Annotated in this window: 54 protein-coding genes (1 of these 54 running past the window's edge); 30 read left to right on the top strand and 24 right to left on the bottom strand. The window is 70.4% G+C overall.

Annotation, left to right across the window (positions count from 1 at the left end; genetic code table 11):
- Positions 1 to 465: 465 nt before the first annotated feature.
- The 3 genes from INP57_RS20120 to INP57_RS20110 all read left to right on the top strand — a co-directional run bounded on the left by INP57_RS20120 (position 466) and on the right by INP57_RS20110 (position 3300).
- A complete protein-coding gene (locus INP57_RS20120; protein ID WP_200071819.1) occupies positions 466 to 927 on the top strand; it encodes an MSMEG_3727 family PQQ-associated protein in 462 nt (153 codons plus the stop codon).
- A 14-nt stretch (positions 928 to 941) separates the two neighbouring features.
- Positions 942 to 2627 (top strand): PQQ-dependent dehydrogenase, methanol/ethanol family, encoded by a 1686-nt coding sequence (locus tag INP57_RS20115; protein ID WP_200071818.1) that lies wholly within the window; start codon positions 942 to 944, stop codon positions 2625 to 2627.
- 331 nt (positions 2628 to 2958) lie between these two features.
- Positions 2959 to 3300: a LytTR family DNA-binding domain-containing protein gene (locus INP57_RS20110; RefSeq protein WP_200071817.1), complete on the top strand. Its 342-nt coding sequence runs from the start codon at positions 2959 to 2961 to the stop codon at positions 3298 to 3300.
- A 22-nt stretch (positions 3301 to 3322) separates the two neighbouring features.
- On the opposite strand, the gene INP57_RS20105 is transcribed toward INP57_RS20110, so the two are convergent.
- Complete coding sequence (locus tag INP57_RS20105) at positions 3323 to 3907, bottom strand: TetR/AcrR family transcriptional regulator (protein ID WP_200071816.1); 585 nt, start codon at positions 3905 to 3907, stop codon at positions 3323 to 3325.
- A 517-nt stretch (positions 3908 to 4424) separates the two neighbouring features.
- Between INP57_RS20105 and INP57_RS20100 the strand changes: the two genes are divergently transcribed.
- A complete protein-coding gene (locus INP57_RS20100) occupies positions 4425 to 5402 on the top strand; it encodes a class I fructose-bisphosphate aldolase (protein ID WP_200071815.1) in 978 nt (325 codons plus the stop codon).
- A 378-nt stretch (positions 5403 to 5780) separates the two neighbouring features.
- The gene (locus INP57_RS20095; protein ID WP_200071814.1) at positions 5781 to 8426 is read left to right on the top strand and encodes a cation-translocating P-type ATPase; all 2646 of its coding nucleotides are present in this window, start codon (positions 5781 to 5783) and stop codon (positions 8424 to 8426) included.
- A 113-nt stretch (positions 8427 to 8539) separates the two neighbouring features.
- Here INP57_RS20095 and INP57_RS20090 read toward each other — a convergent pair whose 3' ends face one another.
- Complete coding sequence (locus tag INP57_RS20090) at positions 8540 to 9931, bottom strand: DNA-binding protein (RefSeq protein ID WP_200071813.1); 1392 nt, start codon at positions 9929 to 9931, stop codon at positions 8540 to 8542.
- Between the two features lie 723 nt (positions 9932 to 10654).
- On the opposite strand from INP57_RS20090, the gene INP57_RS20085 reads away from it, so the two are divergent.
- The 4 genes from INP57_RS20085 to INP57_RS20070 all read left to right on the top strand — a co-directional run bounded on the left by INP57_RS20085 (position 10655) and on the right by INP57_RS20070 (position 14690).
- Complete coding sequence (locus INP57_RS20085) at positions 10655 to 12091, top strand: DNA-binding protein (RefSeq protein ID WP_200071812.1); 1437 nt, start codon at positions 10655 to 10657, stop codon at positions 12089 to 12091.
- A 496-nt stretch (positions 12092 to 12587) separates the two neighbouring features.
- On the top strand, positions 12588 to 13670 hold the full coding sequence (locus tag INP57_RS20080) for an S-(hydroxymethyl)mycothiol dehydrogenase (RefSeq protein ID WP_200071811.1): 1083 nt from the start codon (positions 12588 to 12590) through the stop codon (positions 13668 to 13670).
- Positions 13670 to 14299, top strand: coding sequence for an MBL fold metallo-hydrolase (locus INP57_RS20075; protein ID WP_200071810.1), 630 nt, complete (start codon positions 13670 to 13672; stop codon positions 14297 to 14299). Before INP57_RS20080 ends, INP57_RS20075 begins: the two co-directional genes overlap by 1 nt.
- A gap of 46 nt (positions 14300 to 14345) precedes the next feature.
- A complete protein-coding gene (locus INP57_RS20070; protein WP_200071809.1) occupies positions 14346 to 14690 on the top strand; it encodes a non-heme iron oxygenase ferredoxin subunit in 345 nt (114 codons plus the stop codon).
- 118 nt (positions 14691 to 14808) lie between these two features.
- Here INP57_RS20070 and INP57_RS20065 read toward each other — a convergent pair whose 3' ends face one another.
- The 4 genes from INP57_RS20065 to INP57_RS20050 form a co-directional block, all read right to left on the bottom strand.
- The gene (locus INP57_RS20065; protein WP_200071808.1) at positions 14809 to 16212 is read right to left on the bottom strand and encodes an MFS transporter; all 1404 of its coding nucleotides are present in this window, start codon (positions 16210 to 16212) and stop codon (positions 14809 to 14811) included.
- A gap of 36 nt (positions 16213 to 16248) precedes the next feature.
- Complete coding sequence (locus tag INP57_RS20060) at positions 16249 to 17469, bottom strand: acyl-CoA dehydrogenase family protein (RefSeq protein WP_200071807.1); 1221 nt, start codon at positions 17467 to 17469, stop codon at positions 16249 to 16251.
- 30 nt (positions 17470 to 17499) lie between these two features.
- Positions 17500 to 19005 (bottom strand): bifunctional type I 3-dehydroquinate dehydratase/shikimate dehydrogenase, encoded by a 1506-nt coding sequence (locus tag INP57_RS20055; RefSeq protein WP_200071806.1) that lies wholly within the window; start codon positions 19003 to 19005, stop codon positions 17500 to 17502.
- Positions 19006 to 19133: 128 nt separating this feature from the next.
- Complete coding sequence (locus INP57_RS20050; protein WP_200071805.1) at positions 19134 to 20534, bottom strand: PepSY-associated TM helix domain-containing protein; 1401 nt, start codon at positions 20532 to 20534, stop codon at positions 19134 to 19136.
- A gap of 434 nt (positions 20535 to 20968) precedes the next feature.
- Between INP57_RS20050 and INP57_RS20045 the strand changes: the two genes are divergently transcribed.
- Entirely contained in the window at positions 20969 to 21526 is a 558-nt protein-coding gene (locus tag INP57_RS20045) for a Chromate resistance protein ChrB (RefSeq protein ID WP_200071804.1), read from the top strand.
- Positions 21527 to 21739: 213 nt separating this feature from the next.
- On the opposite strand, the gene INP57_RS20040 is transcribed toward INP57_RS20045, so the two are convergent.
- The 4 genes from INP57_RS20040 to INP57_RS29720 all read right to left on the bottom strand — a co-directional run bounded on the left by INP57_RS20040 (position 21740) and on the right by INP57_RS29720 (position 23671).
- Positions 21740 to 22477: a beta/alpha barrel domain-containing protein gene (locus INP57_RS20040; protein WP_200071803.1), complete on the bottom strand. Its 738-nt coding sequence runs from the start codon at positions 22475 to 22477 to the stop codon at positions 21740 to 21742.
- Positions 22456 to 23136 carry a phosphoribosylanthranilate isomerase gene (locus INP57_RS20035; protein ID WP_200071802.1) on the bottom strand — a complete coding sequence of 227 codons (681 nt, stop codon included), beginning with the start codon at positions 23134 to 23136 and terminating at the stop codon, positions 22456 to 22458. Before INP57_RS20035 ends, INP57_RS20040 begins: the two co-directional genes overlap by 22 nt.
- Positions 23136 to 23402: an acyl-CoA dehydrogenase family protein gene (locus INP57_RS29725; protein WP_307850183.1), complete on the bottom strand. Its 267-nt coding sequence runs from the start codon at positions 23400 to 23402 to the stop codon at positions 23136 to 23138. The genes INP57_RS20035 and INP57_RS29725 overlap by 1 nt, the downstream gene beginning before the upstream one ends.
- Positions 23403 to 23527: 125 nt before the next feature.
- On the bottom strand, positions 23528 to 23671 hold the full coding sequence (locus INP57_RS29720) for a hypothetical protein (protein WP_233627903.1): 144 nt from the start codon (positions 23669 to 23671) through the stop codon (positions 23528 to 23530).
- 279 nt (positions 23672 to 23950) lie between these two features.
- On the opposite strand from INP57_RS29720, the gene INP57_RS20025 reads away from it, so the two are divergent.
- Positions 23951 to 24649 carry a penicillin acylase family protein gene (locus INP57_RS20025; protein ID WP_233627902.1) on the top strand — a complete coding sequence of 233 codons (699 nt, stop codon included), beginning with the start codon at positions 23951 to 23953 and terminating at the stop codon, positions 24647 to 24649.
- A 3-nt stretch (positions 24650 to 24652) separates the two neighbouring features.
- On the opposite strand, the gene INP57_RS20020 is transcribed toward INP57_RS20025, so the two are convergent.
- The 3 genes from INP57_RS20020 to INP57_RS20010 all read right to left on the bottom strand — a co-directional run bounded on the left by INP57_RS20020 (position 24653) and on the right by INP57_RS20010 (position 30130).
- A complete protein-coding gene (locus tag INP57_RS20020; protein ID WP_200071801.1) occupies positions 24653 to 25393 on the bottom strand; it encodes a lysophospholipid acyltransferase family protein in 741 nt (246 codons plus the stop codon).
- Positions 25394 to 25528: 135 nt separating this feature from the next.
- Entirely contained in the window at positions 25529 to 28696 is a 3168-nt protein-coding gene (locus INP57_RS20015; protein WP_233627901.1) for an arabinosyltransferase domain-containing protein, read from the bottom strand.
- A gap of 222 nt (positions 28697 to 28918) precedes the next feature.
- Positions 28919 to 30130: an MFS transporter gene (locus tag INP57_RS20010; RefSeq protein ID WP_200071799.1), complete on the bottom strand. Its 1212-nt coding sequence runs from the start codon at positions 30128 to 30130 to the stop codon at positions 28919 to 28921.
- Between the two features lie 179 nt (positions 30131 to 30309).
- Here INP57_RS20010 and INP57_RS20005 point away from each other — a divergent pair, with 179 nt between their 5' ends.
- Positions 30310 to 30870 (top strand): TetR/AcrR family transcriptional regulator, encoded by a 561-nt coding sequence (locus INP57_RS20005; RefSeq protein ID WP_200071798.1) that lies wholly within the window; start codon positions 30310 to 30312, stop codon positions 30868 to 30870.
- Positions 30871 to 31005: 135 nt separating this feature from the next.
- Positions 31006 to 33087 carry a tetratricopeptide repeat protein gene (locus tag INP57_RS20000; RefSeq protein WP_200071797.1) on the top strand — a complete coding sequence of 694 codons (2082 nt, stop codon included), beginning with the start codon at positions 31006 to 31008 and terminating at the stop codon, positions 33085 to 33087.
- A 24-nt stretch (positions 33088 to 33111) separates the two neighbouring features.
- Here INP57_RS20000 and INP57_RS19995 read toward each other — a convergent pair whose 3' ends face one another.
- Positions 33112 to 34776, bottom strand: a complete 1665-nt coding sequence (locus INP57_RS19995; RefSeq protein WP_200071796.1) for a hypothetical protein — start codon at positions 34774 to 34776, stop codon at positions 33112 to 33114.
- 398 nt (positions 34777 to 35174) lie between these two features.
- Here INP57_RS19995 and INP57_RS19990 point away from each other — a divergent pair, with 398 nt between their 5' ends.
- Both INP57_RS19990 and INP57_RS19985 read left to right on the top strand, forming a co-directional pair.
- On the top strand, positions 35175 to 36275 hold the full coding sequence (locus INP57_RS19990; RefSeq protein ID WP_200071795.1) for a pyridoxal-phosphate-dependent aminotransferase family protein: 1101 nt from the start codon (positions 35175 to 35177) through the stop codon (positions 36273 to 36275).
- 119 nt (positions 36276 to 36394) lie between these two features.
- Positions 36395 to 37183: an SDR family NAD(P)-dependent oxidoreductase gene (locus tag INP57_RS19985; RefSeq protein WP_200071794.1), complete on the top strand. Its 789-nt coding sequence runs from the start codon at positions 36395 to 36397 to the stop codon at positions 37181 to 37183.
- Positions 37184 to 37332: 149 nt separating this feature from the next.
- On the opposite strand, the gene INP57_RS19980 is transcribed toward INP57_RS19985, so the two are convergent.
- Positions 37333 to 38553: an MFS transporter gene (locus INP57_RS19980; RefSeq protein WP_307850182.1), complete on the bottom strand. Its 1221-nt coding sequence runs from the start codon at positions 38551 to 38553 to the stop codon at positions 37333 to 37335.
- A 239-nt stretch (positions 38554 to 38792) separates the two neighbouring features.
- Between INP57_RS19980 and INP57_RS30645 the strand changes: the two genes are divergently transcribed.
- The 4 genes from INP57_RS30645 to INP57_RS19965 are packed head-to-tail and all read left to right on the top strand — an operon-like array spanning position 38793 to position 41916.
- Positions 38793 to 39467: a potassium transporter TrkG gene (locus INP57_RS30645; RefSeq protein ID WP_445326516.1), complete on the top strand. Its 675-nt coding sequence runs from the start codon at positions 38793 to 38795 to the stop codon at positions 39465 to 39467.
- Positions 39431 to 39922: a potassium transporter TrkG gene (locus INP57_RS30640; protein ID WP_445326515.1), complete on the top strand. Its 492-nt coding sequence runs from the start codon at positions 39431 to 39433 to the stop codon at positions 39920 to 39922. Before INP57_RS30645 ends, INP57_RS30640 begins: the two co-directional genes overlap by 37 nt.
- Positions 39912 to 40586 (top strand): potassium channel family protein, encoded by a 675-nt coding sequence (locus tag INP57_RS19970; protein ID WP_233627900.1) that lies wholly within the window; start codon positions 39912 to 39914, stop codon positions 40584 to 40586. The genes INP57_RS30640 and INP57_RS19970 overlap by 11 nt, the downstream gene beginning before the upstream one ends.
- Before the next feature lie 46 nt (positions 40587 to 40632).
- Entirely contained in the window at positions 40633 to 41916 is a 1284-nt protein-coding gene (locus INP57_RS19965) for an APC family permease (RefSeq protein WP_200071793.1), read from the top strand.
- Between the two features lie 72 nt (positions 41917 to 41988).
- Here INP57_RS19965 and INP57_RS19960 read toward each other — a convergent pair whose 3' ends face one another.
- The gene (locus tag INP57_RS19960; RefSeq protein WP_307850181.1) at positions 41989 to 42309 is read right to left on the bottom strand and encodes a VOC family protein; all 321 of its coding nucleotides are present in this window, start codon (positions 42307 to 42309) and stop codon (positions 41989 to 41991) included.
- Between the two features lie 83 nt (positions 42310 to 42392).
- A complete protein-coding gene (locus INP57_RS19955) occupies positions 42393 to 42887 on the bottom strand; it encodes a pyridoxamine 5'-phosphate oxidase family protein (protein WP_200071792.1) in 495 nt (164 codons plus the stop codon).
- A 312-nt stretch (positions 42888 to 43199) separates the two neighbouring features.
- Here INP57_RS19955 and INP57_RS19950 point away from each other — a divergent pair, with 312 nt between their 5' ends.
- On the top strand, positions 43200 to 43640 hold the full coding sequence (locus INP57_RS19950; protein WP_200071791.1) for a hypothetical protein: 441 nt from the start codon (positions 43200 to 43202) through the stop codon (positions 43638 to 43640).
- Positions 43637 to 43948: a winged helix-turn-helix domain-containing protein gene (locus INP57_RS19945; protein ID WP_200071790.1), complete on the top strand. Its 312-nt coding sequence runs from the start codon at positions 43637 to 43639 to the stop codon at positions 43946 to 43948. The genes INP57_RS19950 and INP57_RS19945 overlap by 4 nt, the downstream gene beginning before the upstream one ends.
- Before the next feature lie 6 nt (positions 43949 to 43954).
- Here the strand turns inward: INP57_RS19945 and ureG are convergent, their stop codons facing one another.
- The 6 genes from ureG to INP57_RS19915 all read right to left on the bottom strand — a co-directional run bounded on the left by ureG (position 43955) and on the right by INP57_RS19915 (position 48788).
- Positions 43955 to 44650 (bottom strand): urease accessory protein UreG, encoded by a 696-nt coding sequence (ureG, locus tag INP57_RS19940; protein ID WP_200071789.1) that lies wholly within the window; start codon positions 44648 to 44650, stop codon positions 43955 to 43957.
- A 43-nt stretch (positions 44651 to 44693) separates the two neighbouring features.
- Positions 44694 to 45383: an urease accessory protein UreF gene (locus tag INP57_RS19935; RefSeq protein ID WP_200071788.1), complete on the bottom strand. Its 690-nt coding sequence runs from the start codon at positions 45381 to 45383 to the stop codon at positions 44694 to 44696.
- Between the two features lie 118 nt (positions 45384 to 45501).
- Entirely contained in the window at positions 45502 to 46284 is a 783-nt protein-coding gene (locus INP57_RS19930) for an urease accessory protein UreD (protein ID WP_200071787.1), read from the bottom strand.
- A gap of 80 nt (positions 46285 to 46364) precedes the next feature.
- Positions 46365 to 48074 carry an urease subunit alpha gene (locus tag INP57_RS19925; RefSeq protein ID WP_200071786.1) on the bottom strand — a complete coding sequence of 570 codons (1710 nt, stop codon included), beginning with the start codon at positions 48072 to 48074 and terminating at the stop codon, positions 46365 to 46367.
- Positions 48067 to 48411 carry an urease subunit beta gene (locus INP57_RS19920; RefSeq protein ID WP_200071858.1) on the bottom strand — a complete coding sequence of 115 codons (345 nt, stop codon included), beginning with the start codon at positions 48409 to 48411 and terminating at the stop codon, positions 48067 to 48069. Before INP57_RS19920 ends, INP57_RS19925 begins: the two co-directional genes overlap by 8 nt.
- Positions 48412 to 48485: 74 nt before the next feature.
- Positions 48486 to 48788, bottom strand: a complete 303-nt coding sequence (locus INP57_RS19915) for an urease subunit gamma (protein WP_200071785.1) — start codon at positions 48786 to 48788, stop codon at positions 48486 to 48488.
- 299 nt (positions 48789 to 49087) lie between these two features.
- On the opposite strand from INP57_RS19915, the gene INP57_RS19910 reads away from it, so the two are divergent.
- The 9 genes from INP57_RS19910 to INP57_RS19870 all read left to right on the top strand — a co-directional run bounded on the left by INP57_RS19910 (position 49088) and on the right by INP57_RS19870 (position 56013).
- Entirely contained in the window at positions 49088 to 50290 is a 1203-nt protein-coding gene (locus tag INP57_RS19910; RefSeq protein ID WP_200071784.1) for a sialidase family protein, read from the top strand.
- Positions 50291 to 50443: 153 nt separating this feature from the next.
- A complete protein-coding gene (locus INP57_RS19905) occupies positions 50444 to 51001 on the top strand; it encodes a snapalysin family zinc-dependent metalloprotease (RefSeq protein ID WP_200071783.1) in 558 nt (185 codons plus the stop codon).
- A gap of 187 nt (positions 51002 to 51188) precedes the next feature.
- On the top strand, positions 51189 to 52079 hold the full coding sequence (locus INP57_RS19900; RefSeq protein WP_200071782.1) for a class I SAM-dependent methyltransferase: 891 nt from the start codon (positions 51189 to 51191) through the stop codon (positions 52077 to 52079).
- A gap of 130 nt (positions 52080 to 52209) precedes the next feature.
- The gene (locus INP57_RS19895) at positions 52210 to 52689 is read left to right on the top strand and encodes a MarR family winged helix-turn-helix transcriptional regulator (protein ID WP_200071781.1); all 480 of its coding nucleotides are present in this window, start codon (positions 52210 to 52212) and stop codon (positions 52687 to 52689) included.
- Between the two features lie 106 nt (positions 52690 to 52795).
- Positions 52796 to 53893, top strand: a complete 1098-nt coding sequence (locus INP57_RS19890) for an LLM class flavin-dependent oxidoreductase (protein WP_200071857.1) — start codon at positions 52796 to 52798, stop codon at positions 53891 to 53893.
- A complete protein-coding gene (locus INP57_RS19885) occupies positions 53890 to 54489 on the top strand; it encodes an FMN reductase (RefSeq protein WP_200071780.1) in 600 nt (199 codons plus the stop codon). Before INP57_RS19890 ends, INP57_RS19885 begins: the two co-directional genes overlap by 4 nt.
- Positions 54490 to 54499: 10 nt before the next feature.
- Positions 54500 to 54838 (top strand): GNAT family N-acetyltransferase, encoded by a 339-nt coding sequence (locus INP57_RS19880; RefSeq protein WP_200071779.1) that lies wholly within the window; start codon positions 54500 to 54502, stop codon positions 54836 to 54838.
- A gap of 4 nt (positions 54839 to 54842) precedes the next feature.
- Entirely contained in the window at positions 54843 to 55313 is a 471-nt protein-coding gene (locus INP57_RS19875) for a carboxymuconolactone decarboxylase family protein (RefSeq protein WP_200071778.1), read from the top strand.
- Positions 55314 to 55386: 73 nt separating this feature from the next.
- On the top strand, positions 55387 to 56013 hold the full coding sequence (locus INP57_RS19870) for a hydrolase (RefSeq protein ID WP_200071777.1): 627 nt from the start codon (positions 55387 to 55389) through the stop codon (positions 56011 to 56013).
- 30 nt (positions 56014 to 56043) lie between these two features.
- Here INP57_RS19870 and INP57_RS19865 read toward each other — a convergent pair whose 3' ends face one another.
- On the bottom strand, positions 56044 to 56667 hold the 3' end of the coding sequence (locus tag INP57_RS19865; RefSeq protein WP_200071776.1) for an AbgT family transporter. Its footprint extends 921 nt past the window's final position; 624 of the gene's 1545 nt are visible here — the last part of the coding sequence; its start codon lies off the right edge, out of view; its stop codon occupies positions 56044 to 56046.

Here is a 56667-nt window from a genome sequence, read left to right as displayed (position 1 = left end):
GGTGGGAGCCGGGATCACGAGCCCTGTTGGGCGGTAGCTCATTCCGTGCGAGCGGTGTGGTGAACCGGGTCAGCGGTCGGCCCTTCCGGTGTGGTGCCCGCCACCGTAAAATTGTCGAGTACCACAGGTTAAAAGGGCGGAACTCGGTACCGGAGCCACTCCGCGAACTCCGCTCGGCACGTCCGCGTGTTCCCGGTGGGAGGGAACGTAATTTCAGCACGCACTTCATCCGGCGGTTTCCGATGATTTCGTCCCGTGCTGTGTGCTGTGCGACGGCCCGGGGGATGCTGTTGATTCGGTGTGCGCGCACGCCGAGTGAACCTTTCCCGGTCGAACGGAATCGTCTGCGGAGGCATCGATCAAAGGGGAACGATGGGCCTGCACGTGAGGCGCACCCAGTTGCGAACGACCCCAGGCGGGTATGAGCGGTCCGGACATGGATTCGAAATGAGGAGGTGAAGTCCAATGACGACGACGCAGGAACGCGACGACCTGCTGAACGAGCTCGGCTTGGACGCACAGAACAGCGCAGCGATCGGTCGTGTGCTGGGAACCGGCGGGATCGAGCGGGCCACCGAGCGCTCGGACGGCACGATGGAGGCCACCGTCCGGATCCGGGAGGACCAGATCGCCTGGGACCCCGCGATCCTGGTTCTGCCGCACGGTGGTGACGTCGAGCTGACCGTCATCAACGACGACCGGAACACGCACGCCTGCCTGCTGCCGAGCAACGGTGACAAGAAGTTCCTCTGGCTGCTGAACCACTCCAAGGGCAAGGCCAGGCTCAACCTCGATGGCCCCGGCTACTACTGGTACAGCTCGCCCAGCGGAAACGACGAGGGCCGCGGTTTGACCGCCGCGATCGTCGTGCTCGGCGAAGTGCCGCCGGAAGCCCGTCTCGACCGCCCCGACCAGCCGCGCCAGTAGAAAGGGACGAACTCATGACAGTCGAATACGTTGACGCCGGCGAGGCGATCGACCACGGGGCGCTGAGCGCCATTTCCGGAACCGCCCCCGCGGTGACCGACAACATCGATTACGAGCGCATCAAGAACGCGCGTTCGGAATCGCACAACTGGATCACCTACTACGGTGATTACGACGGCAAGCGCTACAGCCTGCTCGACCAGATCAACACCGAGAACGTCAAGCGCATCGGTCCGGCCTGGATCTTCCAAGCGGGTACCTCCGGGCAGATCGCGGGTGCGTCGACCTACGCCTTCGAGACCTCCCCGATGGTCGTGGACGGCGTCATGTACGTCACCGGCTGGGACGGCTGGTTCTGGGCGCTGGACGCCAAGACCGGCGAGCAGCTCTGGCGCTACAAGCACGCGGTCCCCTTCGACGTGTCGCTGTGCTGCGGCAACGTCAACCGCGGCTGCGCGATCGCCAACGGCAAGGTCTACTTCGTGACCCCGAACGCCCACCTGCTGGCGCTGGACGCCACCAACGGCAACAAGGTCTGGGAGAAGACGATCGGCGACGTGCGCGCCGGCGAGAGCGCTTCGCTCGCCCCGCTGGTCGTCAAGGACACGGTGATCACCGGTAGCGCGGGCGGCGAGTTCGGCGTGCGCGGCCACATCGACTGCTGGGACCTCGAGACCGGTCAGCAGCGCTGGCGCTGCTACACCATCCCGAAGCCGGGCGAGAAGGGCTCCGAGACCTGGCCGGACGACGGCGAGGCGTGGACCCGCGGCGGTGCGAACCACTGGGTCACCGGTACCTACGACCCGGAGACCAACCTGTACTACGCGGGCACCGGCAACCCGGCGCCGGACTTCGACGGCGCCGTGCGACCGGGCGACAACCTCTACAGCGACAGCGTCGTCGCGGTCGACGTCGACACCGGCGAGATCAAGTGGCACTACCAGTTCACCCCGCACGACCTCTGGGACTACGACTCCACCATGGAGATGACCCTGTTCGAGCGGGACGGGAAGAAGCTGCTGGGCCACTTCGACAAGAACGGCTACTTCTTCGTGCTGGACCGCACCAACGGCGAGCTGCAGCACGTCACCCCGTACGTCGACCGGATCGACTGGGGCACCATCACCCGCGACGGCAAGGTGACCCCGCGGAAGTACCCGGACAAGGAGGGCGAACCCGTCCACTTCTACCCGGGGCCCGCCGGTGCCAAGGAGTGGACGCACGCCGCGTTCAGCCCGCGTACCGAGATGTTCTACGTGCCGGTCGCCGACGTGGGCGCCACCGCGACCCGCCGCCGTCGTGAGTTCAAGGAAGGCATGCCCTACTGGGGCGCCGCGGTCCAGGTGGACATCGACAACATGGCCGGTTCGGTCAGCGCCTTCGACTCCTACGGCGTCGAGCAGTGGCGCTGGCGCAACTCCCACCCGATGGCGGCCTCGGTGCTGGCCACCGCGGGCGACCTGGTCTTCGCGGGCACCCCGACGGGCGAGTTCCTCGCGTTGGACGCTCGCACCGGCGAGGAGCTGTGGAAGTTCCAGTGCGGCAGCGGCCACCACGGCAGCGCGACGACCTACATGGTCGACGGCAAGCAGTACGTCGCCGTGCCGGTCGGTTGGGGTGGCTGGCTCGAGGGCATCATTCCGGGAATGCTCGGCGCGGGCCACGGCAGCGCGCTGATCGTGTTCGCCCTGCCGGACTGATCGCCCCAGCAGCGGCGTCCGCGACCGTCGGCGACGGCGCGACGTGCAGCAAGGGGAACCTCCGGGCGGGGGTGCGGGCGTACGGCGCCCGCACCGCCCGCCCGGACGTCCTGGTCATGACTCCTACCTCGCGGGCCCGCGGACGGCGCCGGAATCCGGGGCCGCGCACTCGGCGGAGCCGGCGACGGAGCAGGCGGCAGCGCGGTGGAGACCGGCCGACCGCCGGAACCTGGCGGGCAGCGCGGGAAAGCCGCTGCCGGACAGACCAGTACTACCTGGACGGAGCCAGGCGAGGCGAAACGGCTTCCGAGACGGTGCTATGGGAGGACCCATGGGGTCGACGCGACGTGTTGTCGGGATCAAAGGGGAGCGGCAGGTCCTGTTCGACATCGCCGAGGTGATCGTGGCCGAGGCCATCGGCAGGGCCGTCTGGCTCCGGACCGATCTCGGACGCTTCCGGTGCGCGATCGACGGGATCGACAACATCGATGACAAGTACGCGGAATGCGGCTTCGTGCGAGTGCACCGGAGCTACCTGGTGAACCTCAGCCGGGTGCGCGAAGTGGAGCGCAAGGACGGCGGGGAGCTCGAGCTCACCGTCGAGAACTACAGCGGGGTCGTCCCGGTTTCCCGTCGTCGGGCGAAGTTCGTCACCGAAGCGCTGGGGCTCTGAACGCTGGTGCGTCGGGATGCCCTCACAGCGAACGGGCGGACTTCGCCTCCTTGGCCTTGTCCAGCACCTGCAGGGCCGTGGCCTGCGCGATGTCGGCCGCCGCGGGATCCCGCTCGAGCAGTGCCGTCGTGGTCGCCCCCTCCATGAGCTGGGCGAGCTGGCTCGCGACGAACTGCTTGTCCGGCAGCCCGCACTCCTCGACGAGTTTGACCACCCACGCGCGCATCGCGTTCTTGTGCTCGCGCACCGCGTTGCGCACCTGCGGAGCGGTGTCGGCGAGCTCGACGGTCGCGTTGACGAAGGCGCACCCGCGGAACGACGGCGTGGCGAACCAGACGCGGAGGGCGTCGAAGACCGACAGCAGTCGCTGCCTGGGCGACGAGGTCCAGTCGATGTCCCCGCTCAGCCGCGCCCGGTGGCAGTCGTCCATGTGCTCCAAGCACGCGACGATGAGGTCCGTCTTGGTCGGGAAGTGCTTGTAGAGCGTCATCTTCGCGACGCCGATCTCGCTGACGAGCGTATCCACCCCCACTCCGGTGCCACGCTCGTACATCATCCGGGAGGCTTCCTCGATGATGAGTTCCCGCTTGGTTTCGGTGCGCTCCATCGGTGACACAGATGCACCCCTGATCGGATTCAAAAGCCGGTAACTTTTGGTCGAGCCGATTCAGAATACCCGTACCGCGGGGGCCGTGCAATGGGTTCCGGAGCCGTTCCGAGGTGTCGGTCGGCGAATTCCGGGGACGACGTCGCTGCGGGTTCGCGCGAGTGCTCCGCGAATCCACTTGGCGCGTTTTCCGGACCGTTCGTGGCGCCGGAGCACCGCTTCGTGCGGAATGCGTTGACCGGACGTACAGATCCGTGCAGCCTGGCTACTCGGTATGCGTCCTTCCTGCGGTGAAACCGCAGGAAGAGGAAGGGATGCATGGCGGGAAGCGGTCGCCTCGGGTCCGTCGGCGCCCGGCCCGGTCGGCGCCCGGACTGCGGGCGACCGTCCGAATCTCGCGGTCCTGACCGGGAGCACCCGGCACCGGCAACGGCGGCCGTCGCCCGATCGTTTATGGTGCGATATTCCGAACCGGTCAGCCGGTTGAAACACGGCGCGCTAGGAGGCGTAACGACAAATGTCCAGCTTGGCCGAAGTAGCGAACACCCTGGTTTCCAATCGGCGCGGAGTGCTCGCCGCCGACGAGAGCATCGGAACCATGTCCGCCCGGCTGAAAAGCGTCGGGGTGGAGGCCGCGGACGAGAAACGGCGGGTCTACCGCGAATTGATCGTCACCACTCCCGATCTGGTCGATTCGATCAGCGGGGTCATCCTCGCCGACGACACGCTGCGCCAGCGGCTGTCCGACGGGCGCACCTTCCCCGAGGCGCTGACGGCCATGGGGATCCACCCGGGCATCAAGGTCGACACCGGCGCCAAGCCGTTGGCGGGGGCCGCGGGGGAGAAGGTCACCGAAGGACTCGACGGGCTGCGCGAACGGGTCGCGGAGTACGTGGGCCGCGGGGCGACCTTCGCCAAGTGGCGCGCGGTGTTCGACATCGGGGACGGCCTCCCTTCGGAACGCGCGGTTCGCGCCAACGTGCACGCGCTGGCGCGGTACGCGGGGCTCTGCCAGGAAGGCGGCCTGGTGCCGATCGTGGAACCCGAGGTGCTGATGGACGGCTCCCACTCGCTGGCCCGGTGCCAGCAGGTGACCCGGGTGGTGCTGCGGTCGCTGTTCGACGAGCTCGCCCTCATGCAGGTCGACTTCGACGGCATGGTCCTCAAGCCGAACATGGTGGTCGCCGGCAAGGACTGCCCGGAGCAGCCCGGCGTGGACGAGGCCGCGCGGACCACGGTGGAGACCCTGCGCGAGACGGTGCCTCCGACGGTGCCCGGCATCGCCTTCCTGTCCGGCGGGCAGACCCCGGAGACCGCGACCAGGCACCTCGGGGCCATGCAGAACTGCGGCTCGTTGCCCTGGGAACTCACCTACTCGTTCGGCCGGGCGCTGGTCGGCCCCGCGCTCGAGTCCTGGCGCGGCGATCCAGCCAATTGGGAGGCCGCCCAGCGGGCGCTGTCGGTGCGCGCGGTCGCGAACGCCGCGGCTCGCTGAGCGCGGAAGCAGGACGAGCACCGACCGCACCGGCGAGGTCCCGTGCGGTCGGTGCCGCGGTCGGCCGAGCGTCCCGGAGGGCACCATGGAGATCTCGCGGAACGAGCACCGGCGACGCGGCGTTGAGCCGCGCTCGCGCCCCGCGGTGTCCGGTCGAGGACGATCGCGACGACCTGCCGCGGAGACCGCGAGCCTGCTGCGCGTCGGCGAGCGCATGGCCATGCCGTTGCCGGGGGAGCCGGTGCGAGCGCCCACCGCGACCGAGATCCGGCTGACGCCGTGCGCCGCTCGGCGGAGAAGGCGCATCCGTCCGGTGCGGACCGGGCGGCGCGGCGATGCAACACTTTCCCGCATGTCCCAGCTGGACGGAACGCGCCGGTGAGCGCGCCGTCACCCGTGGTCGAGCACGGGCACGCGGCTACGTCCGAAGAGGTCCTCGAACGGCTCGGGGTCGAGCCTGCAAACGGCCTCGGCGAGCAGGAGGCCGCGAGCAGACTGGCGCGCTTCGGACCGAACCGGCGGGTCAAGCCGCGGCAGGTGACGTTCTGGCGGGTGCTGCGCGAAGAGAGCACCGAGCCGATGATCCTGCTGCTGCTCGCGGTCGCCGTGCTCTACGGCCTGTGGGGAGAGCCCGCGGACACCGCGGCGATCGTGCTGGTGATCGCCGCGGTCGTGCTTGTGGAGGTGTTCACCGAGTACCGGGCCAAGGCCGCCATCGCATCGCTGAGCAAGCTGTCCGCACCCACCGCGCCCGCGCTGCGCGAGGGCGCGGTCCGCTACGTGCCTACCGAGGACCTGGTGCCCGGCGACGTGCTCGTGCTGCGCGCGGGAGAACGGCTGGCCGCCGACGCCCGGCTGATCGAATCCGCCGGGCTGCGGGTCGACGAATCCGCGCTCACCGGGGAGCCGGTGCCCGCGGACAAGGACGCCGGTGCGGTGCTCGCCTTCGACGCGCCGCTCGCGCAGCGATCCAACCTGGTCTTCGCCGGGACGACCGTGGTCGCCGGTCGCGCCCGCGCGGTCGTGCTGAGCACCGCCATGGACACCGAGCTCGGGCGGATCACCGGGCTGGTCATCGAGGCGAAGCCGCCGCGCACGGCGTTGCAGCAGGCCATGCGCGAGCTGGCCCGCTGGCTGGCCTGGCTGGCTCTGGGGTTCAGCGTGCTGGTGCCGGTGGTCGGGCTGCTCGGCGGGCAACCCTGGCGGGAGATGATCCTGACCGGTCTCACCCTCGCCTTCGCCACCATCCCCGAAGAACTCCCGATCGTCATCAGCATGGTGCTCGGGCTGGGCGCCTACCGGCTGTCCCGCCGCAACGTGGTGGTCAAGCAACTGCGGGCGGCCGAAGCCCTCGGCACCATCACCGTCGTAGCCACCGACAAGACCGGCACCGTCACCGAGAACCGGATGATCCTGGCGCACCTGGCCACCGGCGAGGTCGACGGTCAGGTCGGCGAAGAGGACGGCGATCCCGACGACGCGCAGCGGTGGCTGCTCGCGCTCGCCGCGGGCTGCACCGACGCGACCGTGGTGCACCGGGACGACACCGCGCACGTCCTCGGCGACCCGACCGACGTCGCGCTGCTGGAAGCCGCCCACCGGTACGGTCTGCTGCCCGGCCAGCCCGGTGGCGTCTCCGGCGAGCTGCTGGCCGAGCACCCCTTCGACGCCGGACGGAAGATCATGTCCGCGGTGCACCGCTGTGACGACGGGCCGCTGCTGATCGCCAAGGGCGCGCCCGAGGCCGTGCTCGGCCGGTGCTCGAGCCGGCTGGTCGCGGGACGCGCCGAGCCGCTCACCGAGGACGACCGGAACCGCCTGCGCGCTCAGGTCGACCGGATGGCCGCGAAGGGGATCCGGGTGATCGCGGTGGCCACGCGCGAGGTGCCCGGCGGCGCTATCGACCGCGACGAAGCCGAGACCGGGCTGGTGCTGACCGGGTTCGCCGGGCTGACCGACCCGGCACGGCCCGGGGTCGCCGACGCGGTGCGCGATCTGCGCCGGGCGGGCATCCGGGTCGTGATGATCACCGGCGACCACCCGGGCACCGCGCGGGCCATCGCCGCGGAGATCGGGATCGACGGCACCGGATCGCTGCTCACCGGACCGCGAATCGACCAGCTCGATGACGACGAGCTCGCCGCGGCGGCCTCGGCGACCTCGCTGTTCGCGCGCACCATCCCGGAGCACAAGCTGCGGCTGGTGCGCGCGCTGCACGCGCGCCGGGAGATCGTCGCGGTCACCGGCGACGGCGTCAACGACACACCGGCCCTCGCCCAGGCCGACGTGGGCATCGCGATGGGCGCCGGCGGCACGGACGTCGCCCGCGAGGTGGCCGACCTGGTGCTGGCCGACGACGACTTCGCCACCACCACCCGCGCGGTGCGCGAGGGCAGGCAGCTGTTCGACAACCTGCGCAAGGGCGTGCGCTACTACCTGGCCTGCAAGGTCGGGCTCATCGCCACCGCGGCCGGCGGCGTCGCGCTGGGGCTGCCGGTGCCGTTCACCCCGATCCAGATCGTGGTGCTGGAGATGTTCATGGACATCGCGGGCAGCGCCACCTTCGCCGCCGAACCCGCCGAGAACGACACCATGCGACGGGCGCCGCGCGACCCCCGGCGCCCGTTCCTGGACCGGCCGCTGATCACCGCGATCTTCACCTGCGGTGCCACGTTGTTCCTCGCCGTCATCTCGATCTACCTCGGGGCGGTCTGGAGCGGCGCGCCGATCGCCACCGCGCAGACGCTCGCGTTCACCGGCTGGATGGTCGGTTACCTGGCACTGGCCTGGGTGATGCGCTCGGAGCGGACCCCGCTGGTGCGCTCGGGGCTGCGCTCCAACGGCTTCCTGCCGCTCTGGACGCTGGGCACCGCCGCGTGGCTGGCGTTGATCACGGTCGTGCCCGCGGTGCGCGACGCGCTGAACCTGACCGCGTTGACCGCCGGTCAATGGCTCGCGGCGGTGCTGGTACCGATCCTCGCGGTGGCGTGGATCGACCTGGCGAAGCTGCGCCACCGGCGCTGAGCCCCGATCGCTGCCGGACGGGCGCGCAGGAAGCGCGTCTTCCGCTGCGCTGCGCCCGGTCGAGCGCCGCGCTGATCCCGGCGGCTAGCCCGTCGGCGAGCTCATGCTTGCGATCAGAGGTCCAGTTCCCGGCGCACCGCTGGGGCGTTCCGCCGGGATACCGGCACCATCGTGCTCTGCTCGTCGTCCATCACCAGCAGCATCTCGCCCTTGAAGCGGCGTTCGACCTCGCGGACGCGGCCGATGTTGACCACGTAGCGGCGGTGCACGCGCAGGAACCCGGCTCCGCCCTGTTCGCTCTCGAGCTTGTCCAAGCTGCCCGAGGCGGCTCGCAGTCGGCCTTGGTCGGTGGTCAGCCACACGTCGTTGCCCTCGGATTCGGCGAAGGAGATCTCCGGGTGGCGCAGCAGCACCAAGCGGCTGTCCCGCATCGCCACGATCCGGGGTGGTGATCCCTGGTTGCCGCCGCCTTCCGCGCGCGGGAGCTGTTCGGCGTCGGACACCCCGAGTTCGACGAGGGTGCCGACGAGGTGTCCGGCGAGGAAGACGGGCCGGATGTTGATCGGTGTGGGTTCGTCGGCGAGGTGGGTGAAGATCTGGGTGGAGCCGACCCAGTCGGGGTTGTGCGCGGCTTGTCCGGCGGCGTAGCGGGCGACCCGGACCAGTTCGGGTAATCCGGGGTTCCAGCGCGCGGCCGGGTCGGTCGCGGGGGTCGAACCCGGCACGCCTAACAGGACGCTCGCGCGATCGTCGGCGATCACCACCTGCCCGGCCGGGTCCAACGCCGCCAACGACACACCCGCCCGGGCACGCGCATGGTTGTAAGCGGCGATCAGCTCGGCGCAGCCGTCCTGGGCGCGCTTGCGCAGGGTCGACCGGGTCCGGGTGGCGGCGTTGGACAACCAAGCGCCCGCCGCGTCGGGAAGTTCGTTGCGCCAGCAGGAGATGTTGAGCGCGGCGATGGGTTCGCTGGTCACCACGTCGCGCACCGCCACGCCCGCGCAGTTCCAGTCGTGGAAGGCCTGGCACCAGTGCTCCGCGCCCCGGACCACCACCGGCGCATGCGACTCCAGCGCGGTGCCCATGCCATTGGTGCCGGTGGAACCCTCCGCCCAGGAGAACCACGGCGCGAGGTTCGCCTGCGCGGCGCGATCGCGGGTGCGCTGATCGCCCCACTCGGCCAATATCCGGCCGGTGGCGTCGGTGACGGTCACGACCCCGCCCGCATTGCTCACTTCGTGGGCCACGGTGGCCGCGCGGAACCCGAGTTCGGCGAAGACCACGTCGTGCTCGAGCGGGTGGTCGACCTCGGCGACCGCGACCGGCGCCTCGGTGATGTTCGGATCGACCCGGTATCGGTCCCGGCAGCGGAGCCAGGAGACGAGCACCTCCGGCCGCACGCCGCGGACGTCGTCCGCACCCCGCACGAAGCGCTCCCACGCCCCGTAGACCGTCGACTTCCCCGGAGTCCGGGAGATCGGTGCGAGCCGGTGCACTTCCGCCATACAAGACCGCCTTTGGTCGCACCGAGCCGACCGGTGGCCCGGATCCCGCGCCGGAGGATGACCACCGCGAGATCGCAAGCTAAGACGCCGAGCGAGGCGAGTGCCAGCAGGCTGGGACAACCGCGCCCGAACCTCGCACGAGCGGTGGCCGAGCGGTGATGAACGGTCCCGGATCGCGCATCAGCGGCGGCGAAGGTCGCGTCGAAGCGACCCCGAGTGCACTGCCCGCCCGCTGCTGGCGCGCGTTGGGCGAGCACCACGCGCGGAAACTCGTAAAAGCGTCCGGGCGGCAGGTTCGTTCAGGGAGTCCGGGCTCGGCAGTAAAACCATTGAAATGCGCGGCGAGCCGGGGCGGTAATTGGTTGTGCCCGGGATTTCCGGCGGTTTTGGCGGCGACTCCCGTCGTTGCGGGCGCGGTACCGCTCGCGAAGTATTCGCCCGCTCATCAGCCGGCGGCGACCGTTCGTCCGTGATCGCCCACCGTTCGTCGTCGATCCGTTGGCACGGCGGAAAACGCACGGCATCCTGTCGTCCGGCATCGAGGGCGAGGACACGCCTTTTTCAACGATAAAGAGGAGATCGCCGGAGTCCCGGCCGGTGCGATGGATCGGTCGCGCAAAGCTCGCATGTCTTGAATCAGTGGCATTCCGAATGCTACATTGTGACTGCTATCACTGATAGATTCTGTGCGGGTACCGCCCTTCGAGCGACGAGGAGGTCGCGATGACCGGGAGAGTGCCACCTCTGGAGATCGTTCCGAGCTGTTCCGGCAGCAACGGGGCCGATTCCCTGGTGGCCACCTCGAGCCGGGTCGCGCGGGCGTGGGAGAGCTTCGCGACGGGCGAGGACGTCGAGCAGGGCGTGCGCCCGGAGATCCTCGCCTCCTGGTACCGCTGCCGGGACCGGTACGAAGTCGACCCCACGCTGCACGTCGCGCCCGACGCCCCCGGTTATAACGACCACCGGCTGGACAACGACGTGATCTTCGCGAAGCTCGGTGGCCTTGGCGCGCTGGCCGGCCGCGAGGTCGAGTTCGACGGCGGTGTCGTGGCGGTGACCGACGGAGCAGGCCGGATCCTGGGCTCCTGGGGCGACCCGAGCACCCGCAAGCGGGCCGAATCGGCCAACATGGCCCCCTGGTCGTCCTGGTCGGAGCAGTGCACCGGCACCAACGGGATGGGCACCTCCTTCGAGGTTTCGGGGCCGGTGACCGTCACCGGACCGGAGCACTGGTGCGAGGGCTTCCACCAGTGGGCCTGCGCGGGCATCTCGATCCGCGACGTGGTCACCGGCTCGCCGGTCGCCGCGATCAACATCTCCCGGTGGAACGCGCCGATGTCCGAGCGGGTCCCGGAATGGCTGACGCAGGCGGCCGCGAGCGTGGAGCAGGAGATCTACCGGCGCGCGCTGTCCGAGTCCAAGAGCGTGCTCGCCGAGTTCAACGCCGAGGCCGCGCAGGACAGCGGCGCGGTCATGGCCATCGATCGCGGCGGCAACGTCGTCGCGGCCAATCACGCGGCCGCCTCGTTGCTGCGGCTGACCACCGGCAGCCCGGTGATCAGCGGTGTGGTCGAGCCTGCCGACCGCTGGCAGCCGGACATCCCGGAGTTCACCGAGGTCGTGCGCTGGGCGACCAGCCGGGCGGTGGAGCGGCCGCAGTGGAGCGGTTACGCCTGGTTGTCGGTGTGCCCGGGCGAGAACCCGATCCCGGTCACGTTGCGCCCCGTGGTAGACGCCAACCACGTGGTGGGCATGTTCTGCGCGTTCGGGATGCAGGAGGGCGAGCCTTACGAGAACACCGCCCAGTCGGCGGCTGTTTCGCTGCCGCGGCGGGTGATCGGCATCCGCAACGACCGGCTGGTGCTGCTGGCGCCCGCGGAGATCCGCTACGCCGAGGCCGATCGCAACATCGTGTGGCTGGGCACCGACCGGGGGCGCATCCAGGCGGCCACTCGCGGCCTGGACAACGTCGAGGAACTGCTGACCCCGCACGGCTTCCGGCGGGTGCACCGGCGCTTCGTGGCCAACCTGCGCCGGGTCGCCGAGCTGGAGCGCGGTGTGAAGGGCGAACTCGTGCTGATCACCGAGCCCCGCTCGCACGAGCTGGTGCCCGTTTCGCGGCGGCACGCACCGGAGATCCGGCGGCTGCTCGGCCTCTGATCCGCTCGTCGCGGTGCCGCCGCCGTTCGTTCACGATCTCTCTCCGGTGGTTGGAGATCGGTTGTCCCACCTCCTTGCGTCGCACAGGCTTTTCCTCGGCAACACCGCATTTGCGCCGACCGCGCAGCGAATTCGGTCCGGACCGTTCCCGTTGAACGACCCGCCGTGCGCGTGGGCGGCCGAGCGGGCCGATGCCGCGGGAACGATTCGCGCGCGGCGTCGGCCGGGAGGTGAGCAACGAGGTGGCCCGGGATGACCGCGCGGACGCGGACGACCTGACGCAGGGCCGGGCGGCGCGCGACAGCGCTTTCCGATGTCCGCTACGCGGTCGATTTCGCCGCGGCCATCGGCGCGGGACGGCCCCCGAACTCCCGCAGTGCGGTTCAGCGCCGTGGGCGAGGTCTTCGCGGGCTTCGCCGGAAGGGTCGTGCGTGCAACGGCGAAGAGCCGGGGGTCGCCGCGCAGGACGGTGGAGTTCTTCTCGAAGGGACTGCGGATGATCAAGTCGCGTGCCGTGGTGGCACCTGGTCGTGGAAAGCCGGTCGAGGTGGTGCCGATCGACGTGCCCGAGCCAGGGCCGGGTGAGGTCCTGGTCCGGGTGCAGGCGTGCGGGGTCTGCCACACCGATCTGCACTACCGCGAGGGCGGGATCAACGACGACTTCCCGTTCCTGCTCGGCCACGAGGCCGCCGGGATCGTCGAGGCCACCGGCCCTGACGTCACCGAGATCGCTGAGGGCGAGTTCGTGGTGCTCAACTGGCGCGCGGTCTGCGGTGAGTGCCGCGCCTGCGCGCGCGGGCGCCCGCAGTACTGCTTCGACACCGGTAACGCCGAGCAGTCCATGACCCTCGAGGACGGCACGCCGCTCTCGCCCGCGCTGGGCATCGGGGCGTTCACCGAGCGCACGCTGGTGCACGCGGGGCAGTGCACGAAGGTCGACCCGGCGGCCCGGCCCGCCGTGGTCTCGCTGCTCGGCTGCGGCGTGATGGCCGGGATCGGCGCGGCGGTCAACACCGGCGGCGTCTCCCGCGGCGACTCGGTGGCCGTGATCGGCTGCGGGGGTGTCGGGGACGGCTCGATCGCGGGTGCCCGGCTGGCCGGGGCGGCTCGGATCATCGCCGTGGACACCGATCCGACGAAGCTGAAGTGGGCTGAGGAATTCGGCGCGACGCACACCGTGAACGCCGCCGAGGGCGACACGGTCTCCGAGATCAAGTCGCTGACCGGTGGCAACGGCGCAGACGTGGTCATCGACGCGGTCGGCCGCCCGGAGACCTACCAGCAGGCGTTCTACGCCCGCGACCTCGCCGGGACCGTCGTGCTCGTCGGGGTTCCCACACCGGACATGGAGCTCAAGCTCCCGTTGCTGGACGTCTTCGGTCGCGGCGGGGCGCTGAAGTCCTCCTGGTACGGCGACTGCCTGCCGAGCCGGGACTTCCCGATGCTCGCCGACCTGTACCAGCAGGGCAGGTTGCCGCTGGAGAAGTTCGTGACCGAGGAGATCGCGCTCGGCGAAGTCGAGGACGCGTTCGCGAAGATGGCGCGCGGCGAGGTGCTGCGCTCGGTGGTGGTGTTCTGATGGCGGCCCGCGTCGACCACACGATCACCTCCGGCACCTTCTCGCTGGACGGGCAGACCTTCGAGGTGGACAACAACGTCTGGGTCATCGGTGACGACGAGGAGTGCGTCGTCGTCGACGCCCCGCACGACGTCGCCGCGATCCGCGAGGTGATCGGCGACCGCCGCGTGCTGGCCGTGCTGGCCACCCACGCGCACGACGACCACGTGCGGGTGGCTCCGCAGCTGACCGAGGCCACCGACTCGCCGCTGCTGCTGAACCCCGACGACCTGGTGCTGTGGCGGCAGATCCACCGCAGCCGGGAACCCGACGGCCCCCTGGCCGACGGCCAGGAGATCCACTTCGCCGGACTCGCGCTGCACGTGCTGCACACCCCCGGGCACGCGCCCGGCGCGGTGTGCTTCGACATTCCGCAGCTGGACGCGGTTCTCACCGGCGACACGCTGTTCGCCGGCGGCCCGGGGGCGACCGGTCGGTCCTATTCGGACTTTGGTGTCATCGTCGAGTCCATCCGGGACAGGCTGTTCGCGCTGCCGGACTCGCGCGTGGTGTATCCCGGTCACGGGGACACCACGACCATCGGCGCTGAGCGCCCGCACCTCGACGAGTGGATCAGCAGGGGGTACTAGCCGGTCGCGCTCGCGATCGCGAGCGCCCGTGGGAGGGACGTGGTCGATGGGATGGACCACTCACCGCGTGCGGGCCTGCAGCCTGCAGGAGCTCCCGCCGGGCACGGCACGCAAGCTGCGCATCGCCTTCCCCGCGATCGCGATCTTCAACGTCGACGGCACCGTGTACGCCTTGGAGGACCTGTGCACGCACGCCTTCGCCGTGCTCAGCGCGGGCCGCTTCGAAGGCATGTCGGTGGAGTGCCCGCTGCACCGCTCGCAGTTCGACGTGCGCACCGGTGACCCGCTCTGCGGCCCCGCGGCGAAACGGCTGCGCACCTACGAAGTGGAGGTGATCGCGGGGGAGATCATCGTGCACATCGAGACCTGGTTCTCCGGCACGTTGGCGTGACCGCGAGGGCGGACGAATTCGCGTGACTTCCGCGCCGCCTTCGCGGGGTGCGGCTAACGCGAGCTGGGCAGCGCCCCATCGCCGTGCTGCTGAGCCGCCGGCTTCCGGACCGACTTCATCAAGGGTTTTCCGTTTCGCCGGAACGCAATCCAGCCGGCCGCCCGCGGCGACGTGCTGATCCGCGAAGCTGTGCTGCGGGCGACTTCGCCCACGGCACACGATGTCGCCGTGGGCGCCGCGGCGGTTTTGCGCCGCACGCCGCCGCGACGACCAGTGCGGGCAGTGCGCACAGGACGGCCAGTGCGCCTCGATAGGAGCCGAAACACTCGCTGCCCAGGGCCAGAACGAGGGGACCGAGCGCGGAAGCGCCGATGACGACCGAATGCACCGCGCCGCGCAGAGCTCCGAGATGCCCCGGGCCGAAGTGATCGGTGAAGACCACGGCCTTCAGCGTGCGCACGCCGCCAGTGCAGGCGCCGAGCGCCAATCCGTACCCGACGGCCGTCCAACCCGGACGGACCCACCCGGCGCCGATCGTGGCGAGTGCGAGGACCGCCATGATGGCGATGACGAGCGCTCGGTCGCTGACGTGATCGGCCAGCCAGCCGACCAGGAAGCTCGCCAGCAATCCCGCGAGCAGCTGCGGAACGAAGTTCGCGGCCGCCTCGGAGCCGCCCAGACCTCGTTCGCCCAGCAAGGAGACCTGGTGGAAGGTCAACGCTGTGGTCACCAGGCTGCATGCGCCCGAACCGCCGATGACGACCCAGAACACCGCGGTCCGGCTCGCTTGCCGAAGCGTCCGGTCGGCGGAGGTCTCCCGGGAGGGCGAAGCGGAGGCGACGCAGTGCGCCGATCCGGCTTGGGTCGTGCTCGACGCGGCCGCGTCGTCCGTGCGCACGCGCCTTGGCATGACGAACAGCGCTGCGGGCACGGTGAGCGCGAGGACGGCGCATCCCTCCAGTTGCCACACGGTGCGCCAGCCGAACTCGCCGATCAGCCGCTCGAGCACCAGGGGCGCCAGCGAGATCGCAGAGCTGCCGACCGCCGAGACCACACCGGTCGCGAAGCCCTTGTGCTGGTGCACGTAGACGGCCACCGCGGTGGTCGCCACGAGGCTCAGCGCTGCCTGCCCGCCGACGCGAATGCCGACGAAAGTCGCGGTCAGTCCGGCGACTTCGGTCACCGCACCGGTCGCCAGCAGGACCGCACCGAAGCAGAACCCGACGGTGGCCATGGCGCGGCGTGGCCCGAAGCGGTCGAGCAACCGCCCCAGCAGCGGCATCAGCAGCGCACCCACCAGCGAGCCGAGCGAATAGGCCGTGGCCACCGCCGATCGCGACACGTGCAGCGACGTGCTCAGCGGGTCGACGAACACCGAGATGGCCGCGGTCTGCGCCGGCGCGGTCATGGCCAACGCCACCGAAGCCGCGGTGATCACCCGCCTGCGGTAGCGCTTGGCGGATTTCCCGGGTTCTGCCCCCTCCTTCCCCGCTGACTTGGACCGGTCGACGGCGATCGGCACGAGAGCTCCTGCACAGGTACGCGCGAACGGGCGCGATCAGGGTTTGAAGAACGAGGAATCGTGGGTCTGCCCGAGCGCCGCTCGTCCGATCGTGGCGAGGACGTGATCGTCGTTGTCATGGCGCGCGTAGAAGGTGAGGTCGCGCAGGATCCGTTCGACCGGGCTCGGACGAACCAGGCTGCGCGCCCCGCAGGCGCGGATGCAGTGGTCGACCGTCTGCAGCGCGAGGTGCTCGACCAAGTGGCGGGCGCGGTTGCCTGCGCGTTGCGCTCCGGTGCGCTGGCCGTCGTCCCAGAGCCGGGCGACGTGGGCCAGCCAGAGGTGAGCGGTTTCGACGTTGACGGCCATGGAGCCGACGCGCTGTTGAATGTAGGGATCGGCGGTTTTGTCCTGCCGGATGAGGTATTCGCGCGCATAGGCGAAGGCGCCTTCGGCGGCGCCGAGGAAGCTCGCCGCGTAGTGCGGGGTGAAGGCGCTCTGCCAGCCCTGGTGCAGATAGGCGCCCGGCGCACCGATGAGGTTCTGCGCGGGCAGGAAAGTCCGGTCGAACTCGACCAGATGGCTCGCGGTGGCACGCATGCCGATCGGGTCCCACCACGAGTCGTCGATGGTCACGGTGGGGTCGGAGAGGTCGCACGCCAGCAGGAGCAGCCCGTCGGCCGGCGCGTCCGCGTGCCGGGCGCCTCCGGGACCTGCGGTGTTCACCAGCAGAATGGCCCAGTCCGCGCCGGTCGCGCTCGTCGCGAACGCCTTGGTGCCGTCCAGGACCCATCCGTCCTCGACGGTGGTGATGCTGGTGCCGAACCGGGTGTTTTCACCGGGCTTTCGGGCTTGCGGCTCCCCGCTCCAGGCGACCCACTTCTCGCCGCGGCGCACGATGCCGTCGAACCAGCGCTGTTGTTGCTGTTCGGTGGCCAGCGCGTGGATGAGCACGAGCGCGTTGGTGTGCCCTTCCCAGCATCGGCCGAGTGAGAGGTCGGCTCTGGCGAGCTCCTTGGTCATCAGCCACAGCGCGAGCGTGTCGCCGTTGAGCGGGCCGAGTCCCAGTCCGCCGTGCTCGCGGGGAACGGTGGCCGCGTTCAGGCCGGCGGTGGCCAGATCGTCGAAGTCCCGGCCGGGGAACGTCGCCGCCCGGTCGTGCTCGTCGGCGCGCTTGGCGCACTCCTCGGCGACTTCGCCGACACGTCCGAGCACGTCGCGGCTTCCAGGGCTGAGTTCGTGCAGCCACGTTGCTTCCAAGGTCCCGTCGAGGTCCACGTGTGGTCCTTCCTGTCGGATGTCGGCCAGTCAGCGGTGCGGGGACCGCCGGGCCTTCCGCGCCGCTCGCAGCAGCGCGCGGGTCTGCTCGGTGGGGATGTGCTGTCCGGTCATGAGGTGGAACTGGCAGCCGGCGTCGGCGAGCAGCACGTCCCACCCGTCGATGACGGCGAGTCCGCGTTCGCGGGCGGCCGCGCTGACCGCGGTCTCCTCCGGGGCGTAGACCATGTCCACGACGACCGCGTCGTCGGGCAGTTCGGCCGGTCGGAACGGCACCCGGCCGGTCACCGGCGTCGCGTGCACGAGAAGCGAATACCCGTCCGCGCGGAACTCGTCCAAGGGCGTGAACTCGAAGCCGAGCAGTTCGGCGACGGCACGGCCGCGACGGGGATCGCGGTTGACCAGCACGGTGTCCGCGCCGCAGCCGGCGAGGGCGAGGGCGGCGGCGCGTCCGGCACCGCCGCAACCGAGCACGGCGGCTTTGCGGCCGGAGACGGGAATGTCGAAGCGGGCCAGGGCAAGGCTGATCGCGGGACTGTTGGACGTGTCGGCGCGCCAGGAATCCCCGTGCGACACCAGCGAGTTCGCCGAACCCGAACTGCGCGCCGCCGCACTGGCGGTGCCTGCGGTGGCGAGCGCTGCCTCCTTGTGCGGTGACACGACGGTGGCCCCGCGCAACGGGAGGCCGAGCTCGCTCAGGCCGGACTCGGCGGCCGCGGCCCAGAAGGGCTCGAATTCCTCCACCTGGAACGGCAAGTACAACGCGGGGATGCCGAGCGCGCGGTAGCCGGCGTTGTGCAGCCGCGGCGAGACCGATGCCAGCACCGAGCGGCCGACGATGCCGCAGACGGTGTTCAGCCGGCGCAGCCGGGGAAAACCGTAGTCCGCGACCAGCTGCTCGACGGTGGGGACTTCGGCGTCGTCGCCGTCCAACCTGCCGAACACGACGGGAGCACCGAGCCAGGGCGCCAGCAGGCGGCTCCAGAACCCGGCGGTTCCGGTCGCGAACGCGGTGACATCCGAACGGCCGAGGTCGGCGAGGAACCGCAGCGGTACCAGCGCCTGCTCGGGCTGCGATGCGGACGTCGTGAGCAGGTAGAGCTCCGCACCGATGGCCGCCATCCGGTCGAAGCGCTCGTGCAGCACGTCGCGCTCCGCGGCGGTTCCATGCCACGAGATGCGGCGCCGTCGCACCGGAATCCGGTCCAGCAGCTCGGGGACCAGGTCGTGCTCGGCTTCCAAGTCGACCACGTCGTAATGCTCGGCCGCGGACAGCAGCCGGGCGTGGCGTTGCTCCGGCGCGACGTCGAGCCCGCCACCTCGGCCGGGGCTGCGGAGGCAGTAAAGCAGACGGGCACCGAAGCGCTCGCGCAATTGGACCGGGTCGGGGTCACCGGCGAGATCAGCACGGACCTCGACCAGGCCCACTTCCTGCCGCGCCGCGTGCGATGCGATGTCCGTGGCAGACGCGGGATCGGTCAGCACTGCGTTGATCAAGGCGTCGTTGGCCTCGAATTTCGAGTCATCGGGTCTCAAATTCGCCTCCCGGTGCGGATGCGGCGGAGTCGGTTTCCGGCGCGTTGCGGTGCACCGCGAGCCGCTCCAACGCGGCTGAACGGTCGTCGGTGCTGGGCGGTGTCGGCTCGCGCGGTGCAACGCTCGCTTCAGGTTCTTGGTCGCCGCCGACGCTTCACGGCGTTGATGACCATGTCGGTGACGAGGAATCCGATCAGGGTGGTGCCGACGACGGGCAGCACCCAGACGAGGATCACGGCAGCGGTCACCAGTGCCAGCAGCGCAGTTTTCGGGTGAGCGCGCCAGATCGGTGGTGGGGCGGGCGGCCACGACGCGCCGCGCGGGCGACGGCTCCACCACATCCGGTAGGCCAGGACGATCAGCACCAGGGTGCCGAGGGCGACCAGGGACACGACGATCTGGTTGGGGATGCCGAACAACGTTCCGTCGTGCGCCCGAACGCCGAGGACGTTGAGCTTGGCCAGCAGCGGGTAGTCGTCGAACGCGAGGCGTTCGGTGACCTGCCCGGTGTAGGGGTGTACCGCGATGCTGTCGCTCTGGACGGGCCAGCCCTCGCCGGTCTCCTCGACGGTGAACACCTCGCCGGGTTCCGAGGGCGCTGTGATGGTCAGTTCTCCGCGCAGGCCGTCGGCACCGGCGGTTTCCAGCACGCGGTCGATGTCGATCCGCGCTGCGCCCGGTGGCGCGGCGACCTTCTCGGATTCGAGGCTCGGTTCGCCGGAATCGAGTGTCGTGAGCAGCTGGTCCACCCGGTCGCCCACGAAATTGGATTGGGAGAACCCGGTAACGGCCAGCGCCGACAGGCCGAGGCTGAGACACAAGCCCAGCCAGCCGTGCAAGCCCCGCAGTCGCGCGTGCTCGCTGGTGGAGCGCCGCGACGAAGTCAGCAATCCGCGAGAGCGTCGTCGGCCGAGCCACAGCACGAGGCCGCCGAGAACGATCAGCGGGACCCAACTGGTCGCGAATTCGGAGTAGAGCCTGCCCGGTGGGCCGAGGTGCAGGTTGCCGTGGGCGTTGCGCAACCACACCTGGGCGGGCGGGCGATCTTTGACCGTTGTGAGTTCACCTTGGACGTGGTCGGTGTACGGGTTGACGTATACGGTTAGGTCTTCTTCGGAGAATTCGTCGATGTCCGGTAGGCCGGGCACCGACAGGACGACGCGGGTGGTGCGGTCCGGCTCAGGAGGCGGGATGACCGCTTTCACGATTCCTTCCGGATGCGCCGCTGCTGCTGCGGCGACTTGGTCCGATGCGGGTCGCGGCGAGCCGGTTCCGGTATCGGCGAACAATTCCTGCCCGTGCACGGTGTTGACGATTTGCGGGGTGAACGCGTTCGCCAGGCCGGTGAGGCACATGATGACCAGAAACGGCGCCACCGCGAGACCTGCCAAGAAGTGCACCCGGCGGGCGAGTGCCGCCGTCCCGGAACGCGGCTTGGCCGCGCCCGTGCGTTCCACGGCATCAACCGAGCCGGTGTGCTGCGATTTCTCCTCTGGAGGGGGTGGCTGGCCGGTGGTGGACGTTGCCATGCGACTCCCAAGGTGTTCGAGATCAGGGGCGCGGAAACGAAGTGGTTTCGGGATTCGCAGAATTCAACGCGTAGTTCGGGAACTTTTCCGCACCCGTTGACCTATTGCTTCGAACAGTCTGAACCGGCGGTTCCGCGAGCATCAACGACCCGCGGACGAAAGGTGTTCGTAGCGTGACCGGCGGACGATGCCATCGAACGGGCGGAGTTGCCGCGCATCGGCGCGAATGTGCGGGAGAATGGCCGGAAGGACGTCGGCGGTGCCGCACCGGTCAGCTTCGAATACTAACCGCGGTTAGCTTTCGGCGGCAACGCCGAGTCGTTTTCGTTTTCCCATCGGCCGCGAGGACCGCTGCAGGCCCAGTCGGGGCGGGGAGTGCCGAGCCGTCCTGAGATCCATGACGGGGCCGGTCGCGCGATGGCAGGCTGGTGGCCGTGACCGACGCCGCTGATCGTGAGCAGGCTGCACCGGGGTGGCTGATGCTCGTCTACCGGGTCCCGCGCGAACCGACCCGGTTGCGCGCGAGCGTGTGGCGGAGGCTGAAGAGCATCGGCGCGGTCTACCTGCAGAACTCGGCCGCCGTGCTGCCCGAGTCGAGCTCCCACGAACGCTCGCTGCGGTCCTTGCGCAAGGACATCGGGGAAATGGGCGGTACCGCCCAGCTGATGCGCTGCGACGTCCTCGCCGGGGCGGCCGAGGTCACCGCGATCTACAACGCCGCGCGCGACGAGGAGTACGAGGAGATCATCGACCGGTGCCGCGGATTCCGGGCCGAGATCGACAAGGAGACCAGCGCGGAGAAGTTCACCTACGCCGAGCTGGAGGAGAACGACGAGGACCTCGCCAAACTCCGGGGCTGGTTCGACAAGGTCCGCCTCCGCGACTCGCTCGGAGCCGACCGCCGGGCCGCGGCCGAGCAGGCACTGCAGGGCTGCGCCGCGGTGCTCGACGTCTTCGCCGATCAGGTCTACCTCGCCGAAGACGGTCGATGACCCTGGGCAACGTCGGCCGACTTGTTCTACGTGACCGCGCTGATCAGCGTCGCGTTCGGTGGCTCCGGGGCCAGCCCGCACGCGCCCGGCGCCGTGTCCGACCGGACCGGCCGATTCCTGCTGGTCGCGGACAAGGGCACCGATCACGTGCACACCTGCTTCCTCGAGCAGGGCCGCGAACCGGTGTCGAGCCATCGGTTTTCGCCGGAACGATCAGATCCCGGTAGAGGTCGGCGTAGTTGTTCCCGGTGCCGTCGGCAGCCCGGGGTGAGCCGTGCGTCCACGAAGTTCCGCGACCCATGCGCTGATCGCAGGAGCGCGCAGCAGCGCGGTTCCGACCAGCAGTGCCCGGTATCCCCGGGCCAGCAGTCCGGCGGCCTCGGCGGGGGAGCCGACCCCGCCTGCGCTCACCGGGAGCGGGGTGCCGGTACGGCGCAGGTCCGGGAGCAGCGCGAGGCTGCGACCGAGGTCGGGCGACCCGCGTTCGCGAGCCTTGATCTCCTTGTTGTTGACCGCGATCACGCACTCCGCCGGGTTGCGGACCGCGTCGATCTCCCCGCGGGTCCGCACCTCCACGAACGGAGTCAGGTTCCGGGCCAGCGCGCCGTCGACGAGCCGGTTCATGGTCGAGGCTGCCAGCAGCGCCGAGGTCAGCAGAACGGCGGACGCACCGAGCTCGCGGGCCCGGTCCAGATGAGCGGTCGTGGTGAGGAAATCCTTTTGCAGCACGGGAAGGCCCGTGCGTGCGGTGACCTCGCGCAGCAGCTCGCACGAGCCGCCGAACCAGCGGCCGGTCACCACGGACAAGCAAGCCGCGCCGGCCAGTTCGTATTCCCGGGCCACCTCGGCGGGAGCGCGGCCGCCCAGCAGCTCGGCACCGCTCGCCGAGCAGGGCTTGATCTCCATGATCAGCGGGATACGAGCGGAAGTCAGTGCGTCGACGAAGGACATGATGCCGCCTCTCGCAACGATCGCCATGCCTGCGCGATCTCCGCGCAGCGCGTTCTGCTGATGCCGCCGCGCTCGTCGCGGACAGCGGTGTCCACGTCCACACCGGCGAACAGCGGATGCTCGGCGATCCGGTGGTGGTCCTCGTCGAGCAGCGCGGTGATGCCGCCGGCCAGGAGGAACGGACGGCGCAGCCGCTCCGCGACGCGCAGGACGAGCGCGGTCGGCGGCCGGCTGCCGGTGCTGCCCAACCGGTCGCGGTCCGGCATGTGGTCGATGAGGAACAAGTCGGCGCCCGCTCGCTCGTAGGCCGGAATCAGCGGCTGTTCCGCGCACTCGGTGTCGTCGACGTGCAGGACCTTGATCACCGTGATCGACGGGTCCGCCTTCACGGCCCGTACCACGGCAGGCTGCTGGAAACCGTGCAGTTGCAGCCAGCGCACCCCGGTTTCGGAGATCGCCGTGCGGAGGGGCTGCACCGCATCGAGGAAAGTCACCAGCACCGGTTGCAGGCCGGACGGCGTGGCGGTTGCCAGCGCGGCGACTTGCCGGGTGGGCACGGCGCCGGGAACGCCGTGCCACAGTCCGACGAGGTTCGCACCGGAGCCCGCGATCCGCTCGACCTCCGGTGCCGACCTCGCTCCGCACACCTTGACCAGCATCAAAGACCGATCGCCGAAGCGATGCGGTTGCGCTGGATCTGCGAGGTGCCGGAGTAGATCGTCCCGCCCACCGCGTCGCGCAACTCCTTCTCCAATCCGAAATCGGTCATGTAGCCGTTGCCGCCGAACAACTGCACGGCGGCCGTGGCCGAGGCGAGGTTCTGCTCGCTCACCACAAGCTTGGTGGCGGCCAGATCCGCGGTGATGTCCTCGCCTGCCACCTCACGCGCGGCGGTGTCGAACAACCACTTCCGCGCCGTGCGCACAACGCGCAGATTCCGTACGCGAGGGAAATGCTTTTCGCTGGTGCTTGTTGAGCAACTACCGGCAAAAGTCCCCGGTGCGTTGGGCACCGGGGACTTCGCGCATTCAGTTGTCGTCAGGCTCGTTGTCACCAGCGGCGGTGCCAGTGGCAGAACCACCGGCCGCGGCCGTGGTCCCGGCCCCAGCCGCCCCAGCGGACGTAGTGACAGTCCCAGTAGTAGCGGTGGCGGGGCGGCCAGCGGTGGTCCCACCTGTGGTTCGCGACGGCCATGATTCGCCCCAGTTCTCTCGATCGGTCGGCAAACCCTGCATTTGCCCAAGCCCCAGGTTGCCGCGTTCGCCGTGATCTCGACCAGAGACTAAATACCAGGTTCTCGTTCTCGGCGACGCGACCATTAAGTTCCTTGCTTCACTGCGGGTGCGGGCGACGAGGCTGGAGGCGATGTCATGGCAGCACAGCGGCAGGGGCGGGAGCGGACGGCGTTCGCGGTGCCCGGGCTGGAGGGCCCGGTCGAGATCGTGGTCGACCGCTGGGGCGTCCCGCACATCTATGCGACCGACACCTACGACACCCGACTCGGCGGCGGCCGCGCTGTTCGAGGTCTGGTACCGGCGTCACCTGCGGCCGGCGCTGCTGGCTCGAGCGCTGCGCCCGCACGTCGGCGCCGGCGACGCCGCGGACGCGGCGACCCGGGTCTCGCCTGCCGAGGACGTGCTCGCCGACGCGCGCGTCGACCTGGAGCTCTTCGAGGCACCGGGTGACCGCCTCGGCCCGGATCCGGAGAAGCGCCTGGCCGAGATCGTCACGTCGACCCTGCCCGCCGCGGTCGCCGACCTCGCCGGGCTGCTCGGCCCGGACCGGGCGAAGTGGAGCTGGGGAAGGCTGCACGTCGCCCGCGCCCGCCATCCGCTGGCCGCGTTGCTGACCGGCGTGCCCGAGGACCTCCTCGCCGCGGGCCCGGCCCCGCGAGGCGGCAGCGGCGACACCGTCTGCGACACCGCCTACGGCCCGGACTTCGTGCAGAGCGCCGGGGCGACTTTCCGCGTCGTCGTCGACGTCGGCCGATGGGACTCGTCGCTGGCGATGAACGCGCCCGGCCAGTCCGGACGCCTGGGCGAGCCGCACACGACCGACCTGTTCGCGCCGTGGAGCCAAGGCGAGGCGTTTCCGCTGCTCTACAGCCGCGAGCGGGTCGAGGAGGCAGCGGAGCAGGTGATCGAGCTGCGCCCGTCGCCCGAAGCGCCCTGATCCTCAGTTGGCCGTGGGCCGCGCGTCGAGAGCGGCCGCCTCGTCGGGAGTGGGGGCGGTGCCGCCGAGGTGGGTGGGCAGCCACCAGCGGTCGTCCTCGCCGGTGGGCTGGTCGGGGTAGTCGGCTTGCAGGTCGTCGAGGATGGTCTGCATCCGCTCGCGGAGGTCCCGCGTGAGAGCGTCGGGATCGTCCTGCGGCCCGGGCCGGAACGGCTCGCCGGCGTGGATGTGGATCGGCACGTGCCGCTTGGTGAGCGTGCGCGGTCGGCCCTTCGTCCACAGCCGGTGGGTGCCCCACAGCGACATCGGCACGACCGGCACCCCCGCGTCGGCGGCCATCCGCACCGCACCGGACTTGATCGGTTTGACGGTGAACGACCTGCTGATGGTCGCTTCCGGGAACACCCCGACGACCTCGCCCGCGCGCAGCCGCCGGACCGCCTCGTCGTACGAAGCCTTGCCCACGGCCCGGTCCACCGGGATGTGGTGCATGCCGCGCATGAGCGGCCCGGCGATCCGGTTGTCGAAGATCTCCTTCTTGGCCATGAACCGCACCAGCCGCTCGGCGGGCTGCGCGCCCAGGCCGCAGAAGATGAAGTCCAGGTAGCTCACGTGATTGCAGGCGATCACCGCGCCGCCGCTGCGCGGGATGTGTTCGGTGCCCGACACGCGCAGCCGGTTGTCCAGGACGCGGAACATGGTCTTTGCCGCGAGCACGACCGGTGGATAGACGATCTCAGCCACGGCGTCAGGTTACGCAACCGTAGGTTCCCGCGCGTCCACCTGCGGCCGCGGTCACACGCCACGGTCGCGCGGATCCGGGATCACCAGCTGCCGCGGCGGTTTCGAGCCTGCGGTCGAAGGCTGCCGGGACGGTGCTCATCGCGGCCCCGGCTGGAGGTCCGGCCGGTTGTTGGAGTCCGGGACGTCGCCGGGCAGGGTGATCGGGTTCGGCGTCGGACCCGGCGTCCACCAGCCCCAGTGGTCCTCCTGGTGCGTGCGGGTGGCGGCGGAGGCGGGCAGCGCGTCCGGCTCGTAGGGGTGCACCTCGTAGAGCGAGCCCCAGTCGTTGCCGAGGTCCCCGCGCAGGTAGGTCGGCAGCTCCGCCATGCTCGTGGCGACGTTGAGGTAGCCGAACTGCCCGCCCGCGTCCGGTGACGACCAGCCCTGCCCGGTGTCGCGCACGTCCCCGCCGCCCGCGACGCGGTAGCGCGGCAGCTCGGCGATGCCGTGGTGGTTCGCGGTGACGTTCAGGCAGGGGTGCACCATCGCCGCGGTCCACTCCACGTACGCGGGGGAGTTGCCGACCACGTCGCTCATCCGGGTCAGGCGCGGCGCCCGCGGTGCGCTGAAGGCCATCCAGCCCTGCTCGCCGAGCGCCTTGTCCTGGCCGACGATCCGCATCCGCGTCGCCCCTTCCGGAGCGGGGACGCGGTGGTCGCGCCAGTGCTTCGCACCGTCCTGGCCGAGCGGCGCGCGGGAGAGGATCTCGAAGCCCTGCGGGGTGTCCCGGCCGAACTCGGCGGTCAGCGAGTTCGGGCCGGAGGTCGTCCCGGCCGAGCTGACCACTACCGGCACGTCCCCGCTGCGCGCGCGGTCCGGCAGCTCGTACCAGGGCGTGCGCAGTTCGCCGGTGTTGGCGGGGGAGCCGTAGCTGCCCCACACCGGCGCCCGGTCGGAGCCGAAGCGGTGCGGCGGAGTCCAGTTCGACTCCCCGGTTTCGATGTTCTTGGTATCCGGAATGCCGTCGCGGCGGAACCCGGTCTCGGTGCCGCGCAGGTACTGCTCGGGCGATTCGTCCTCTTCGGGCGGTGCGCCCGGTGCTGCGGTCGCAGGCTGCCGCGCGGCGGGATCGAGCATCCCGGCGATCGGGTCGTTCTCGACGTAGACGTAGTCCGAGAGCCCGCAGCTGGACCCGGCCAGCTGCCGCACGTTGTCCTTGGCGAGGTTGTAGGTGTCCCAGCGCTCGGGGATGGCCTTCGCCAGCGAAGCGAGCTCCGCCAGCATCAGCAGCGCGCACACGATCGACAGCGGTGCGGTGCCCAGCCGCAGCGCCCGCGTGCGGTCCTCCTCGACCGCGACCGGAGGATTGCGCTCGTCCAGCTTCAGGTGCTCCACCAGCGCCACGACCAGCGCGATCGCGGCGATGACGAGGAACCCGGTGCTGAGCTCGTAGCCCTTGATCGACGGCGGCTTGTCGAACCACGGCACGCCCCAGCCCGAGACGTACCACCAGGCGTTGGTGCCGGTGAAGGTCAGCGCGAGCACCACCATGAGCCCGGCGAAGAACACCGCCCGGTTGCGCCGCGAGCGCAGCACGGTGCTGCTGGCGGCCAGCGCGGTCAATGCCGCGACCGCGCCCCCGACCGCGGCGAAGACCCCGAAGTGGTGGGTGTGCTTGGTCGGCGTCAGCGCCAGCGCCACGAAGTACAGCCCGGCCACGGTCAGCAGCCGGCGGCTCGGCCCGAGCGCGGCCCCGCGGATGGTGCCGCGCCGCAGCAGCACGACCGCGCAGAACGCCAGGCACAGCAACATGAGCAGCACCGGGAACCGGCGGGTGAGCGAGCCGTCGGGGGATTGGCCGAACAGCAGCGTGTAGCGGCCCAGCTCCTCGTACCAGGACTGCGACGGGCCGATGTCGGTACGAACCTGGGTCGCGTCGAGCACGGTGCGCCAGGTCTGGTCGGAGAACGCCGCCACCAGCACGACCAGCCCGGCGGCGGCGATCGGGGCCAGCACCGGTGTCCAGCCGAACCGCTGCGCGCGGCTTCGCACCATGAGCAGCAGCGGTTTCGCCGCCGCCAGGAACGGCAGCACCGCGACCATCCCGTGCGGGTTCACCGCCACCGAGAACGCTGCGATGATCAGCCCGAACGCCGCGGGAGCGAGCTGCCGGGCCGCCACCGCGTACTCCACCGCGCACATCGCCAGCAGCGCGAGCACCACCACGATCGGTTCGGGGCGCAGGCCGTTGTCGTAGGGCAGCCAGCAGGCCAGGAACACCGCGGCCGCCGCCCATCCGGCCGCGCGGCTGCGCCGCACCCGCTGGCCGAGCCGGGGCAGCACGAACCGGCTGATCAGCACCCAGCTCAGCAGTCCCATGCCCAGCGCGGGCAGCCGGATCCACGGCGTGGCGGTGGAGATCTCCACCCAGCGCGCCTGCAACTCGACGAACCAGCCCATCGGCGCGATCGGCCCGGAGAACCAGCGGTAGAAGTCGTTGACGTAGCCCAGCTCGTCGCGGACCCGCGCCATCGTGAGGAAGTAGCCGTCGTCGGAGGTCATCGCCCCGATGAGCCACCACGCCAGCAGCGCAGCCGCCACCGCGGCGTCCCGCCCGGTCAGCCGCCACCGCCCGCGCGATCGGCGGACCGGCTTGCGGCCCGCCAGCGCGTCGATGCGGTGCAGCGCGAACACCGCTCCCGCGGTCCCGAGCACCGCGACCGCCATCGCCGCGATCTTGAGCGGGGTCGGGTGGCTGTCGTAGCGGTCGTCCACCTCGGCGGAGAACGACATCCCGGCGGTGTCGTCGAGCTGACCGTCCACATCGGAGAAGATGCCGGTCAGCTGCGGACGCGCGTCACCGCCGACGTGGGCGAACCGCGCACCTCCGGCCTCGGCGTCGGTCGAGTGCCCGTCCGAATGCACCCCGATCGCGCAGTCGCCCGCGGGCAGCTCGGTGGTGCCGAGCTGCCTGCCCTGCGAGATCAGGCGCAGCTGCCCGTCCTGGACTTCCAGCCGCAGCCCGGTCAGGGTGCCGTACTCGGCTTCGGGCGGGTTCGTGCTCAGCAGCACCGCCGGGCCGGGCGTGCGCGCGTCCAGCCCCTGAGCCGTCGAGCACGGCATGTCCAGGTCCAGCCGGATCGGCTGGTAGGCCGACAGCGGCGCGGAAACCGCCTGCGTGCCCTGCGCGGTCGGCCACTGCAACGTGGTGATCTCGTAGCGCACGGGCAGGAACGGCAACAACACCGCCGCGAGGGCGCCCAGCACCCCGCAAGCCACCGCGAACCACCGCAGGGACCGCGCATTCCGGAACAGTTCGCTCATCGATCGCATCATCGCCGGGGTTCGGGGTCGGGGACCGCGGAGGCCGCGGGAAGATCGGACGCGAGCCTACCCGTGTTGCGTACGGTCGTACGCAACTGCCGGTGCGTAGCGGGCGGCATGTCACGGGAAATCCGTTCCGGCGGGAATCGCCCGGATTCGAGGTGCCGGCTTTGCGCCGAGCGCGCGATTGTCGACCGCACGGCCGCAGTCCTCCAGCGGTGTTCAGCGTTCGGGGCGCACGGCCGCGGCGGTCGCGGCGGCGCAGCCGATGAGGGCGAGTACGACGAGCATGGCGTAGCGCAGTCCGAAGTGGTCGCCGAGCAAGCCCAGCAGCGGCGGGCCGACGAGGAACGCGAGGTAGCCCGCGGTGGCCACCGCGCCGACCCGGGCCGTGGTGTCCCCGTCGCCGTCACCCGCCGCGGACAGCGCCAGCGGGAAACCGAGCGAGGTCCCGAGCCCCCAGAGCACGACTCCGACCACCGCCAGCGACGGGAACGGCGTGCCGATCACCACCGCGAGACCGGCCCCGGCGCACACCGCGCTGCTGCGCACGACCACGGCACGGCTGAACCGGCGCAGCAACCGCCCGCCCGCGAATCGCCCGGCGGTCATGGCCGCGGCGAAAGCGGCGAACAGCAGCGAGCCGCCCGCCGGATCGAAACCGTGCGTGTCGACCATCAGCAGCGGAAGCCAGTCGTTCGCGGCGCCCTCGGCCAGCGCCATGCCCAGCACCACGCAGCCGAGCAGCGCCATGCGGCGCTGCTTCCACAGCCTGAGCTGGTCGCGCACGGCGCTGCCGCCCCCGTGCTCGACGGGGCGCCGGGACACGGCGAACCCGGCGGGAATCGACGGGGCGGAGACGGCCACGATCCCCGCACCCACCACGGCCGCGGCGAGCAAGTGCCACAACACATCGACGCCTGCGCGGGTGAACACCAGCCCGAGCACCGAGCCTGCGACGGTTCCGGCGCTGAAAGTGCCGTGCAGCTGCGGCATCAGCGGTCTGCCGGCGATCCGTTCGATCTCGGCGCCCTCGATGTTGGTGGCGATCTCGAACGAACCCATGCCGAGCCCGAACAGCAGCAGCCCGCCGAACGCGCCGGAGGGCAGCTGCAGCGCCGTGCTGCCGCCGAGCGCGGCGAGCCCGGTGACGACCAACGCGGCGCCACCGGTGATCACCGCCTTGGTGCCGAACCGCCGCACCAGCGCTCCGGCCGAGAGGATGCCGGTCATCGAACCCGCCGACAGCCCGAACAGCACCAGCCCCATTTGCGCGGTCGAGGCGTGCAACGACTCCCGGATCGCCGGGGTGCGGGTGACCCAGGACGCCAGCGATATCCCGACGAAGCAGAACACCGCCTGCAACGCGCGGCGGCGGGCTGCAGTGGACGAGCCGCAGGCGAGCTGCCCGGCGGGAGCGAAGTGGTCCGGCATGATTCCGTTCCGTGAGAACTGCGATTTCGCTGGCGAGGTCGGCCGATGTGTACGACCGTACGCTAGATGCGTACGATCGTACCTATAGGCTGTCGAGGTGATGTTCCCGTCCGCGGCGTCGCGTGCGACCGTGTTCGGCCACGGTGTGCGGCGAATCGGCGACGGAGGTGACCGAACCCATGGGCAGAGCCCGGCGCTTCGATCCGGATCGGCGCACGCGGATCATCGATGCGGCGCTGGCGACCATCGCCGAGGACGGCGTGGCGGGCACCTCGCACCGCAAGGTCGCCGCCCGCGCGGACGTCCCGCTGGGTTCGATGACCTACCACTTCGCCGACAGGGAGGAGTTGCTGCGGGCGGCCTTCTCCCGGTTCTGCGCCACGATCAGCGGCCGGTTCGAGGACCGGCTCACCGCCGCGCGCGGACCGGAGGAGGCGCGCGAGGCCGTCGTCGGCATCATCCACGAAGACGTCTTCGCCACCCGTGACGACCTGGTGCTCACCCACGAGCTCTACGCGTTGGCCGCGCGCGAACCCGCCTACCGCGATCTGGTCGCGGACTGGATGAGCCACAGCCACAAAGCGCTGCGCAGGCACTTCGGCGCGCACGTCGCCAGGGAGATCGATGCGCTCATCGAAGGGCTCACGATCCACCGGTCCTTCGGGACCCGCGCCTACGATCGCGGACTCACCCGCGACGCCCTCCGCAGGATCACCTCGCCCCCGGAAGCTCCGGGCTGACGCCGGCTGCGACTCCTCGGTTCTGCGAAGCGTGCTGCGCGGCTCCGCCGATTTCGTGGTCGTGATCTTCGCGGCACGTTAGCCTGATGTCTTCGATCTTCGGATGGCGATCTTCGGACGGCAGGGGGCTCGGCGGTGACCCGGAACGACTTCGAAGGCTCAGCGGACGCGGTGGTGCAGGCCGGGCACGTCGAGGGCGGGATCCACTTCTCGCTGCCGTCGCGGCCCGCGCCGCATCCGCCCAGGCAGATTCGCCCGGCGACGCGCAACTACACGAACAACGAGCGCCAGCTCCGCGAGATCACCGAGGCCGCGCGGTTCACCGGCGAGCCGGGCGGCGAAGCGCCGCGCTTAATCGTGCTCCGCGGTGCGGCCGGTGGCGGCAAGAGCGAGACCGCGTTCCAGTGGGCCGGCGAGCACCACGAGGATTTCCCGGACGGCCATTTCTACGCGCGGTTGTCCGGGGCGGCGGGGGAGTCCGGTTCGGAAAGCGAGTGCCTGCGCGATTTCCTCATCGCGGTCGGCTACGCGGTGAACGAGATCCCGGAGACCTTGCAGGGGCGCGCGAACTACTTCCGGTCCTGGAGCACGGGCAAGCGCGTGGCGGTCGTCGTCGACGACGCCGTCACCGCCGCGCAGGTCCGCTGGTTGCTGCCGGGACTGGGGCGCTCGGTCGTGCTGGTCACCGAGGCGGGCCCGCTGGCGGCGCTGCGCGCGCGGGAGAAGCCCGCGTTCGTCGAACTCGATCCGATGAGCCCGGAGTCGGCGCGGCTGCTGCTGCGGCGGATCCTGGACGAGGACGATCCGCGGCCGCAACGGGAACCCGAGCAGCTCGACGCGCTCGTGCAGCGGTGCGAGGGATCGACGCTGGCGTTGTGCGTGGCGGGAGCGCTGCTGGCGCAGCGCCCGACGCGCCCGATCGACTGGCTCGTGCGCGAACTGTCCGATCAGGACCGCCGATTGGCCGTGCTGTCCCGCGATGAGTCCCTGTCGGTGACCGCGGTGCTGAACACCGCGGCCGATCGCCTCGACGAGCGAACGCGCCGGCTTTACACCGCGTTCGGCGACCATCCCGGTTCCGGTGACGTCAGCGTGGCCGCGCTCGTTGCGGCGCTGGAAGAAGGCGAGGACGACGTCCGGGAGGGTTTGGACCGGCTGTTGGACGCGAGGCTGGTGCAGCAGAGCGCGCCGGATCGGTTCTTCGTGGACGGACTGGTGCGCGCCCACGCGCGCCGGTACCACCGCGATCCCGGGGCGTCCTCGCGGTTCGTCCAGTTCTATGTGGACGGTGCGATCCCGGCGGGCAACGCCGTCATGCCGCAGCGCGGATGGCTGCAGCGGATTTGGCCGGACCTCCGACTGGGCAGCGTGCCGCCGGATCCGGAGGCGTGGCTGGCGGCCGAGCGCGTCAACATCCGCGCAGTGGCCGAACTGCTGCGGGACGGCGGCGATGAGCGGGTGGGCCCGCTGGCGGTCGCGGTGTGGCCGTTCCACGAGCGGGCCAAGCACCTCGATGACATGGATGCGGTCAACGACTGCGCGGTCGTCGTCGAGGAAAGCCGGGATCACGACGCGAATCGGCTCGTGGCCGGACTCGCGCTGGTGCAACGCGGATTCGCCTTCCGCCACCGCGGTGAGCGCGACAAGGCCGCCGAAATGTTCGCCCGTGCCAACGAGATGGCGTCCGAACACGGCGAGCACGACCTGGCGGCCACGGCCGTCGAATCGCTCGGGCTGGTCCGGCGGGAGCAAGGCGACCGCGCCGCGGCGCACGAGCTGCTGCTGCGGAACCTCGCCATGGCCCGGGAAATCGACGACGCGCGCCGGACGGCCCTGGCGAAGATGCATCTCGGGTCGGTGGAGTCGCCGGAAGCCGCCGTGGGGTTGCTGGACGACGCGATCGAAGCGTTCCGGTCGCTGCCGCGCCCTGACCTGCACAACGAGCACAAGTCGTTGCTGTGGCGAGGGATTCGGCGTGTGGAGTTGCAGCGTCCGGACGAGGCGCGCACCGATCTCACCGCAGCGTTGCGGCACATGACCGAGGAGAACCGGCACTTCGAGATCGCGCAGGCGCACGCCGCGCTCGCCCGGTGCGCCATCGCCGCCGGTGCCATGGACGAGGCGCGCGAGCACTTCACGCGCTCGGCGTCGATCTACCGCACGTGGGGTTTCTTGGACCAGGCCGAACAGGTGCAGGCGGAGCTGGACCGGAGCTGACCGCCCCTTGCCGACCGGCGGGGGTCAGCTCGCTTCGACAGCTGCGGTCACGTTCCGGCCGCCGAGCCCGAAGGTCACCGTCGCGGGCATGTCGTGGACGCACTCGTCCGCAGCGACCCACGCGTGCAAGAACGCGGCGTAGGCAGGCGCCAGCTCGTCCGGGCCGGTGAATCGCACCTCCGCGACGTCGAGACCGCCGACGACCCAGCGGCCCGCGGGATCCCTGGTCGCCGCCAGCACCGCCGTGGGAAGCCGGGCGAGCGTGCCGCGGATCCATTGCCCCGGATCGGCGCAGCGGCCGTCGTCGAGCAGGATTTCGGCCCACTCCAGCCAACGCCGGGACGTTTCGGACGTGGTCGCCACGAGCACCGCCTCGGGCGGCAGCCGGGTCGCGTCCCGGAGTGATTCGGCCGGAAACCGGGTCACGACAGCGTGATCCCGGCTGTCGCCGAATCCGAGGTGCACGATTTGGCTGATCGGCTCCGCATTCGCAACATCGGGTAGTGGTGCGGTGGTGGTCTCGGCCGGGAACGCAGGTTCGTCGAGTCCGAGGTGGCCGTACACGCTGGAGCGCAACAGCCGCGCCGATTCCCCGGGAACCGACGTGGTGTGCGCGGTGATGGACGAATAGCGCTCCGGATCGTGCGCGGTGATCGTCGATTCGAGCTGAGCAGGCAGCTCGCCGTCCGGGTCTAGTCGCGGTGCGGTCCGCAGCAGCCGGGCGATCGGGGAGGCCGGGTCGACCGCTTCCACCGGAGCGGATGCCAGCAACACCGGAACGCCCAGCGCTGCTGCGTAGAAGGTGACCGAACCGTGGTCGCCGATGGTGAGGTCCGCGGCGACGAGCGCGGCGCGCCAGCCTTCTTCCGGAGGCAGCACGGTGACACCGGCGCGCGTCCATTCGCCGGTCCAGTTCCGGACCTGCCACGGGGTGTGCGCGCACCAGATGTTCGGGTGCAGGGCGACGACGATGCGGTACTCGTCCAGCGGAAGCCGCCGCGCCAGCTGCGAGACCAGCGACGGAAAGCAGCCGTAGAGGGATCGCTCGCCCCAGGTCGAGGAGATCACGAGCACCCGCTGGTCCGGGTGCGCACCGAGGTGCCGCCGGTACGTCTCCCGCAGCGGACGGCTCGCCAGCATCCGGTCGAAGCACGGATCACCGGCGATCAGCGCGATGTCGACGGCCTGCTGGCAGTACTCGCGGAGCCGTTCTCGCTGCTCGGAGTGCGACAGGACCGCCACCGAGGGGATGAGCCTGCCGTCGTGCAGCAACGACGACTCGGAAAGACCGAAGACCGGCTCCGGGCTCCGGGAACCGGGTTGCAATTTATTGTATCCCATGCCGTGCGGCAGAATGAGCAATGGGGCTTGCACATCGTGCAACGGCCCCCCGTAGCTCGCGGCGACCGCGAGGTCGAATTCGCGTTCCACCGCCGCCTGCCAGGTGATCGGCTCAATTCCCCGATCCCGCAGGAATTCCTCGGTCCCTTGGCTGAAGGCGCTGGTCCCGGTGCAGGTGAAGACGGTCTGCACCCGGGAATCGCGCGCCCACAGGCCGAGCACGTCGAACAGCCGGGTCGCCGCGGTCACCGTGTGCACCACCACGAGAACCGTGCGCACCTGCGGAACCGTTCGCCACGAACGCCCTTTCTCGCCCACCAGTACTTCGGCCCACGGCAGCGACCACATGCCCGGCATCCTAACCGTCGCCGTTCACCGACTTCCCCGGTCGACGTGCGAGCCGCGCCGCACCGGGCAGCGAAAATGCAGCGAGAGCCGGGGTGTTCCCCGGCCGCCGACGGGCATGGTGACGACGCCGCCAAGCGTCCGGACATCGTGCTGTGGCCGCGGAACGAACTGACGGCCTTGTTGAACCGTCGTCCGTGGATCGCACGCGAATGCAAGCTCGCCCGCTGACCCGAACCGGTTGGGCGATCACCGTCAGCCGTAGTCGCTGCGCACATCGGTGAAAGGGCCGGTAGTGCGGCCGAGGTTCGCCGGCGGTCGCGGTGCCGACTCGCGCGGCGGCGTGCCGAGCGCCGACCACGCCTTGAGGTGCGGTGCAACGATTCACCTAGGGTGGCCGTATGGCACTCGTCGAACGTTCATTGCTCGGACCTGGACCCACGAACGCCTACCCGGAGGCGACTGCGGGCCTGGCGAGCCCGATGCTGGGGCACCTGGACCCCGAGTTCCTCGCGATGCTGGATGAGACGGGCAGCCGCCTGCGCGCGGTGTGGGGCACCGAGAACGCCCGGACGCTCCCGCTTTCCGGCACCGGCTCGATCGGCATGGAAGCCGCCTTCGTCAACTTCGTGCACCCGGGTGATGTCGTCGTGGTCGCGGTCAACGGCCTGTTCGGCGAGCGGATGTGCGACGTCGCCGCCCGCTACGGCGCCGAGGTCGTGCGCGTGGAGCACACCTGGGGCCAGCCGGTCGACATCGAGCGCGTGCTGGCCGCGCACCCCGGCCCGTCGATCGTCGCCGCCGTGCACGCCGAGACCTCCACGGGTGTGCGCAGCGACATCCGGGCGCTCGGGGCGGCACTGCGGGAGCGCGACGAGCGGACCCTGCTGCTGGCCGACTGCGTGACCTCCATCGGCGGCGAGCAGATCGAACTCGACGCGTGGAACGTGGACATCGCCTACGCGGGCACCCAGAAGTGCCTCGGCGTGCCGCCCGGGCTCGCCCCCTTCACGGTCTCCGAACGGGCCTGGCAGCGGCGGGTCGAGCGGCCGACGACCTGGTACCTGGACCTCGGCCTCATCGGCAACTACGTCACCGGCGGAGCGTCCGGCGGCCGCGCTTACCACCACACCGCGCCCACCGCGATGGTCGCCTCGCTGCACGCCGCGCTCGGGCGCGTCCTGGAGGAGGGGATGCCGGCGGTGGCCGAACGCCACCGCGAAGCCGGTGCGGCGCTGCAGAGCGGCCTGCAGGAGATGGGCCTGGAACTGTTCGCGGCCGAAGGGCACCGGCTGCACCAGCTCACCAGCGTGGTCGTGCCGGAGCAGGTGGACTCCGCCGACGTGCGCAAGCAGCTGCTCAACGATTACGGCATCGAGATCGGCGGCGGTGCGGGCGAGTACGCCAACACGGTGTGGCGCATCGGTCTGATGGGCCCCAACGCGGGCCCGGACCGCGTCGAGGTGCTGCTCGGGACGCTGCGCAAAGTCCTCGGTCGCTGATCCGCGACCGGCCCGCGGTCCGGCCGCCGGAAGGCCGGACCGCGGGTCATGCATCGTTGCGGGCGGAATGGCCGACCCCGGTGGGAGCGTTTCCGCCCGCGATGAAACAGGAGCGACCCATGCGCAACGGAAGGCCGCTGGCCCTGGTCACCGGCGCGTCCAACGGAATCGGCTACGAGCTCGCCGCGCTGTTCGCCCGGCGCGGGTTCGACCTGGTCGCCACCGGGCGCAGCGCCGGCATCGATGCCGCCGCCGAGGAGTTCCGGCGCCTCGGCGCCGGGGTCGAAGCCGTGCGGGCGGACCTGAGCGACCGGGCGGAAGTCGAGAAGGTCTGGCGAGCCGTCGCGGCGACCGACCGGCCGCTGGAGGCGGCCGCGATCAACGCGGGGGTCAGCATCGGCGGCGCCTTCCTCGACAACGACCTCGATCAGGAGCTGAACCTGATCGAGCTGAACGTCAGCTCGGTGGTGCAGCTGGCGAAGCGGGTCGCGACGGCCATGGCCGGGCAGCGCCGGGGCCGGATCTTGATCACGTCATCGGTGTCGGCCACGCTGCCGACGCCGTACGAAACCGTCTACGGACCTTCGCGCGCGTTCACCCGCATGTTCGCCCTCGGGCTCCGGGAAGAGCTGCGCGGCACCGGCGTCAGTGTCACCACCATGCTGCCCGGCGCGACGAACAGCGATTTCCACGCCCGCGCCGGGATGAACAACACCGCATTCGGCCCGAACGCAGGCAAGAACGACAAAGCCGAGGTCGCCCGCCAAGGCTTCGACGCGCTGCTGGCGGGCAAGGCCGAGATAGTCGCGGGGGATGGCGCGACCAAGCGCGAAGCGCTGCTGAACCGCTTCCTGCCCGAACCCCTCAAAGCCGCGCGCCACGCGCGCAAGGCCAAGCCTCGCGACTGAGCCGGCCCGCCGGTCGGCGGCAGCGATGCGGCCCCGTCGGCGGATCGTCGTCCGCCCGAGCGCGCGAATAGAGTTCTGGGCGCCACTGCGCCTCCCTCGGAGGCGAGTGGGCCTCCCTCGACGGCGAGTGGCGAAGGCTCGCGCAGGGCTCAGGTTTCCGCGCGGCCGCGGGTGTCCGGCGCGGTCAGCCACGCGCCCAGTGCGAGCAACGCGGTCAACCCGGTGACCGCGAACGCCGCCTGGTACGACACCGCGTCGGCGAGGACCCCGGTGATCAGCGGCCCGAGGATCGCCCCGACGTCGGCGGCCATCTGGAACGCGGCCAGTACCGGTCCGCCCTTGTTCTTCGTGCCGATCAAGTCGGCCACGGCGGCGTTCTGCGCCGGGTTGAGCAGGCCCGCACCCACCCCGGCGACCAGCGAGGACGCCAAGAACATCGGTATCGAGGTGCTGAAACCCAGTGCCGCGGTGCCGACCGCGGTGACGGCGAGCCCGGTCAGCACCAGCGGTTTGCGCCCGCGGGTGTCGGACAGCCGTCCGGAAATCATGATCACCGCTGCGTTGCCCGCGGCGAACACCGACAGCGCCACGCCCGCCATGGACTGCGTGGAGTGCAGCACTTGGACCACGAACAGCGGGATCAGCGCGATCCGCACGCCGAGCACGGCCCACCCGGTGCTGAAGTTCGACAGCAGCGCGGCCCGGTAGCTGGGCATCCGCAGCGCATCGCCGACGGTCATCGCCGCAGCGTCGCCGGTGACCGGCGCGGCCAGCGTCGAGTTCCGCAGCAGCAGCCAGCCGACGAACGCGGCCAGGAACAGCGCGGCACCGTAGGTCAGGAACGGCAGGCGCAGCGAGAAGCCGACCATGACGCCGCCGACGATCGGCCCGGAGATGTTGCCCAGCAGGAAGCTCGTCGCCCACAGCCCGGAGGCCCGCCCGCGAAGGTGCGGCGGCGCCAGGCGGACCAGCAGCGCCACGGCCGAGACGGTGAACATCGTCGAGCCGGTGCCGCCGAGCGCGCGGAACAGCAGCAGCTGCCAGTACGACCCGGCGAACGCGCAGGCCGCGCTGCTCACTCCGACGATCGAGATGCCCAGGACGTAGATCCGCCGTTCCCCGAACCACGCCACCAGCCGCCCGCTGACCGGCGCGAACGCCAGCCGCATGAGCGCGAAGGCGCTGACGATGAACGAGGCCGCGGTCACGCCGACGTCGAAGGAGGTGGCGAAGGCGGGCAGCGCGGGGGACACGATGCCCATGCCCACCGCGACGATGAAGCTGCCGCACAGCAGCACCCAGATCTCGGCGGGCAACCGGGTTCCGGTGCCGGGGTCGCCGGACGTCCGCGTCGACGAAGCGCCGGACACCGTTCCTCCGATCGTTAGACGAGCAAACCGGTAGGAAAACTTGCCGCACGACGGACAAACAAGTCAACCGCGTTGCACGTGGATACGACGGCCCGGCGCCGGACCTACGAGATCGTCCGTCGTGGGTTCGGTCGGCTGCGCACGACTTCGTCACGTCGTGTTGGTGGTGGCCGCCGGGCCCGGTAGGTTCTCGCGCTTGTGGCCGGGAATGTGTGTGCTGGTGAGAGCCGGGGGCGGCGGTGCCGGTAGGAGCAACGGCGGTCTCCGGGCGGTCCGCGTGGTCGGCGCTGCGGCGCTCGGTCCGTTCGCGGCTGCCGGGCACCCGGCATCCGGCGCGCGTGGTCGCGATGGGTTTCGGTCTGGTGGTGCTGGTCGGCACGGTACTGCTGATGCTGCCTGCGGCCACCGAAACGGGCGAAGCCACGAGCTGGAGCACGGCGCTGTTCACCGCGACATCGGCGGTGTGCGTGACCGGGTTGTACGTGGTCGACACACCGGCGCACTGGTCGACCTTCGGTGAAGTCGTGCTCCTGGGGCTGATCCAGATCGGCGGCTTCGGCATCATGACCTTGGCCTCGTTGCTGGGGCTGCTGGTCACCCGCCGCCTCGGGCTGCGACTGCAACGCAGCGCGCAGACCGAGACCAAGAGCTTCGGGCTCGGTGAAGTGCGCCGCGTGATTTCCGGCGTGGTCGTGCTCAGCCTCGCCGTCGAAGCGCTGACCGCGCTGGTGCTGTTCGCCAGGTTCGCAGGCCACTACGGCGAATCGCTCGGGAACGCGGCTTATCTGGGCGTGTTCCACGCCGTTTCGGCGTTCAACAACGCCGGGTTCGCGTTGTTCTCGGACAGCCTGGTCCGGTATGCGACCGATGCGTGGGTGTGCCTGCCGATCGTGGCGGCGCTGGTGCGCTGCTGATCACCGACGTGCTGATGTTCATCGGCGGCGGCAGCGCCGGTACGGCGGGCGGGATCAAGGTGACCACGTTCGCGCTGCTGGCGTTCGTGATGCTCGCCGAAGTCCGCGGCGAGCCGAACGTGCACGTTCTCGGCCGCAAGCTGCCGCGCGAGGTGCACCGGCAAGCCCTGACGGTGGTCCTGGTCGGCGTCGGCCTGGTCTTCGCCGCCTGCCTGGCGCTGCTGGTGCTCACTCCGTTCTCGCTCGACGCGGTGCTGTTCGAGTCGGTCTCCGCGTTCAGCACCGTGGGGTTGTCGACCGGCATCACCGGCCAGCTGCCGACCGCCGGGCAGCTCATCCTGGTGGTGCTGATGTTCACCGGCCGCGTCGGGCCGATCACCTTGGCTTCCGCTCTCGCGCTGCGGGAACGCACCCGTCGCTACGACCTACCGGAGGAACGTCCCATTGTCGGCTAACAACTCCCGCAGCAATCCCTCGCGCGTGGTCGTGATCGGGCTGGGCCGGTTCGGCGGTTCGCTGTCGGTCGAACTCATCGAACGGGGCACCGAGGTGCTCGCCCTGGACACCCGGCCGCACGTCGTGCAGCAGTTCTCCGATTCGGTCACGCACGCCGCCGTCGCGGACAGCACCGATCCGGAGGCGCTGCGGCAGCTCGCTGTGCCCGACTTCGACCGCGCGGTCGTGGCCATCGGAGACGATCTGGAGGCCAGCATCCTGACGACCTCGCTGCTGGCCGACTTCGAGATCGGGCACATCTGGGCCAAGGCCGTGAGCCGCCAGCACGGGCGCATCCTCGAACGGGTCGGCGCGCACCACGTCGTGCTTCCCGAGCACGACATGGGTGAGCGGGTGGCGCACCTGGTGACCGGCCGGATGCTGGACTACATCGAGTTCGAAGACGACTACGCCATGGTCAAGACCCGCGCCCCCGCCATGGCCGCCGGGCACGCGCTGGGCGAGAGCAAGGTCCGCAGCAAGTACGGAGTCACCGTCGTCGCCATCAAGCGGCCCGGCGCGGACTTCACCTACGCCACCCAGGACACGAGGCTGTACGAGGGCGACATCCTCATCGTTTCCGGTCGGTCCCGCGACGTCGAACGCTTCGCCGACCTCACCTGATGGCGAACCCCTGACGGCGAACCCCTGATGGCGAAACGGAGCGCCGATGAGTTCCACACCGTCCGACGCTGTCCTGCAGCGGCGATTGGGTGCGGTGGACGCGACGCTGATCGGGCTCGGCTCGATGCTCGGTGCCGGAGTGTTCGGCGCCTTCGCGCCCGCGGCCGCCGCGGCGGGTACCGGGCTGCTGCTTGCGTTGGGGATCGCCGGGCTGATCGCCTACTGCAACGCGGTCGCCTCCGCGCAGCTCGCGGCGGTCTACCCGATGGCCGGAGGCACCTACGTCTACGGGCGTGAGCGGTTGGGGCACTGGTGGGGATTCCTCGCCGGCTGGGGATTCGTGATCGGTAAGACCGCGAGTTGCGCGGCGATGGCGCTGACGTTCGCCGCCTACGTCGCGCCCGGTCACGAGCGCGCTGCCGCCGCGGCCGCGGTCGTGCTGCTGGCGGCGGTGAACTACGCCGGGATCACCCGCACCGCGGCGCTGACCCGCGTGCTGCTGGCGGTGGTCGTGATCGTGCTGGTCGTGGTGCTCGCGCTGTCGGCTCCGGCCGGTGAGCCGTCCCGGTTGGCGGACGGATGGTTCCCGCACGTGGCGCTCGGCGTGTTGCAGGCCGCGGGCCTGCTGTTCTTCGCATTCGCCGGGTACGCGCGCATCGCCACCCTCGGTGAGGAGGTCCGCGAGCCCGCGCGCACGATTCCGCGCGCCGTGCTTTCCGCGCTGGCACTGGCCCTGCTCGTGTACGCCGCGGTCGGCGTGGTCCTCCTGCTCGTGCTCGGCCCGCAGCAGCTGGCCGCAGCGTCCGCTCCGCTGGCCCAGGCCTTGACCGCCGCCGGGCACGGACCGCTGGCGGTGCTGGCGCGTCTCGGCGCGGCCGCCGCCAGCCTCGGCGCACTGCTTGCGCTGATCGCCGGTCTCGGCCGCACCACCATGGCGATGGCCAGGGGCAACGACCTGCCCGGGTTCCTCGCCGCGGTCCATCCGCGGCGCCGGGTTCCGCACCACGCCGAAGTCGTCGTCGCCGCGATCGTCGTCGTGCTGGTGCTGACCACGGATCTGCGGGGCGCGATCGGGTTCTCCAGCTTCGGAGTCCTGGTCTACTACGCGATCGCGAACGCCGCGGCGTTCACCCAGCCTGCGCAGCAGCGCCGCTGGCCCCGCGCGATCAACGTCCTCGGCCTGTCCGGCTGCCTGACACTGGCCGCGACCCTGCCGGTGGCTTCCGTGCTGGCCGGGCTGGTGGTGTTCGCCGCCGGTCTGCTGGGCCGGGCGATCATCCGGCGACTCCGCTCCCGCGCCCGGTCGGGCGACACCGAACGCGCGGACTGACGGTTGCGCGACGCCTGATCGACAGCGCCGGTCGGGGTGTCGCGCGGCCAGCCGGAGTGATCAGCGGTCTGCTCATCCGTCATCGCCGCTCGCCGGTGGGTCGGCGTAGATGCCGCGCAAGATGCCGGTGGCCTGGCCGATCTCGATGAGGTAGCCGTCCGGATCGCGCAGGTAGCAGCGGATCTCGGCGTTGCGATCGAGGGGCTCGGTGAGGAACTCGGCGCCCCGGGCTCGGGCGCCCGCGTAAAAGGCGGCGATGTCGGCGACGCGCACGTTGAGGAAGGCCGAGACGGTGTTGGACTGCTCGGGGGTGCGCAGGGTGATGCCGGGCTTGTCGGGTGTTGGGCCGCCGCCCGGGTTCATGATGATCCAGCTGTTGACGACCTGCACCACGCACGGGTTTTCGCGCTAGTGATGTGGTGGGCCGGCGGTGGCAGCGGAGGATGCATCTGAGGCGCCCGCACTCGGCCGCCCCGTCAAGTCTGGTGCCGCTCGGCCAGGTCCTGCAGGAATCGGGGCATCCGGCCGGCGCCGAAGTCGTAGTAGCGCACCCAGTCCGGCGTGATCGCGATTCGTGCCATCTGGCCGTACATCTCGCGGCAGTTCCGCTCGAACTCGGCCGCTGCTTCGGCTTCCATGGTCTTCCTGGCGGCGGCGAGGTACTCCTGGACCACGCCGTCGACGATCTCGACGCTCGCCCGCCCTCGGATCGAAAGAGATCGCGCCTGCTCGGGCGTGTTGCCCGCGTCGATGGCCAGCGCCACTTCGGGGCGAGTCGACAGCGCCGCGACCTTCGGGGCGGTGGTGGCGGTGGCGACCACGAACTGGTCGCCGGTCCAGAAGAATCCGACCGGGACCACTCGCGGTGTTCCGTCCTGCCCGGTGTAGGCGAGGTGGGCGGCCGAAGTGGAGCTGAGCAGCTCCTGCGCGCCGGTCAGGGACAATTCGTTCTCGATGTCTTGTGCCTCCATGCGGGGCATCCTTCCGGTCGCAGGGACAACCGCGGTCGCAGTCGCACCCGGGACGTTGCTGATCAGCGGACACGCGGCATCGGACCCGGCGGAGTTCTGGGCCCACTTCCTCTTACCAGCTCGACCGAAGCCGAGCCACGGAGATGAGGACGGTGCCCGTCCGCCCGATTCCGGGGTGCTCGTTGCGGAGGCGGGCACGGCCACTGCGTGGTTCGCCGCGTCCACGTGACCGCCGATGCCCCGCGGGCAGCTTGGCGCTGAACGAACCGCAACTACTTGACGACCCGTTGAGTGATTGCCATGCTTTGAGTCATGAACGAGTCGAGAACTTCCGGCGATGAATCGCCGTTGACGCCGTCCGCCGCGCTGGGCAACGCCACCGAGGTCGACGCGAAGGCGCGCCGGGTCGCGCGGTGGCCCGCATGGGTGTGGCTGGCCATGGCCGTGACGATGGCGGTGCACCTGATCGGATCACCGCTGGTGCCCGACGGCTGGCCGAGCGTGGTCGTCGGACTTCTTCCGCTGGTCTTCGCCGTGTCCGGGATCATCTACAGCGCCCGGCAGCAAGTGACGAGCAAGCTGCTGAGCCGACTGGTGTGGCCGGTGACCGGAGCATTCGTGGTGCTGGTGTTCGCCGCCGTGCTGCTGCAGAACTTCGTGTTCCCGGAGGGGGCGGTTCCCGGAATCGTCCTCAGTGGACTCCTGCCCGCGATTCCCTGCGTCTACGGCGCCTGGCGGGTGCTCGCGGAATGACCGCACAGCAGCACCCGAGGCACGGGCTGGACGAGACCATCCACTCGCCGACCCGACTGTCGATCATGGCCGCGCTGGTGCCGATGGAACGCATGGACTTCCCGCTGCTGCGCGACACGATCGAGGCCAGCGACTCCCTGCTTTCCAAACACATGACGATCCTGGAGAACGCAGGGTACGTCGAGGTCACCAAGGGTCATGTCGGCAAACGCCCGCGGACCTGGCTCGCGCTCACCGAGCAGGGGCGCGCGGCGTACGCCGCCTATCTCGACGCGCTCCGAGCCCTCGTCGACAGCGACGAAACCTGAGCGGTTTCAACTGGACGCTCGCCTGGTGAGCCGAGTGCGCACCCACGCGGACACGTCGGGCGCGTTCGGCGTGACGATGAGGGATTGCTCGATGACGGGCAGTTCGCCCCGCACGCGCTGCGCGTCGGTGCGCATCACGGCCATATCAGCGCCGACCTGCGCGGCCAGGTCCACCTTGTTGATCACCAGCAGGTCCGCGGTGGTGACGCCCGGCCCGCCCTTGCGCGGCACCTTGTCACCGCCTGCGACGTCCACGACGAAGATCTGCGCGTCCGCCAGGCCGCGGCTGAACACGGCGGTGAGGTTGTCCCCGCCGCTTTCCACGATCACCAGCGCCAGGCCCGGATGCCGCTGCTCGAGCGATTCGACGGCGTCGAGGTTGGCGGTGATGTCGTCGCGGATGGCGGTGTGCGGGCAGGCTCCGGTCCGCACCGCCTCGATCCGGTCGGCCGCGAGCACACCGGTCGAGCGCAGGAAGTCGGCGTCTTCGGTGGTGTAGATGTCGTTGGTGACCACGGCCAACGGGATCTCCCCGCCCAGCGCGCGGCACAGCGCCGCGGTCAGCGCTGTCTTGCCGCTGCCCACCGGACCGCCGATGCCCAGCCGGAACGGCCGGTCCGCGCCGGATGCCGTGTCGTGCGGGTCGGGCCCGGCGAAGCCGGGGTCGAGCGAGTGGGCGTGTCCGTGGCCGGTGGTGCTCATTCGGGACCTCCTCGCGGTTTTCGCCCGTACGGGCGCCTGGCGATCAGGACGCGAACAGCCGTACTTCGTCCTGCTGGCGGCGTTCGTGGGCTTCGGCGAACAGTTCGAGCGCGGGCGCGCTCGACGCGGGCAGTTCGGCCGGGTCGGCGCCCGCGAACGCCGCCGCCCGGTCGGCGAGCTCGTCGAGTTCGGCGGCCAGCCCGGCAAGGACGCCGTTGACCACCAGCGGGTCCAACCCGAGTAGCCGCACGGCAGCCGACGACGGTCCGCTGATCGTCAGGTAACCGGCCGCCAGCGCTGCGTCCCGCGGCGCGGTTCCGCCGCCTGCGGCCAGCGCGCCGAGCACCAGGGGGTGATGCGGACGCGGACTCACCGCCAGCAGGCGGTCCAGCGCCGCCGAAGGCCATGCGATTCGTCCGGAGCGGGCGGTTCCGCGGCCCTGCGCGCGGGAGGCCGAGCGTTGCGCGGGCGACGGGGTGCGCGCGTCGAACTCCGCGTCAAGGGCCCGCCAGTGCCCGTGCGGGGCCGACCGCAACGCGGCATGTGCCGCCGCGGCGGCGAAGGCTCCTTGCACCGAGCCGGTGGTGCGCAACCGGCCGGACAAGAACTCCCGCAGGTTCGACACGTCCGTCACCAGCCCCTGCCTTGCGGCTTCCTCGACGCCCCCCGAGTGCACGTGCCCGCCGCCGGGAAACCGCGCGTCCGCGAGCGCGAGCACGGCAAGACCCGCCATTTCGCGCCACCTCCCATCGACGCCGCACACTGCGCCGTCGGACGGCCGGTCGCGGGCGGCACGGCCGCAGCACCACGATGGGGCGGGCGCACCACCAGCGCACTCCGGACCGGTGCGGTCACGACCGCCCCAGGATCCGCGTGAGCGCGGCGGCCAGTTTCCGGGTCAACGTGGCGGTGTCCGGGGCGAGAGCGGTCGCTGCGACACCGGGACCGCGCAGCGGCATGATCGCGAAGTCCTGGTCCCCGCCTGCCGAGTGCTGCGCGTCGGCGTCGACCAGCAGCAGCGAGCCCACGCTGCGCTGCCCGCCGGTGATGGCAGGTCCGCAGCCGTCGGAGAGGCCGGGACCGACCGCGAGTTCCTGGTCGAACAGCGGTCTGCCGCCGAGCCGCACCCGGACCCGCTGGCGCAGCGCGCCGGATCGCTCGCCGCAACGTCCGAACAAGGACTGTTCCCGCAGGAGCAACCGGGATCCGGGCTCGAGCGCGATGCGCACGTCGGCGCGATGCAGACAACCGCGTGCGGCGATGACCAGCTGCGGCAGCCAGGCCAGCGTCGCGCCGGGGCCGACCGCGATGTCGACCTCGGTATGCGACTGCTCGCCGCGCGGGCCCGGTAGCAGCAGCGTGGGGGAGACCTCCCCGAGCACGAGTGCGCTGCCCGCTCCCACGTCGATCCGGAGATGTTGCCGATCCCCGCCGATCGGCCCCGCCGCCGCGGCGGCTTGGTGCACCTGCGCCGGAACGGCGTCGCGGGAGGACCAGCGGGCGATCGTCCCGTCGTCCAGCGGCAGCGTGGGGCGCAGCATCAGCGGCCAGTCGGAACGCAAGCCGCAGATGCGGGTGTGCGGCCGCCCGCCGCGGACGAGCTCGGTGCCCAGGCGGGCATGGACCCGCTTCACCGGACGGTCCCCGCGGGCGCAGTGCGGACGAGCTCGCGCGCGGCGTCTCGGGTGCACATCGCCTGCAACCTCCCCGCAGGTCAGAACAGGAAGTAGCGCTGAGCCATCGGCAGGTCGGCCGCCGGTTCGTGGTCCACTTCGGCACCGTCGATGCGGACCGCGAACGTGTCCGGGTCGACCTGGATCTCCGGCACCGCCTCGTTCTCCGGCAGCGCGGCCTTGGTCCTGCCCCGCATGTTCTCGACCGGCACCAGCTTGCGCTCGACGTTGAGCCGGTCCGCGAGTCGATCTTCGATCGCGGCCGGGGCCACGAACGCCACGCTGGTCGCCGCTGCCGCGCGGGTGTGCGCGTTGTATCCGAGCCGGGGCAGGACCGGTTGCGGCGTCGGCACGGCGGCGTTCGGGTCGCCGAGTATCGCCGAGGCGATCATCCCGCCTTTGAACACCGCGGTGGGCCGCACGCCGAACAGCGCCGGTTCCCAGAGCACCAGGTCGGCGAGCTTGCCCGGCTCGACCGAACCGACCTCCCGCTCGAGCCCGTGGATCACCGAGGGCACGATCGTGTACTTGGCGACGTAGCGGCGGGCGCGGTGGTTGTCGGCGCGATCGTCCCCGGGCAGCGAGCCGCGCAGCTGCTTCATCGCGTGCGCGGTCTGCCAGGTGCGCCGCACGACTTCGCCGAGCCGCCCCATCGCCTGGGCATCGGAGGACATCGCCGAGATCGCGCCGATGTCCTGCAGGATGTCCTCGGCGGCCATCGTGGACGCCCGCACCCGGCTTTCGGCGAAGGCCAGTTCCGCGGGCACGCGCGGATTCAGGTGGTGCGCGATCAGGCAGATGTCGAGCTGCTCGTCCGCGGTGTTGACGGTGAACGGCCGGGTCGGTGTCGTCGACGACGGCAGCACGTGGGGCTCACCGGCGATGCGGATGATGTCCGGGGCGTGCCCGCCGCCCGCTCCCTCGGTGTGGAAGGCGTGGAAGTTGCGGCCGCCCACGGTGCGCAGCAGGTCTTCGACGAACCCTGCTTCGTTGAGGGTGTCGCTGTGGATCGCCACCTGCACTCCGGCCGCGTCCGCGACGGTGAGCGCGGTGTTGATCACCGCGGGCGTGGCGCCCCAGTCCTCGTGGCATTTGAACCCGCCGACCCCGGAACGCAACTGCTCCCAGAGCGCCTCTTCGGACACGGTGCTGCCCCGGCCGAGGAACAGGACGTTGAGCGGCCACGGGTCGAAGCCTTCGAGCATCCGCTGCATCCACCACCCGGCCGGAGTGGCCAGCGCGGCCTTCGAACCGTCGGTCGGGCCGGTTCCGCCACCGGCGACCGTCGTGGTGCCCGCTTCGAGCGCGACCACCGACATCTCCGGGGACACGAAGTGCACGTGCGTGTCGACGGTGCCCGCGGTCATGATCAGCCCGCTGCCGTTGACCATCTCGGTGGCCGGGCCCACGACCAGGTCCGGGTGCACGCCGTCCATCACGTCGGGATTGCCGCACTTGCCGAGCGCGACGATGCGGCCGTTGCGGATGCCGACGTCGGTCTTGACCACGCCCCAGTGGTCGAGCACGACCACTCCGCCGATCACCAGGTCCGGGGTTCCTTCGGCGCGGGTGGCGTGCGACTGGCCTTGGGACTCGCGGCCGCTCTTGCCGCCGCCGAAGACCGTTTCGTCCCCGCCGGCGCACCGGTCCTGCTCCACTTCGACGAACAGGTCGGTGTCGGCCAGCCGGAGCCGGTCGCCGGTCGTCGGTCCCAGTGACGCCACGTACCGCTGGCGGTCGATCTCAGCCATCGAGCGCACCACCCGCCAGGCCGCGCAGTCCGCGCACGATCCGCCGACCGGCCAGCGGCACCAGTTCGACCTCCACCGTGGCGCCCGGATCGAAGCGCACCATGCCTCCGGCGAGCATGTTCATCCGGTGGCCCCAAGCCGCTTCCCGGTCGAACTCGAGCGCGGCGTTGGTCTCCGCGAAGTGGTAGTGCGAACCCACGCTGATCGGCCGGTCGGCCGTGTTGACCACGGAAACCGTGCGCACCGGCCGTCCCGCGTTGATCTCGACGGGCTGCTCGCCGTAGATGATCTGCCCCGGTGCTCCGCCGGATTCGCTGGATTCGACACCCGGCTGCACCAGACCCGTCGCGCGGCCCTTTCCCGCACCGGGCGCGATCTCCTTGCCCGTTCCCGGCCGCTGCTGCTTCCCGGTCACCGGATCGGCTCCTGCACCGAGATCAGCTTGGTGCCGTCCGGGAACGTCGCCTCGATCTGCACCTGGGTGAGCATTTCCGGTACCCCGTCGAGCACATCGGCGCGGCCCAGCACGTCCCGGCCCGCCTCCTGCAGATCCGCCTTCGTCCGCCCGTCCCGGGCGCCTTCGAGCAAGAACCAGGTCAGCACCGCGGTGGCTTCGGGCAGGTTCAACAGCAATCCGCGTTCTTTGCGTTCCAATGCGAGCTTGGCGGCCGTGTAGATGGTCAACCGTTCCCGCTCTTGCAAGCTCAGCAGCACCGCGACCTCCCGATCGGGCCTGATGTCGGAAGCCGGCTCCGCCGTTGAAACTTCCGCGTGCACCGGACTCGCAGCCGTATTCGGCATCCCCGGCTGCGCTACTCGGACGGGCCTGAGACTGGCAGCACGGCCGAAGCCGCGCCAGCCGAGCGCTTCGGGGTCGTCGAAGCCATGAACCGGGCGGGGGCCACGGATCCCTCGATCTTGTGGATCATGGCGCAACCTGTGCCGGTGCGGGACGTCCTTCTCGGCAGAAGGATGACCACACGCGCCTGTGCGCTTACCTGCAAGGAATCTCGATGAGGCGAACACTGCTCCTGGCGGCGGCCGGAGCGATGGTATTGGTGGCGGCTCTTTTCGGTGCGTACGCAGTGGGGTCCGGCGGATTGTCCGGCTTCCGATCCGTCGATGGCGCCTCCGCGAACGCGAGCGGCGCGAAGCCGGCCGGCACGGCGCTGGGAGATCAGCAGGCGCAATACCCGTGGGCGATTCGCCTGCAGCATTCCGGCGAGGCCAACGGCAGAATTCTCGCCACGCACACGAGTTTCGTGAACGGCCGCGCCGAAGACCCCGTCTTCGAGAGCACCGACGACGGCAAGACCTTCTCCCGCATCGGCATCATGGCCCCGGGCATGTCGTCGGAGAACTTGTGCTGCACCAGCCTTTTCGAGCTGCCGAAGCAGATCGGTGAGCTGCCCGCGGGCACCCTGTTGTGGTCGGGTTCGGCCAACGACAAGGACCGCCCCATGTCGCTGCCGATCTGGCGCAGCGACGACCACGGTCGCACTTGGTCGCACCTGTCGACCTGCGCGACGTCGCCGAACAACGAGGGTGGCGTCTGGGAACCGACGTTCTCCGTCGACGATTCCGGGAAGCTCAACTGCTACTTCTCCGACGAGTCGGACTCGGCGCACAGTCAGCAGGTGATGCGTTCGTCCTCTTCGGACGGTGTCAACTGGGGACCGCCGCAAAAGGTGGTGTCCCTGCCGGATCGCAACGCTCGTCCCGGGATGCCGGTGGTCGATCAACTTCCCGACGGCCGCTACTTCATGACCTACGAGATCTGCACCACTTCCGGCCCGGACTGCCAGGTGAAGTCCCGGACCTCGCCGGACGGTCGCAACTGGGGCGACCCGGCCGAGCCCGGTACCGCGATCGTCGAAACGGAGGGCCGGAAACCGGGGCACACGCCGAAATTCGCGGTCACTTCGGACGGACGCATCGTGCTGTCCGGCATGACCTTGCACAACGCTGACGGTTCCCTCGCCGCGGACAACGGCAAGGTCCTGCTGGTCAACAGCTCCGGCGGTGAAGGCCGTTGGGAAGAGGTCCCGGCCCCGGTCGCGGCCGTAGAGCCCGACCGCGACATCGGAGCGTGCAACAACTACAGCCCTGCGCTGGTCCCGGTAGGCGACGACGGGAACTCCGTCCTGGAGATCACCACCCGCGAGGAGTCCGGAACCTGCCGAGCCGTCTACGGCTCAGCTGAAGCGACGCCATGAAAGCCGACCGCTGCCACCACCGGTGTGCAGGTCGAACCCGAGACCCGGTGTTGGCGGTTACCCGCCACTGCCGGCACCGGGGTGCGCCTCCGGCCTAGCCTCCGGGCGTATTCACCTTGGTCATTCGGAAATGGCCGATGCGGAGGAGCCGATATGCCCAGGTTTTCGACAACGACCGCACTCGCCGGTGCAGCGGCCGCGTTTCTACTGGTGGCGGGCGCCCCGGTGGCAGGCGCGGTTTCCGGCGAAGCTGCCGCACCACACGTCGTCACCTACGACGCGAGTCAGGCCGAGGAGTTCCAGGGCGCCGTCGACGAGGCTGCTCAGGTGTGGAACGGCCAGCTGTCCAACGTGAAGTTGGAGAAGGCCAGCGATGGCCAGGCCGACCTGACCGTGCTCGCCGATGACAACTGGCCGCGCGCCCAGACCGATTCGCTCGGCGTCGGCACGGTGTGGATCGGGCGCGCGGCGGTCGAGGAAGGGCACCACATCCCGCGCATCACCACCCACGAGATCGGGCACATCCTCGGGCTGCCGGACGATCGGACCGGCGTCTGCGCCGACCTCATGTCCGGTGCCAGCGCCGGGACCGGCTGCAAGAACAACCTCCCCAACCCGGACGAGAAGGCCGAGGTCGACGAGAACTTCGCGCAGGGCGCGGTGATCCAGCCGCGGCTGTTCACCGAGGAGCCGGTTCTCGCGGCCGGCTGACACCACCGCCGGGCGCTCCTGCCGCGACTCGGCGCGGTGGGATTCGCCCGGCGGTTTCCTCTCGCTTCGCGGAACACCGGCCTTCCGGTCGGAACCGGCGAAGCACGCGGTTTGCTGTGCTGCGAGTCACCTTCAGCGGAGCGCGCTACGACGCGAATGCCACGATCGTTAGCGAAGCTTAGGAAGAGTGGAGGTTGCGATCGTGGTCAACGCGAACCAGCAGTGGGACATCGTCACCAGCGTCGGCCTCACCGCGCTCGGCGTGGCCGCGGCGCGGGCCGTGGAGACCGGCCGGGACGGCGCGCTGGTCCGGGACCGCTTCGCCGAACCGTTCGTGCGCGCGGCCAACCCGCCCCATCCGATGCCGACGAGCCCGCAAGACCCTGCCTCGGCCGATGGTCATTGGGCGTGGATGGCCGACTTCCTCGCGGTGCGCTCCCGCTACTTCGACGAGTACTTCGCCGAGGCCGGTCGCTCCGGCGTTCGCCAGCTGGTGCTGCTGGCCGCCGGGCTCGATTCGCGGTCGTTCCGCCTCGACTGGCCCGCAGGCAGCCGGGTCTTCGAGGTCGACCAGCCCAAGGTGCTGGAGTTCAAGGACCGGGTGCTCGCCGAGCAGGGCGCGCAGCCTGCCTCCGAGCGCCGCATCGTCGACACCGACCTGCGGGAGGACTGGACGAGTGCGCTCACCGCGGCCGGGTTCGACCCCTCGGTCCCGACCGCATGGCTGGTCGAGGGGCTGACGCCGTACCTGCCCGCCGCGGCCGAGCAGCAGTTGTTCGCCGAGATCGATCGGCTGTCCGCGCCGGGCAGCCGTGTCGGCGTGGAGTGGGTGCACGACGTCGCCGCCATGCTGGAAGAACCGGCGTTCCGGCCCTCCGCCGAGCTGCTCGGGGTGGACCTGGCCGAGCTCTGGAGCACCGAGCCCCGTGTCCCGGCCGATGAGCGGCTGCGCGGCCTGGGCTGGGCGATGCGATCCGAAACGCTCGCGGAGGCCGGTGCGCGTTACGGGCGCGCCTTCGACTCCGCGGAGGGCCGCCTGATCGGCGAGCACGGCAGGCTCGGCATCGCCGAGCGCTGATTCGCGGTTCGGTCTCGGCAGCGCTGCGGCCGCCGAGCCCGATTTGGTGCCGCTGTTGCGGGCAAGTGTGCAGCACCGTTGTTGAACCGGCAGTATTTCACCGGTTGAAATAGTTGCTAAGCTCGCCAGCATGGTGACTTGGCAGGGCTCGCCGCAGCAGCGCGCCTGGCGGCCTTACATCGAGGCGAGCCTGCTGCTGGAGACCCGGCTCGACGAAGACCTGCGGGCCGCTGCCGGGATGAGCCTGATGGACTACCACGTGTTGCTGGTGCTCTCGGAGAGTCCGGCGCACCGGTTGCGGATGGGGGAGCTGGCCGCGCGGCTGGTGTTCTCGCCGAGCCGGCTGACGTACCAGGTGAAGGTGCTGGAGCGGCGCGGCTGGGTGCTGCGGCAACCGGCGCCGGAGGACGGGCGGGTCAACAACGCGGTGCTGACCGCGACCGGACTCGAAGCGTTGCGCGCGGCGGATCGCCATCACGTCGCGACGGTGCAGGCGCTGTTCACCGATGATCTCGGCGAGGGCGAGCTGGACGTGCTCGCCGGTGTGTTCAGCCGCCTGCGGTCCCGCCTGCACGGCTCGGGCGGGCAGGTGGATGGCCCGGACTCCTGACCTCCCGCACGACCCGGCTTCGGCGTGGCGTGTGTCTCCGCGGGAATAGTGCCTGCCCGGGCGCCGTTCTCCCGATTACTTAAAATCTGAAGGAGACGTGATCGAGATGCAGTTCGGGGTTTTCACGATCGGCGACGTCACGCCCGACCCGACGACCGGACGCACCCCATCGGAGGCCGAGCGGATCCAGGCGATGGTGACCATCGCGCGCAAGGCCGAAGAGGCCGGGCTGGACGTGTTCGCCACCGGCGAGCACCACAACCCGCCGTTCGTGCCGTCGTCGCCGACGACGCTGCTCGGCTACGTCGCCGGCGCGACCGAGCGGATCACCCTGTCCACCGCCACGACGCTGATCACCACCAACGACCCGGTCAAGATCGCCGAGGACTTCGCCATGCTGCAGCATCTGGCGGGCGGGCGCGTCGACCTGATGCTCGGCCGGGGCAACCAGGGCCCGGTGTATCCGTGGTTCGGTCAGGACATCCGCCAGGGCATTCCGCTGGCGATCGAGAACTACCACCTGCTGCACCGGCTGTGGCACGAGGACGTGGTCGACTGGCAGGGCAAGTTCCGCACCCCGCTGCAGGGCTTCACCGCCACTCCGCGGCCGCTCGACGGGATCGCGCCGTTCGTGTGGCACGGTTCGATCCGCAGCCCGGAAATCGCCGAGCAGGCCGCCTACTACGGTGACGGCTTCTTCCACAACCACATCTTCTGGCCGAAGGAGCACACCCAGCGCATGGTCGAGCTCTACCGGCAGCGCTACGAGCACTACGGCCACGGGCGGGCCGACCAGGCGATCGTCGGGCTCGGGGGACACGTGTTTATGCGGAAGAACTCGCAGGACGCCATCGAGGAATTCCGGCCCTACTTCAACGACGCGCCGGTCTACGGCGGTGGCCCGTCGCTGGAGCGGTTCATGGACGAAACGCCGCTCACGGTCGGCTCGCCGCAGCAGGTCATCGATCGCACGCTGTCCTTCCGCGACTACGTCGGCGACTACCAGCGCCAGCTGTTCCTGCTCGACCACGCCGGGCTGCCGCTGAAGACCGTGCTGGAACAGCTCGACCTGCTCGGCGAAGAAGTCGTTCCGGTGCTGCGCAAGGAATTCGCCGCCCGCAAACCCGACCACGTGCCCGAGGCACCCACCCACGAGAACCGACTGCAAGCACAACACCAGGATTCGGAAGGGAGTGCGGCATGAGCAACATCCTCGCGATCTCCGCGGGCCTGTCGCAGCCGTCGAGCACCCGGCTGCTGACCGACCGGCTCGCCGCGGCCGCCCGCGGCGAGCCGGGTGCCGAGACGACGGTCGAGGTGGTCGAACTGCGCGAGCACGCGCACGACATCACCGACAACCTGCTCACCGGCTTCGCGAACCAGCGGCTGCGGCCGGTGCTGGAACAGCTCGAAGCCGCCGACGGGCTGATCCTGGTCAGCCCGACGTTCAGCGCCTCCTACAGCGGCCTGTTCAAATCCTTCATGGACCTGGTGGAACCCGAATCGGTGCACGACAAGCCGGTCTTGCTCGGTGCGACCGGCGGCACCGAGCGGCATTCGCTGGTGCTCGAACACGCGCTGCGCCCGCTGCTGGCGTACCTGCGCGCACAGGTCGTGCCCACCGCCGTCTACGCCGCGAGCTCGGACTGGGGCAACGACAGCGACCTCAACCAGCGGATCACCCGCGCCGCGGGCGAGCTCGCTTCAGCCGTGCAACGGCAACCGGCACAGCGCAAGGACGACCCGTTCGCGAATCCGGTGCCGTTCGAACAGCTCCTCCAAGAGACGGCGACGAACTGAAGGAGAACCAATGTCCGAGGAATCCGCTGAAGCCACGGTCGCCCGGTCGACCGATCGGGATCGCTACGAGATCACCAGCGGCGACCGGCTGGCGGGGTTCACCGCCTATGTCGACCGCGGCGGGCAGCGCATCTTCTTCCACACCGAGATCGGCGAGGACTTCGGCGGCCGCGGGCTCGGCAGCGTCCTGATCGGGCACGCCCTGGCCGACACCCGCGAAGCCGGGCTGCGCATCGTGCCGGTGTGCCCGTTCGTGCAGAAGTACCTCGAACGCCACCACGAGGTCGACGACGTCGTCGACAAGGTCACCCCGGACGCACTCGCCGCGGTGCGCGAACGGAACGGATGAGCCGATGGCCGACCGGATCTTCCTGGACAAGCAGACACCGACGGTGTTCAAGGCGTTGAGCGCGACCGCGGCCGAGGTCCGCGACCGGGCACGTGAACTCGGCCTGGAGCGCATCCTGCTGGAACTGGTCAACATCCGGGCCTCGCAGCTCAACGCCTGCACGTTCTGCCTGGATCGGCACACCCGGCTCGCGCTCGAGGCCGGCGAAACGACCCAGCGCCTGGCCGTGCTGCCGGGTTGGCGCGAGACCGAGTTGTTCACCCCGCGCGAGCGAGCGGCCTTGGAGCTGGCCGAAGCGGTGACCCTGGTGGCCGCGCAGCACCTCGACGATGCCGACTACGAACGAGCACGCACGGTGTTCTCCGACGACGAGGTCTCACTGGTGACCTGGGCGGCCATCACCATCAACGCCTTCAACCGCGTGTCCGTCTTCTCCCGCCACCCGGTCCGGGCCCGGAACGCACCTGAGCCGTGAGGTGGAGCCGGGAGCGCACCCGGGCACCCGGTTGGCAACGAGACACCCAGCAGCAGTCTTCGAGGAGGCCGACATGGCCGGTGAAACGCCCGTCCGCAGCAATGACCACTTGCTCACTCCGGACAACGCCGCACTCGTGGTGATCGACTACCAGCCCGAGCAGGTCGGCACCGTCGGGTCGCTAGGTCATGACGAACTGATGCTCAACATGACCGCCGTGGCCCGCGCGGCCGATGCCTACCAGCTGCCGGTCGTGCTCAGCACCGTCGGTGTCGAGCTGGGTGCCAACAGCGGCACCATCCCCGAACTGCGCGACGCGCTGCCCGCCACCGAGGAGATCGACCGGACCACGCTCAACTCCTGGGAGGATCCGGATTTCCGTTCCGCGGTGCAAGCGACCGGCCGCAGGAAGATCGTCATGACCGGGTTGTGGACCGAGGTCTGCGTGGCTTTCCCGACGCTGGACATGCTGGGCGAAGGCTACGAGATCTACCCGGTCGCCGATGCCATCGGCGGCGTCAGCCGCGATGCTCACGACAACGCGATGCAGCGGATGTTGCAGGCGGGGGCGCAACCGGTCACGGCGATCTCGCTGGCCGCCGAACTGCAGCGCGATTGGGGCAGGGCGAACGCGGACCACCTGCGCGCCATCCTGCGCTGGTATTTCCCGCAGTTGCAGGAGATCCGCGCCAAGGCGTAGCGCTGTCGAGCAGCCTCGGCCGCACCGGGCTCACCGCACCGGAATCCCAGGACCCAGCGGGATGCCGAGCCAGTACCAGACGGCGAACAGTGCGCTCCAGGCGATGAGGAACGCGGTGGCGATCGGCACGGTGAACGACATCAGCGTGCCGATTCCCGCGTTCTTGCGGTATTGCTGGACGAATCCCAGTGCGAGCACGAAGTAGGGGCTCATCGGCGTCACGGCGTTGGTGACCGAGTCGCCGATCATGAAGGTGGCCATCGCGGATTCGGGCCGGACCCCGAGGTACATCATCATCGGCACCAGGATCGGGGCGAGGATCGCCCACATCGCCGAGCCGCTGGTGACCAGCATGTTGATCAGGGCTACCGCCACGGCGATGGCCAGCAGGATCACCAGGTGCGGCGCGTTCATCGAGTGCAGCAGGTCAGCGCCGTTGACCGCCAGCACGGAGCCGATGCCGGTCCAGGTGAAGTAGGCCAGCAGCTGCGAAGCGGCGAAGAACAGCACGAGCACCGGAGCGATCTTGCTGACGCCCTCGGTCATGATCGGGGGCACCGCGGACATCCGCGGGATGGTGCCCGTCGTGCGGCCGTGGACGAGGCCGAGCAGCGCGAACAGCAGGGCGATGAACACGCTGATGTCGGATACGAC

Origin of the sequence: Saccharopolyspora galaxeae, from assembly GCF_016526145.1 — a bacterium.
Lineage (GTDB): Bacteria > Actinomycetota > Actinomycetes > Mycobacteriales > Pseudonocardiaceae > Saccharopolyspora_C > Saccharopolyspora_C galaxeae.
This window is presented reverse-complemented; position numbering and strand designations above follow the sequence as displayed.

Coding starts and splice junctions, on each gene's coding strand:
- INP57_RS20120 (WP_200071819.1), top strand. CDS start 466: ATGACGACGACGCAGGAACGCGACGACCTGCTGAACGAGCTCGGCTTG.
- INP57_RS20115 (WP_200071818.1), top strand. CDS start 942: ATGACAGTCGAATACGTTGACGCCGGCGAGGCGATCGACCACGGGGCG.
- INP57_RS20110 (WP_200071817.1), top strand. CDS start 2,959: ATGGGGTCGACGCGACGTGTTGTCGGGATCAAAGGGGAGCGGCAGGTC.
- INP57_RS20105 (WP_200071816.1), bottom strand. CDS start 3,907: ATGGAGCGCACCGAAACCAAGCGGGAACTCATCATCGAGGAAGCCTCC.
- INP57_RS20100 (WP_200071815.1), top strand. CDS start 4,425: ATGTCCAGCTTGGCCGAAGTAGCGAACACCCTGGTTTCCAATCGGCGC.
- INP57_RS20090 (WP_200071813.1), bottom strand. CDS start 9,931: ATGGCGGAAGTGCACCGGCTCGCACCGATCTCCCGGACTCCGGGGAAG.
- INP57_RS20085 (WP_200071812.1), top strand. CDS start 10,655: ATGACCGGGAGAGTGCCACCTCTGGAGATCGTTCCGAGCTGTTCCGGC.
- INP57_RS20080 (WP_200071811.1), top strand. CDS start 12,588: ATGATCAAGTCGCGTGCCGTGGTGGCACCTGGTCGTGGAAAGCCGGTC.
- INP57_RS20075 (WP_200071810.1), top strand. CDS start 13,670: ATGGCGGCCCGCGTCGACCACACGATCACCTCCGGCACCTTCTCGCTG.
- INP57_RS20070 (WP_200071809.1), top strand. CDS start 14,346: ATGGGATGGACCACTCACCGCGTGCGGGCCTGCAGCCTGCAGGAGCTC.
- INP57_RS20050 (WP_200071805.1), bottom strand. CDS start 20,534: ATGGCAACGTCCACCACCGGCCAGCCACCCCCTCCAGAGGAGAAATCG.
- INP57_RS20040 (WP_200071803.1), bottom strand. CDS start 22,477: ATGTCCTTCGTCGACGCACTGACTTCCGCTCGTATCCCGCTGATCATG.
- INP57_RS20035 (WP_200071802.1), bottom strand. CDS start 23,136: ATGCTGGTCAAGGTGTGCGGAGCGAGGTCGGCACCGGAGGTCGAGCGG.
- INP57_RS29720 (WP_233627903.1), bottom strand. CDS start 23,671: ATGGCCGTCGCGAACCACAGGTGGGACCACCGCTGGCCGCCCCGCCAC.
- INP57_RS20025 (WP_233627902.1), top strand. CDS start 23,951: ATGCGACCGACACCTACGACACCCGACTCGGCGGCGGCCGCGCTGTTC.
- INP57_RS20015 (WP_233627901.1), bottom strand. CDS start 28,696: ATGAGCGAACTGTTCCGGAATGCGCGGTCCCTGCGGTGGTTCGCGGTG.
- INP57_RS20010 (WP_200071799.1), bottom strand. CDS start 30,130: ATGCCGGACCACTTCGCTCCCGCCGGGCAGCTCGCCTGCGGCTCGTCC.
- INP57_RS20005 (WP_200071798.1), top strand. CDS start 30,310: ATGGGCAGAGCCCGGCGCTTCGATCCGGATCGGCGCACGCGGATCATC.
- INP57_RS19995 (WP_200071796.1), bottom strand. CDS start 34,776: ATGTGGTCGCTGCCGTGGGCCGAAGTACTGGTGGGCGAGAAAGGGCGT.
- INP57_RS19990 (WP_200071795.1), top strand. CDS start 35,175: ATGGCACTCGTCGAACGTTCATTGCTCGGACCTGGACCCACGAACGCC.
- INP57_RS19985 (WP_200071794.1), top strand. CDS start 36,395: ATGCGCAACGGAAGGCCGCTGGCCCTGGTCACCGGCGCGTCCAACGGA.
- INP57_RS19965 (WP_200071793.1), top strand. CDS start 40,633: ATGAGTTCCACACCGTCCGACGCTGTCCTGCAGCGGCGATTGGGTGCG.
- INP57_RS19955 (WP_200071792.1), bottom strand. CDS start 42,887: ATGGAGGCACAAGACATCGAGAACGAATTGTCCCTGACCGGCGCGCAG.
- INP57_RS19950 (WP_200071791.1), top strand. CDS start 43,200: ATGAACGAGTCGAGAACTTCCGGCGATGAATCGCCGTTGACGCCGTCC.
- INP57_RS19945 (WP_200071790.1), top strand. CDS start 43,637: ATGACCGCACAGCAGCACCCGAGGCACGGGCTGGACGAGACCATCCAC.
- ureG (WP_200071789.1), bottom strand. CDS start 44,650: ATGAGCACCACCGGCCACGGACACGCCCACTCGCTCGACCCCGGCTTC.
- INP57_RS19935 (WP_200071788.1), bottom strand. CDS start 45,383: ATGGCGGGTCTTGCCGTGCTCGCGCTCGCGGACGCGCGGTTTCCCGGC.
- INP57_RS19925 (WP_200071786.1), bottom strand. CDS start 48,074: ATGGCTGAGATCGACCGCCAGCGGTACGTGGCGTCACTGGGACCGACG.
- INP57_RS19910 (WP_200071784.1), top strand. CDS start 49,088: ATGAGGCGAACACTGCTCCTGGCGGCGGCCGGAGCGATGGTATTGGTG.
- INP57_RS19905 (WP_200071783.1), top strand. CDS start 50,444: ATGCCCAGGTTTTCGACAACGACCGCACTCGCCGGTGCAGCGGCCGCG.
- INP57_RS19895 (WP_200071781.1), top strand. CDS start 52,210: ATGGTGACTTGGCAGGGCTCGCCGCAGCAGCGCGCCTGGCGGCCTTAC.
- INP57_RS19890 (WP_200071857.1), top strand. CDS start 52,796: ATGCAGTTCGGGGTTTTCACGATCGGCGACGTCACGCCCGACCCGACG.
- INP57_RS19885 (WP_200071780.1), top strand. CDS start 53,890: ATGAGCAACATCCTCGCGATCTCCGCGGGCCTGTCGCAGCCGTCGAGC.
- INP57_RS19880 (WP_200071779.1), top strand. CDS start 54,500: ATGTCCGAGGAATCCGCTGAAGCCACGGTCGCCCGGTCGACCGATCGG.
- INP57_RS19875 (WP_200071778.1), top strand. CDS start 54,843: ATGGCCGACCGGATCTTCCTGGACAAGCAGACACCGACGGTGTTCAAG.
- INP57_RS19870 (WP_200071777.1), top strand. CDS start 55,387: ATGGCCGGTGAAACGCCCGTCCGCAGCAATGACCACTTGCTCACTCCG.